The following is a 45,233-nucleotide window of genomic DNA, read 5'->3' on the forward strand; positions in this document are numbered from 1 at the left end:
CGAGGGTTTTCGCCCGCAGTGCAATGGCAGTTGGGTAGGCGAAGGCAATGCCTTCGCCTACCCAACAGTTAGACAAGATGTTCGAGCGCTTGGTATGCAAGGTGTAACAATCCACAACGCGCGTCGGCGGTCGAGGACGCACGACCGGCGTCAGCAGCCCCAACGGGGCTTGCACGTGCAGTGCGCACGATCGAACCGCGCCTCGGCGAGGACTTTAGCCCGCAGCGCCCCGTCAGTATGGTACGAATGACCGCGCCAGAGTATTAGTATAAGAAAGGCCATCATACGATTCCCGACGCAGCGCAACGAAGATCGGCACATGAAAGAATCGATCATCATATGAACACGAAGCATCGGCTATAATGATGGAGAAACGGGCAATGAGAGAGCAGAGGGATGGGGTTTTGAGCGCATCTTTGCGGTTCACCGCCGACGCGAGGCATCAGGATGCGAGTATGGGCAAGGTGCGGTCATGTTCCAATGCCCTTATCTCCTTATGAAGAAGGCGGCTCCCACGTGTAGATGTGTAGCGCGCCTCCACGTCGTATCAGTCGTTTCAGGCATCAGAATGCCGGCACAGGCGAGGCGCCGCGCCCCAACGTCCACATCTCCCGCACTGCGGGAGCAAGGGCAGGGGCAAACAAGCGTGTCGGGACGCTAGTGCGGGCGCGGTTCGGCAGGCTCACCGCAAGAGACCGCGTCGCGCCCTCGGAAGAACGCGACACCTGCATAGGGGCAAGCCCCCGTGCCTGCCTCCTGCGGGCGCCCCGACGCCGCTCACGCCTGAAAACGCCACACGTGCGAGGATCATGGCTCACCGTGGAATTTGCAGTAACAGAGCAAAATATTGAACCAACCCTATGTCGAATGACACTCTGCCACAACTGAGCGAGCGCGAGCGCGAAATCCTGCGCCTGGTCGCCACCGGTGCCACCAATCAGCAGATCGCAGTGCAGTTGAACATCAGCGCCAACACGGTCAAGGTGCATTTGCGCAACATCTTTGGCAAGATCGGCGTCGCGTCGCGGACGGAAGCGACCGTGTATGCGGTGCGAAGCGGGTTGCTAGACGTCGACTCGACCGGGAAAGAAGCAGATTCGTCTTTTGGCGTTTCACAGGTTCTTGCGCCGGATCAGAGCGACGAAGAGCAGGCCGTTGTCGCCGTCCCGGCGTTTCAATCGAGCGCTTCTCCGGCGCTGGCGCATTCAACTCCAGAGATCGTTGCCCGTCGCCCCCGGCATTTGCTTCCCGTGTTCGCAGGGGTGTTGGGGGTCGTCGTTACTATTGCCATTGCGGTGGTGTTCCTGGTACGCAGCGGTTGGATCGCGCCAGCATCCACCGTCCAACCGCCGGGCAGCGCGCCTTCGCCTGCCGAGCCGCGCTGGAAAACGCTCACGCCTCTGCCATCGCCACGGGCGGGGTTCGCACTGGTTGCTTACGCATATGAGGGACGGCAGTACCTGTATGCAATGGGAGGAGAAACGAGCGAGGGCGTAAGCAGTGACGTGATCCGTTTCGACCTGCAGACAAGCACCTGGGTACGGCTGAGCAGCAAACCGACAGCCGTCACCGACGTCCAAGCCATTGTCGTTGGTGACCGGCTCTACGTTCCGGGCGGGCGGCTGGCATCTGGCGCCATCAGCGACAGGATGGAAGCATATGAACCCCGGCGCGATCGCTGGATCACCCTTGCATCATTGCCGGGTCCGCGCAGCGGTTATGCGCTGGCTGTCGTTGAGGGCAAAATCTACCTGTTCGGCGGATGGGACGGTTCCTCATACCGTGCCGAAGTATGGCAGTACAACCCTGATAGCGACACATGGACAGAGCGCAGATCGCTGGCCGAGCCACGAGCATTCGCGGCTGCTGCAACGATCGAGGAGCGAATCTACATCATTGGCGGCGAAAACGAGAATGGACCGGTCACGTTCAACGAAACCTACACGGCGTCTGATGATACACAGCAGGGCGCTCCGTGGTCTACGCGCTCGCCGCTGCCGGAAGCGCGCAGTCACCTGGCGGCGGTTGCCGCAGGAGGACGGATTTTCGCGGTAGGCGGGGGAGGGGCCGAAGGAGCGGCATTGCTCTATAACGTTAATCTTGATGCCTGGGAACCGCTCCAGTTGCCTGTAGACGCCCATCTACAAGATGCACGTATGCAGGTTGTCGAGAATAAAGTGTACATTGCTGGAGGAAGGAACCAGAACGGTTTTATCGAGCATTTATACGAATATCAGGCGTTTTACACAGTATTTTTACCCCTTGTCCCCAATAACTGAACCTCCAGCATCCCTTCAGGGTTACGGTCGCACGGGAGCCGTGTCCCTGTTCTGACTATTTGCGTCATCCTGACCCGGAATATGGCGGCGGAGGAACGACGCCGTCGGATCGAGCCAGCCATCTGCGCAGTGTTCGCCGGATCCACATCCCCAGTTTGACATACGGATGGCCCTCGACTTCTGCCAGTCTTCTGCGGCACATAGCCAGCGCCTGTTGCAACTGCACCGGTTGCTGCGCCAGCGCCTCCACTGCAGATTCGTTTCCTGGACGCACGAAAACGAACCAGGAGAGACCGTGCGGATGGGGCCAGTAGACCGGCGCCATCGTCAGACCGTGCTCAGCGCCGAAACGGCTCATTGACGCGGGAGTAAACGTGACGCCTCCAGGGTAGACCCAATAATCGCCCTCATAATCCTGTTCACCAATGGCATAATTGGCGACGAACAGCGAAGATGGGGACATGACCCTGCCCGCTTCCTCAAGGCAACGGTGGATCTGCGCCTTGGACGTATGCGAGAAGATCGATTGCGCCAGAATGAAATCGAACTGGCGGCCAAACGTGCTGAGGGTGAACGACGAGTCATGGCTGAACGCTGGTTGTTTCAGCCGTATGAGATCTTGCCCAAGTTCTCGGGAAATACCCTCTTCAACAAGCCAGTGTTCAGGCTCGATACCATAGTAATGCCCGGGGAGCAAATAAGGAATGAACAGCTTACCGCCCCGCAGGGAGCCGCAGCCAATATCGAGCAACGTATGATGCTCACGCAATCCAAGCGCAACCAATAAACTGAACTGAAGGGCGGCGACCACATCGTAGGTTGCCGATGGGCCGACGAATGCCCGGTAATGACGGGCGCCAGCGGGTAAATTGCGACCGCGATCATCAGACTCGGGTCCGGTTGTCATCGTTCTTGCTGGAAGTTATTCAACGAGAATACTGGCGAAGACAACACCGATAAACGGAATATCCTGATATCCTGGTCCGCTGAGAAAATCCTCCCGCTTGAACTGCGTGCCCCGAGTATCGCCCAGCATAATGCCAATCCGATCGCCTGACGACGCCTTGCCAGCGATAGTCGTGCGAAAACGACCGTCGGCGCCTATTGTAGTCGCCGCGATCTCTTCGGCGCCACGGGTGATGTTGACGATGCGGATTGGAACGCCAGCCGGACCACTGCCGGCAACCACTCCCTCTGCCGCAGTCACCGGTCCATCGATTGTAAATGGCGGTCCCTGGGGCGGCTCTGGCGCCGGTGCAGGATAGGGATAAGGGTACGGATTTTGGGGCGCCTGAGGTTCAACTATTGGCGATGATACAGGTGCAGCAGCCTGAGGTCCGCACGATATCAGGAAGCCAAGGCAAAGGGTCAAAACCAGGAAACGTTCCATAACACATGCCATGCCACTCACGCCCCTCCGAAGGCGCCATCGACGCATCGTTCCCCGCAGGGTGCAGAGCGCGCGCACTTCGGACAGACTATCGACTTCGATGTAGGGTACACGAAAAACGGCAGAGGAGCAAATCGATTGCTCCTCTGCGCATCCGTCATTATGGGCGCTCTGCGGTTATGGCAGATTGAAGCCCTCGTAGTTCTTGGTATCGAGCAGATTGGCAGGGCTCGAGCCGGCAAAGTCCGACGTTTCCTGCACGACTGCAATGATCTTGTTGCCCAGACCGGCATCGAGCGTCACCGCACAGAGCGCATTGTCCGGAATGCCAGCCGGGTTGAAGAAGGTATGCGCCTGCCCTGGCCGCAGCAGCGGGCTGAGCAGCGACGGAGTAGTGGATGGCGTGTAGGTTGTGCCGCCGCAGATATACGTGGCGCTCACCTGGAAGGCGCCCGACGTGTTCACATTCTGCACGGTCGGACCGGACGTGCTTCCACCCAGATTCTTCTTGACCAGCGGCGCGGCAACTCTCTGCGAGGCGGACTGCTCACTGAAGCAGGTGTAGGTGGTCGACTTGATCGGATTGCCACCCGGGTTCGACTCGTTGACGACGGCAATGATCGATTTGGCGGCGCTCGAGGTCACGCGAGCCGAGGCGAGCGTTCCATCAGGCATGCCGCCCAGGTTGCCATCGAACTTCGAGAAGTTAACCGATCGCTTGGCCGGGATCGTCGCACTGGCGTTGTAAGTCGTGCCTGCGCCGCCCGGTCCGATCGAGACCGTAAACACGACATTCACGGTGACCGGGCTGCCCGTCACGTTAGCGATGGTCATACCAGTCGTACGATTCTGCGCGAGCGTATACGACGCCTTGATGGTGGGGCAGAAGAGAGACTGAGCGGCATCGTTGGTGGTGAACATGGCCGCCGACTGCACTTCCTTGGCTGGCGACTGACCAACACGATACTCAATCGCTGTACCCGCGAGCGTTCCACCGGTTGCCCTCACCTCAATCGAACCGAAGCATGGGGACGTGTTCACATCGCTGCCGCAGTTCGCGCCCGGCATTGGCGGGGTAAAATCGGCGGGACCGAGGATGAGCGAGCGGTTTGCATCGATCGTACCGGTCTTGGTGTGCGTTGCTCCACTGTTGCTGGTGATCGTCGCCGTGTAGTTGACGTTGCCGCCGACCGCCTGGATAGCGAAGAGCGTCGTCTTACCCGCCCAGTTGTTCTTGACCACCGGATACGAAATCGTTGAAGCAGTGGTCAACGCACCACGGTAGAATGCGTTCGCAAATCCGCCGCTTACGCCCAGGTTGGAGAAGCCAGGCGGCACGTTATTCCCCAGCTGGCCGATTGCCACGACCTGCCGGTCTGCCAGCACCACTGCCGAGCCGCTGAAGGGACCCGTCAGCGCCGGGATGACATCGAATACCGCACCCGCGCCGGGCGCCTGGCCGCTTCCTGGAATGAAGACCTTATTCTGGCCAACCGGAATGCTCACGGTCGCCGATGCGGATTGCGGGGTCTGTCCCTGTCCTGAAAAGACCAGCAGTGTCACGTTGGCATTACTGGAGTCCACATTCTGGATTGTCGTGGTTGTGAACCAGCCGCTGCCCGGCAGCTGGCTCTGCGCACTGACAATCGCAGTCATGCTGAGCAGCAGTGTGACAACAGTGATGATGCGGAAAAGCTGCTTTCCCATAAGCAATGCTCCTCTCCTGAAAGGCTGCGGTTAATAACCATCGACAGCATACCGCGCTTCAATAGAAATACAATACTCCTTTTGGGTTAATCGAGATGTCCATAGGAACTACTTCTATTCGAGATATCCCAGCTCACGCAACCGCGCCAGCACTTCACGCTCCTGCGCGCTATCGGTCCAGGTGGCGCGCGGCGCGAGGGGACCAGTCGCCTGCTCGACATGGACGAACGCCGGCGCTCCCAGACGATTATCCTGGATCATTTCTTCCAGCGGACGCCCATCGACATCGTCGGGGATGGGTAAACCCATCAGCCACATCAACGTCGGGGCGACGTCGACGATGTGCACTTCTGGTAATGAGCCGGAAGCGGCGACAGGCGGCCCGCTCATTGCGAGCATGCCCAATGGACGGTGAATGCCCGTATAGTGCGTCCCCGAGGCGCTGAAGATTTGATTTCCCGCCGCTTCACGCCACGACTGTGTCACATACGCCATACCACGCATAATGATATTGAGATCCGGTCCATACTCCGAGTACGGTCCGGTATACAGATCACGCCCGCGATAGACAGCGTCGACCACCGGCTGCCCCTCGTCGGCAAGCGAATACAACGCTTCGGTAATCTCGTCCAGCAACCGTTCATACTCAGCGCCGGGCTCGACGATGCCCTGCGGTTCACGCCCGCGAAGATTGACGTATATCTGTCCAATGTTCCCAAAACTGTAGGCGCGGGTGCGCGACCAGTCGACCACATCCGCCAGAGTGACGGATGACTCGGGTACCAGTGCGTGCTGGAGCCGCTGGGGTATGAGATTACGGATTCGCCATGCCAGTGGGAAATCGAGCATCGGCGCCAGATGATCGCTGGTCAGATGGAGGCGCCGCATCATCTGCTTGCGCCACTCATTCAGCGGATGCCCGCGGCGCCGGACCAGCCACCCTTGTTGTTCGAGCCAGACGTTGAGAAAGACTTCCTTGTGCGCCGGTCCGCCGCCATGATCCGAGGCGATGACAACCACCGTGTCAGAATCGATGAGTTTCAGCAACCGGCCGATCTCTTCATCCAGCAACCGGTGCACCTTGAGAATCGCCGATCCGTACAATTTTGCCTGTTCCGGATCGTGCTGCGGATGGCCGGGATCCATGTGATGCCAGAAGTACGTTTCCACCTCGTCAATTGCTCGATAGACCAGCATTGCCAGATCCCAGGGTTCGCGCTTCAGCAGCCGCAGCATGGCGTCAGTCTGTGCACGAGTGACATTCTGGAGATCAACAATCCATTCCTGTTCTTTTCCGGGAGCGAATGCGACATTCATATCGCTGCGGTATCCCCACTGGCGCAACTCAACCTCTAACTCGGGCGGATGCGCCAGGCGCCCATTGCGCGGTGCGCCAAGGCCGGAAATCATTACCCCGCGCACCGGCGCCGGAGGGTAGGTGATGGGAATATTGACCGCGATGACGTGGCGACCATACGCGCTGGCGTGATCGAATATGGTGCGGTATGTCGTTTGATCGCGACGGGTGCTGTACAACCGGTAACTGCCTGGCAAAAGACGCACGAAATCATAGACTCCGTGCTTTCCCGGACTCAAACCGGTGATCATCGACGTCCAGGCAGGCGGGGACATGACCGGTATCGTCGAACGTAGCGGCGCGTATGCGCCACTATGGAGGATACGGGCGATATTCGGCAGATACCCGGCGGATGTCCACGGTTCGATCAGATCAAGCCCGGCAGCATCGAGGCCGATGACGAGAATACGATACATACGCTTTCCATCCTGTTTTGTCGCCTAATGTCAGGGAGGCGTCAGCGGTGCGATGTGCTGCAGCAACAACTCGCGCAGGCGTCGCAGCTCAGCAGCGCTGACAGCGCGCAAGATCACGATCAATCCGGCATAGACCAGCCAGCTGACGCCCAGAGCAACGACCCACGGCACACCAACCCAGCGCAACCCGACATTGACAGCCATCATAGTCAGGGTTGCTGCCAGAGGTCCGATCAGCGCAGGCATCACATGCCAGCGGTAGATCAGACGCTGAACGCACAGAAATGAGAGCGCCAGCATCAGTGCAGACGAGGAAACCCGCGCAATTGCGGCGCCAATCGCGCCATGCGATGGTTGCAGCCAGAGATTGAGCGCGACGTTCAGGCTCAGGCTTCCTATCAGAAGCGGAACGAACACCGCCTGCCGTCCCGCAGCCAGCATAAGACGCCCGCCAGGAACGAGCAACGTTGTAAATACGAAGGACCAGATAAGTATCTGCAGGACGGGAATAGCAGATGAAAAATGATCACGATAGACGATTGGGATGATCTGATCGGCGTTAACCGTCAGGGAGACGCTCAAGAGCAGGGTTATCATCAGCAGCGCCCTTGCCGATTGTGTATAGACATCGAAAGCTCGCTCACGCTGGCTGGCATATCTGATCGTTATCTCGGGCAGAATGATTTGTCGAAATGCTGCAGGGACAATCATCAGCGCATTCAAGAACAGCGTCGATGCAGCATAGACGCCAACTTCCAGCGTTCCAACATGCCGGGACAACAAAATGGCATCGATGGTCCCTTCAAGTGTGGTCAGGATGGCTATCAGGAGCAGCGGCCATTCAGAGCGGGCATGTTCCATCAAGAAGGCTGGTTCCAGGCTAATCGACAGGCCAGTGAAGCGAGCAATAATCAGAGCGATGTGAAGCAGCAGAGAGATGCCGCTCGTTATCAGAATGATGATGGCTGCAATCAGTGCGCCGCCTCCCAGCCAGATCGCTGCGGATCCCAGAATGAGTTTGAAGACCCCGGTCAACGCGCCGAGCAAAGTCACATACGCCACGCGATCGCGCGCTATCAGAAATGCCTGGCACAAGGCGGTCAGGCTGTCGGGAATGAATGTGGCGCTAACGATCAAGACAATCTGATTGGTGACCGAGTCGTAGCCGAATGGTCCGGCAATCCACGCGATGAGTGCCATGTAGAGCAGCAATGAACTGATGCATCGCGCTAAGAGAAAGGTTCCGAGAATGATGCCGCCCCGGTTGGGCGCTTTTGAGACTTCACGGGTTAGTAACTGATCGATCCCGCCGAGTGAGAATTGGACCATGAAGAGGGCAAAGGTAAAGCCCAGGATGTACCGGCTCGCCTCCATTTCCCCCAGATGCCGGGTGAGCAACACGAAGAGGATACTGTTGGCAACACGTGCCAGCACCTCAGCGATCACGACAAGCACCGTGTTGCGTGCAGCCTGTAATGCCCAGTGTTTCACCTCAGCGAGTCCTGAGTCAATGGCGGGTAGAGACGCGCCTGATGATAGATGCCAGCGGGATACACCGCCCCGAGCGGTCGAGATGCTGTTGCCAGCAGCACGATGTACTCACGCCGCCGGTAGAGTGGCGGCAGCGCGATGCGCGTGAGAAGGCGCGCTGCAACCGCCAGCATACGCGGCAGGGTTGCGCCGGGCAATGGCGCCAGATTGAGAAACTCGAGCCGTTCGATCTCAAACCCGCATCCCGAAACGAGCGCTTCGATTTCTTGTGGAGCAACGCTGCGTTGACGCCGAGCGTACATTCCCCGGGCAGCAAATGGATCGGCATCCACGATGCCTCCCAATAACCACAACAGGCGACGCATGCTCAGGCCGTTGGGCATGGTGAGCAACAAGAGACCTCCGGAGCGCAACACCCGTCGCGCTTCGTAGAACATTCTAGTGGGATGATACCCGAGATATTGCACGACATCCATACAAAGGACCACATCGAAATAGCCGTCTGGATAGGGCAATGAGTCTCGTTCGACATTGAGCAGCGTTACCGGCACCTGGCGCGTCTGGTTTCTCACAGTGATACTGGCGCAGGTTTGTTGGGGCGCTGGCATGTCGCCGGGCCAGATATACGGCGGTGCGCTGATGCAATTGATCGCGCAGTCGAATGTCTCGAAAAGGCGCGACGTAAACACATACGGTTCGGCGCCGATTTCCAGAACTTTGAAATGGCCCTGAGCATCTCCCCAGCTCTGGAGGAGTGCAAGCGCACGATCGTGGATCGACCGATGCATCGCCGCATACCGTGATAACACATCATCGCTCGCCATCGGCAGGTTCCTTCTCAGACTGGCAGGTTCTGAGGAAACGCCATTGGATCATCATAGAGTTGTGGGGGATACCCCAATCGCGGCGCATCGACCGGCGTCGCCAGCGCAATGATCAACTCGCGTCGTTTCCGAGCGTATGCCAGCGGCAGGCGTAGAAATCCATGCAGCAGCGCTGCAAATGCCCGCCCTGCCAGCGTCATCGCAGGGCTCCACGGCCATACAATCTCGACATCCAGATAATTGATGCGGTAGTTGCATGCTTCCAGCAGAAGTTTCATTTCTTCATAAGTCAGCTCGCGCTGGTGGCGCCCCTGAATGCCGGCGCCCACATATGGAAAATCATCAGGGCGCCCCAGCGCAATCTGCACGATCCGCTGAGAACGCAGGTAATTTGGCACAGTGATCAGCAGTTTTCCGCCAGGGCGTAACACGCGATGCGATTCGGCCAGAGTGTGGGATGGGGAGTAGGTGAGATGTTCGATCACTTCCATGCATAACACGAGATCGAACGATCCATTCGTAAAGGGAAAGACATCCTTCTCGATATTGAAGGTCCACGTCTGAAATCGAAGCGATGGACGATCGTCACCGCACGCAATGACAACAGGATATGGTCGAATGGTCAACGGTTCGCCGGGCCATGTCAGCGCCGGAAGCGTTGATGTGACAATCTCGCATGGAATGTGCTGAGCAAGCAATGCCGTAAAAAAATACGGCGATGCGCCTAACTCAAGGATGCGCAACGGCCGTTCAATCACCGGAAATGCCTGACGGATCAGGTGAAGCGCTCGCAGCCAGGTACGCAAATGAATGAGCCGATAATACGACAATTCCTGGGGCGCCGAATTGCGGACATCGTGATCGACGTTATCTTCCAGGATGCGCACCTGATCGAGAAAGCGCAGCGCTTCGTCTGGCGCCGGGATTTTTGGCGTGGAGGTCATACCTTGTCGGCAACCGTTTCGTTCTGCAGTTGAAGGGTTGCGGCAGCCCCGTGGTACCATGCTAGCGATGCCAGCAACAATGCAGGAGCGGCGTCCAGATACCGCCATATGTAGGGCCAGCGTATCAGGCGTTCGACAAAGTCGCCAAGGGTCAACGCCGGTCCAAGGATGCGCAATGCTCCTGGAAAAGCCATGCTGGCGCGCATCCGCCGCCAGACGCCAAGCAGGTCCGGGTAGTGTGGATAGATCTCGGCGTACACTTTGCCATACATGTAGAGATGACGCCACAGATCGCCCGGCGAGGCGCGGATGTGACAATGCGCCACCACGGCGCGCGGTTCGAACCAGAGGGTGTGCCCTGCACGCCGCAGGCGGAAGCAGAGATCGGTATCTTCGCCGGACGCAAATCGGAACCGCTCATCAAAACCATCGAACTGCATCAACAGGGTGCGGCGAATGCTCAGATTGAGGCTTGGCAGATACGGGCGAGCGCCGGGCGGGCTCACCGAAAGGAATGGCGTGAATGCAGCGAGGTTATCGCAGTACTGCCAGTAATTGCCTCGTTCGACCAGAACGCTCCCCCCGACAATCTGGGCGCCTTGAGTATGGCGCTCCAGCAGGCGCTCGATCCAGTCCGGCGCCGCAATGCAATCGGCGTCGATGTAACAGATGATATCACCGCGAGCTCTGCGAGCGCCAGTGTTTCGCGCGCAGGCAGGACTAACCGGCCCGCCGGTTGAAATGAACTGTATCCGAGCATCTTCTTCGACCAACCCTGCTGCGTCCAGACCGACGACCAGAATCTCATCCGGTGGCGCGCTCTGCACGCGAAGCGCAGCCAATACCTGATCGATCATCGGAGAGTTCAGGCTGGGAATGACCACAGAGACGCTCAGGCCCACAGGTCGCGCACCTTTCCGATCATCTCAGGCGGCACATCCAGGTTGAGCAGATGGAGTAACGTCGGAGCGACGTCATAGATGCTGATGTCGTCGACCCGCCGCCCGCCGCCGCGCCGCGGATCGTACAGGATGAAAATGCCGTGCTGCGCATGGTTGGCATCATCAGGACCGGTGTCGTTCTCGAACGTATACAGAGCCTTTCCACCGACGCTGCCGACTGAACGCCAGTTCAGATCGCCGAAATAGACCAGCAGATCAGGGGCGGCTCCGCGAACCTCACGGTAGATCGCTTCGGGACGAAATACGCGCGTTCCCATGATCCGCCCGGTGTGATCGGGCAGAGCCTCCAGTTTTGCCGTGATTTCGTCGCGCAACAGGTCGACCTCGTCTGCAGCGACGATGCCCTCCGGCTCGCGGCCGGCGACATTCAGGAACAGACGGCCATAGTATCCGCCCGCTCCCCAGGCGCGTGTGCGCGTCCAGTCGATACGACACTCGTCGAGCGATGCAAGCGCCTCGGGATATTGCTCCAGCGCCAGATAACCTTCCTGAATCAGCCATTCATTCAGGCAAAAACCTCCCATCATCGCTTTGGCGCCATGATCGGAGACGACCAAAACCATTGTCCGGTCATCGATCAGGTTCAGCAGATCGGCTATGTGTTCATCGATGAAGCGGTAATAGTCATATATCGCTTGGGCAAACGGGCTTCCAGGACTATGTTTTGGGTGGTGAGGATCCATATATTTCCAGAAGGCGTGGTGAATCCGATCAACCCCCATATCGACCGTCATGAAGAAATCATATCGCTTACGCTCGAGTAATCGCTTGCATACGGTGAAGTGTTGCTCCGCCATCCGATAAATATCCCGCAGGATGGCAGACTTGTTCTCAGAACGAAAATTGGGAACATCCATTAAGAACTCGCCCTCCACCCAGCGGGCGATGTCCTGCTTGAGCGATAACGGATACGTAAATTGCGCCTGATCATTAGGTGTAAGGAAACAACTGACCAGATCCCCATTGACCGATGAAACCGGGTAGGTTTGGGGCACACCGACCAGACCGACACGTTTTCCGGCTCTGCCGAGCAGATCCCACAGCCGCGGGACGGTGATCGCACGAGCGTTGGCGGTGATCATGCGCGTATAACCCTGGTCGGCGCGATTACGAAACCCGTAGATGCCCAACTGCCCCGGATCGCGGCTGCTCATCATGCATGCCCACGCGGGCACGGTAATCGCCGGAATGCAACTCTCCAGGCGAGCAGAGACGCCGCGCTGCATCAGGCCGGCAATCGCTGGCAGTTCATTGCGCCACGCATCGAATATCAATTCCGGAGCGGCACAATCGAGTCCGATGATCAGGATGCGTTGAGGTGAAGACATGGTTGCTCACGTGCGTTATTCCCTGAAATGCCAGGACGCAAGTATAGCAACTCAAAAAAAATACGTCAACCATACCCGGCGCCCTCTTGACACCTCCCACACTAGTAGTTTATAATCTAACTACTAGTGTGAAAGTAAACGACTATGGACATTCTCGCACAATTGACGGCGCTCGGGTTTACCGAGTACGAGGCAAAGGTCTATCTGGCGCTGTTGCAGGAGCACCCGGCCACCGGCTATCAGATCGGGAAACTGGCCGGCGTGCCACGCTCGATGGTCTACGAGGCGCTTGGGCGGCTTGAGGCGCGCGGTGCAGTGCTCAAAAGCTTCGATGAGAAGGCCACCCTTTATCGCCCCGTGTCGCCCGACATCCTGCTCGACCGGTATGAGCAGCAGGTGCAGCAGCACGTCGCGGATCTGCGCAGCAGCCTGGCGCCGCTCTACCGCCGCCACGATGAAGGGCGGCTATGGACGTTCAGCGGTCGCCGTGAGGCGCTACACTATGCCCGCGAAATGATTGAACGCGCCCAGACTGAGCTGCTGCTTGTGCTCACCGACGATGACGTTGCTGCGCTGCGCGATGCGTTGACCGCTTCACATGCGCGCGGCGTTCGGCTCGGCGTCATTCTGACCGGTCAGGCGCCGTTCGATCTCGGTCAGGTGGTGCGCCATCCGCACCTCGAAACAACGCTGCATCAAATGGAGGAGACGTTGATTATCGTGGCGGACGACCGTGAGTGCCTGATTGCCAGCGGTCACGCGACGACATCGGCGACCGTCACGACGAACCCGAACCTGGTGTCGCTCGCCCATCAGTTTGTCTGGATGGAATTGTTCGCTCAACGCATTTTTGCGCGCCTGGGAGCGGATCTGCTGGCGCGCCTGGATCCCGAAGATCGCCGTATTCTTCAGCATCAGGAGCATGCATAAATGTCAACCCAGGAATTGATCTCACAACTTCGCACCCGCCCTGGGGTGCTTGCCGTTCATTACGATGAACAGGAACGTGTGCTGACGTTGCGCTACGACGGCGGGCGCGTGAATGTCGCCGATATTGAGGCGCTTGCTCGTAGCGCCGGCGCGACGCTGCGCATGCTCCCCGCTGAAACCCGCCCGCTGACGCCGGAAGAGGCGGAACTTGCGGCGTTGCCCTGGATGATCCGTCTGACGGCGCTGACGCTGGCGACGGTCATTGCTGGATGGGTCGTCGAAGATTTCATGGCGCTGCCGCATTGGGTCGCCTGGCTGCTCTACGCCATCGCGTATGCGAGCGGCGGGTTCTACAGTGTGCAGGAGGCGTGGGAGACGCTCAAAAAGCGGCAGTTCGACGTCAACTTTCTGATGATTGTGGCGGCTGCCGGTGCGGCGATTGTCGGGCAGCCGCGCGAGGGCGCCATCCTGATGTTCCTGTTTTCGCTCTCTGGTACGCTCGAAACGTATGCTATGGGGCGCACCCACGCTTCGATCCGCGCGCTGCTCGACATGACGCCGAAGGAAGCGGAGGTGTACCGCGACGGGACGCTCGTGCGTGCGCCGGTCGAAACGTTGCGGGTCGGTGAGGTGGTGCTGGTGCGCCCCGGTGCGCAGGTTCCCGCCGATGGCGTGGTGGTGCGCGGCGAGTCGGCGCTGAACGAAGCCTCGATCACCGGCGAGTCGATGCCGGTCGAGAAACGCCCCGGTGCGAAGGTGTTCGCCGGCACGATCAACGGGCAGGGAGCGCTCGAGGTGCACGTCACCGCCTCGGCGGAACACTCGACGCTGGCGCGGATTGTGCAGGTGGTGCGCGAAGCGCGTGAACAGAAGGCGAAGAGTCAGGATTTTACCGACCGGGTGATCGGGCAGTACTACGCCTATGCGGTCGTCGGTCTGACGCTGCTGGCAGTGATCATTCCGCTGCTCTTCCTGGGGTGGGACCTGAGCACGACCCTCTATCGCGCGATGACGCTGATGGTAGTGGCGTCGCCGTGCGCGCTGGTCATTTCGATTCCGGCGGCGCTCCTCTCGGCGCTGGCGGCGTCGGCGCGCGGCGGTGTGCTCTTCAAGGGCGGGCGTCACCTGGAAGCCGCCGCGCAGGTGCGGGTCGTGGCGTTCGACAAAACCGGCACGCTGACGACAGGACGCCCCGGTGTGGTGGCGGTGATCCCGGTCGATGGCGCAGCCGCAGAACTGGAGCAGGCGGTCGCCGAGGCGGAGGCGCCAGCCCATCCGCCGCAGCCGATTCCTGATGACCTGCTCGGACCACTCTCGCCCGACCAGCGACGCCTGCTGGCGCTGGCAGCCGCCATCGAGCGACCGTCGGAGCACCCGCTGGCGCGCGCCATTGTGCGCGGCGCGGATGAGCGCGCGCTGCCGACGCCGGTTGCAACCGGTTTCGAGGCGCTGACCGGCGCCGGCGCGGCTGCGAACATCAACGGCTGCCGGTTGACGATTGGGCGTCCGTCGCTGTTCGACCTGACGCCGGACATTGCGCCGCAGATTGCGGCGCAGCAGGAACAGGGGCGCACCGTGGTCGCGCTCGGATGCGGGCGCGTTGTGTGGGGCATTCTCGCCATTGCCGATACCGTGCGTCCTGAAGCGGCGGCAGCGGTTGCGCGCCTGAAGCAAACCGGGATCGAACGGGTGGTGCTGCTGACCGGCGACAATCAGCGGGTGGCGCAGACGCTCGGACAGACGCTCGGTGTCGATGAAGTGCGCGCTGAATTGTTGCCGGAAGAGAAAGTGACCGTGCTGCGCGAACTCGAAGAGCGGTATGGACCGGTTGCGATGGTCGGCGACGGCATCAACGATGCGCCGGCGCTGGCAAGCGCGACCCTTGGCGTGGCGATGGGGGCGGCGGGCACGGACGTGGCGCTGGAGAGCGCCGATGTGCTGCTCATGAGCGACGATCTGAGCCGCCTGCCGGGGGCGCTGCGCCTGGCGCGGCGCGCGCGCAGCATTGTGCGACAGAACCTGGCATTCGCCTTCGCCGTCATGGCAGTCCTGATGGTGTTCGCCATGTTCGGCGCCATTCCGTTGCCCCTTGGCGTCGTCGGGCACGAAGGCAGCACCCTGATCGTGGTGGCGAATGGCCTGCGGTTGCTGGCGGAACGGATGTCGTAACCATGTGAAAGGTTGCAGGTTGAAGGTGCAAAAGTAGCACCGTTGCACCGTAGCGGTGCTGCGTTGCACGTTGCACGTTGAACGTTGAACGCGGCAGGTGCGCGGCGCGCGACGTGAGGCGCGAGGCGCGACCGCGTCAGGCAGTTCGCTCTGAGTCCTCTGCGGCTCTGTGGTGCAAAGGAGCGACGTTGCATCGCTGCGTTGCACGCAGTATCATGACGGTAACACACGGCTGACCGGGGGCGTGCTATGGTTGACGTTGCGCATCTGCCGACAATCACGCTCCGATCACTGGATGCGGGGTGGAACTACGAACGCTGGGAGCGCGAACTCCCGGACGATGGCAACCGCTACGAGGTGATCGAGGGTGTGCTGTACATGACCACTGCGCTGAGTTATTTTCACCAGTGGATTGTGCGACGCCTGGACAAATATATTGGCGTGCCGCTGGAAGAGCAGGGACTGGCATATGCCGCAACCGCACCGATTGGTGTGCTGATGCCGGGATGCGACCCGGTACAACCTGACTTCGTGCTGGTAGGCTGCGATCGTGCCGACATTATCAGTGAACGACGCATCCGCAGCGTTCCTGACCTGATTGCCGAGGTATTATCGCCATCGAACCCGGAGCAAGACACCGTTGTTGTTAAACGGCGCGCCTACGCGCGCGCTGGCGTCCCCGAATACTGGATCGTGCGCCCGGAAACGCGTGATGCGCTGGTCTGCCGCGCACCTGACGCCACGCTGGAGGATTACGCCTTCACGAGGTTGATCGGCCCAGACGCCACGCTTCAGTCGGATCGCTTCCCAGTTGCTGTGCCGGTTGCCGATCTCTTCGCCAGAGCGCCGGACACGGTGGTGTAATGGACCGTCTTATGGCAAGACCTGGGAGAGCAGTATAGCGACTCACTCTATCTCTCCAGCCACGCTCGTCCACTCCTTCCAACCAGCGCGCTGGCGATCACCATCAGCAGCCTTAAGTTCTGCGAAGGCCTGACGTGCGATATGCACATCTTCCAGCGTCTCTAGCCATTCGATCAGCGCTTCCCAATCTTCTGCGTCCAGAACAGCCAGACGTTTGCCTTTTGCCGTGACAAATTGTACTGATTGAAGAAATCAAGACCGCTCGTCGCGTCACCTCTGCGTTCGCCTTTTGTGAGGCTTTTCATTCTTGTCGCCTTTTGCAGACTAGCACGCCAGTTGTCGTCATGCAAGCATCGTCCAGGGCAGCGCCACGATCTTCTCACCCAGGCGGCGGATGGCGCGTCCGCTATGGAGCAGAACGCCTGCGGCCGCGTTCGGGTGATCATCCAGGAATGCGCGTAATCCCGCTACGTCGCCGTACCCCGGATTGCTGGCGCTCTTCACCTCAATCGCAATAACCTTGCGCCCGTGTTCGACAACAAAATCGACCTCTGTGCCGTTGCGTGTGCGCCAGAAGAAGAGACGCCCTGCTGGCGTCATGAGGCGAGTCAGTACACGCAGATGGTGGTAGATGAGCGTCTCGAAGTATGCGCCGTATTCTCTGGCGGCGCGCACGTCGTCAACCGTGTAGTATCCCGCCAGAAAAACTGCCAGACCGGGATCGTTCAGAAATATCTTGGGCGATTTGAGCAAGCGTGTTGTGTGACTGACAGCGTAAGCCGGCAGGCGCTCAAACAGGTGTGTCGCCTCAAGCAGCCCCAGGTAACGATACACGGTTGGTTGCGACATATGCGCATCGCGCGCCAGCGCCGACTGATTCAGCAGTTGACCCGAACGGAGCGCCAGCAGTTCCATGAGTCTACGAAAATCGACCAGAGCGTCAATCTGGGCGATCTGACGCAAATCACGCTCCAGGTACGTCGCAACATACCCCTCCCACCAGCGTACCCACGATTGCGGCGAGGTAAGGTGCAGCAACGGCGGCATCAGACCGCGTAAGATGATGTCGGCGGGATCTGCCGGTTCTTCAGGAAGCGCGCCTTCGTCTAGAAGATCGCCGTTCAACAACCGCGCCAGAATATCGGGTCGCGGCGCGCGCCGGATCTCGCCGAGCGTCATGGGATCGAGAATGAAATAGACCGCGCGACCGGCGAGGCTTTCGCTAATCTGTTTCATCAGTAACAGGTTGGCGGAACCGGAAAGAACAAAGCGATAGTTCCCCGGATTGCGATCCACGGCAATCTTGACTGCCTGAAGCAGTTTTGGCGCTTTCTGCACTTCGTCCAGCACGACGCGATCGGTTCCAGCCCACAATGCTTCGGGCGCGCGCGTCGCCTGATCCAGCGCGTCGAAGTCGTCCATTGTGTGTGAACGCCAGTGGCGGAAGGGTTCGGCGTGCGCCAGCAACGTGCTCTTCCCGACCTGCCGCGCGCCGGTGAGCACAACGATCTGGTGATCCCGACAGGCATCCTGAAGCGAGGCGGTCAACCAGCGTTCGTAGTACATTTCGGGATTTGAATACATGTCATTCACGCCTTGAATAATACCGCTGTTCTTCACGTTTGACAAATCCGCCTTCCGTCGCTATGCTGATATTGACGGCTTTTGACCGTCCTTATACCTTCATAACATCTCGCGTTCTGTATGCCGGTTGATGCGCTTTACGACGATGCCAGACGCCTCGTTGCGGCGGCGGACGGTTCTGGTCTCCGTTTGCGGTTGCTTGGCGGCATGGCGGTCTTTCACCTCTGCCCGACGGCGCGGCATCCTGAGTTCAGCCGTTCGTACAAAGACATCGACATGGTCGGGCTTGCCAGGGAACGCGCGGCGTTGCACCGCCTGTTCATCGATCATGGCTATGAGCCGGATCGCGAGTTCAATCTGCTGCACGGCGCGCAGCGCCTGATCTTTCGACACACCTCGGACGAACGTCACGTGGATGTGTTCCTCGACCGGTTTCAGATGTGTCACATGTTTGACCTGCGCGACCGTCTGCATCTGCACTCCGTGACCCTGCCGCCAACCGATCTGCTGCTGACCAAACTGCAAGTCGTGGAGGCGACGGAAAACGATCTGCGCGATCTGTTTGCGCTGCTCTCCGACCTGCCGCTCGGCGCCGAACCCAACGCGATCGACGTTGCGTACATTGCGCAACTAGCGGCGCGCGATTGGGGCGTCTATCGGACGCTGACACTCTGTCTGGAACGGCTCGAACAGTGGTCTGCCGGTCGTCCAACATACGGCGTATACCGGGTATCATCGCAGATCGCGGCGTTGCGCGCGGTGATCGAGCAATGCCCGAAGACGATGGCGTGGAAAATGCGGGCGCGGATCGGCGACCGGGTGCGCTGGTACGATATTCCCGATGAAGGCGGATGAGGATGTGGCTCTTCAACCGCAAACAACGAACGAATGATGACGCGACGGTGCGGCTGTTCTACAGCAGCGACATTCACGGCTCGGAGCGCTGCTGGCTCAAATTCCTGAACGCAGCGCAGTTCTACGGCGCGCAGGCGCTGGTGATGGGCGGCGATCTGACCGGCAAGATGCTCATGCCGTTGGTGGAGACGCCGCACGGGTATCGGGCGTCGTTTCTGGGGCAGGAAACGCTTGCCCGCGACGATGCAGAACTGGCGACGCTCGAAAAGAATATCCGCTTCAACGGTTTCTATCCATACCGCTGCTCGCCGGACGAATACCACCGCCTGGAAGCGGAACCCGGCTACCTGGATCAGGTGTTCCGCCGCGTGATGATCGACGCGGTGCGACGCTGGATCGCGCTTGCCGAAGAACGACTGGCAGGCAGCGGCGTCGCCTGTTTCGTGATGGCCGGCAACGATGATGAACCGGCGCTCGATGACGCGCTGCGCAGCGGCAACGTGGTGCGTAACCCCGATGGATGCGTACTGGAATGGGGCCGCTACCAGATTCTGGGCGAGTCGTGGGTGCCGCCGACGCCCTGGCACAGTCCGCGCGAGATGAGCGAAGAAGACCTGGAACGCCGGATCCGCGCCGTCGCCGACCGCCTTGACCGCAGCCGTCCGGCAATCTTTGTGCTGCACAGTCCGCCCTATCGCAGCACGCTCGATGATGCGCCGCAGGTGCGCAACGATCTGACGGTTGTGACCGAGGGCGGGCAGGTGGTGATGACGCCGGTGGGGAGCACAGCCGTGCGACGGGTGATCGAGGAATTTCAGCCGCTGCTCGCGCTGCATGGGCACATCCACGAGTCGCGGGGTGCAGTGCGGATCGGGCGCACGTTGTGCATCAACCCGGGCAGCGCCTATGGCGAAGGGGTGCTGCACGGCGCGTTGATCACGCTCGAAGGCGATCGCATCCGGGCGCATCAGCTGGTGAGCGGGTAGACGCGGTGGTGGAGCAAAAGTTTTTGAATGAATATGCCGCTATCCGCCTGCCTGCCCGGCGGCGGAAGCCACGGGCGACGGGTGCGACGCCTGCCCGCGCGGGCCGGGAAATGTGCGGCGCACAGGCTGTCTCACGACGCTTGCTCTGACGGGAGTCAGACGTGCACTCAGCCACGCAGGTTGAACCTGTCGAAATCAACGCCGAACGCCCCGCACGTGCGCTCCAAAAGTCCGGGTTCATGATGATCGTGCTACAGAAGACGGAGATGCAATGATTTACGATCTGACACGGATATTGGTGAGCGGCATGCCGGTCTATCCTGGCGATCCCGAAGTGCAGATCGTCGCCGGCGGCGCGCCTCCCTGGCGGGTCAGCGCGCTGCGCCTGGGAAGTCACAGCGGCACGCATCTCGATGCGCCGCTCCACTATTTTGCCGATGGGCGCGGGATCGACGCATTTCCGCCCGAACGCTTTGTCGCCTCGGGGGTCGTCGTCGATGCCTGCGGGTATGCCGAAGACGCCCCGATTGGCGCCGACATTCTCGCCGGCGCCGATCTCCATCCGGGCATGATCGTCGTCATCCGCACCGGCTGGGAAGCGTTCTGGCAGGACGCGCGCTATTTCCGGCATCCGTATCTGAGCGCCGACCTGGCGCACGCGCTCGTCGAATGCCGCGTGTCGCTGGTAGCCGTCGATGCGCTGAATGTCGACTCGACGGTTGGCGGCGGGGAAATGGCGCACGCCACCCTCCTTGGCGCTGACATCCTCATCGCCGAAAACCTCTGCAACCTCGATGCCCTGCGCAGCGGACAGGCATACATGTTCGCCGTGCTGCCGCTGGCGCTCGGCGCCGTCGATGGCGCGCCGGCGCGCGCGCTGGCATGGGATATCAATCACCGTTTCGGGTTCGACCTTCTGTGATTGAAAGGAGGCGCAACGTGGCAGGACGTTCGCAATCAATCGCCGCTCCTCGCACCTTTGCCCGCAAAGCGACCGGTCTGGTGCGTCAGGCGAGCATGCTCGACGTGCTGGTATACAACGTCAATTTTATCAGCGTCGGGTTGATGGTCGCGCTCATGCTCCTGATCATCCCTTCGTATGCGGGCGGCAACATGTACCTGTCGCTGCTGTTCTGCGCGCTGCTGGCGCTGCCGACCGCCTGCGTCTATGCGTTTCTCTCGGCTGCGATGCCACGCAGCGGCGGCGACTATGTGTACGTCAGCCGCGTGCTCGGTCCGGCGCTGGGCATGATGGGCAGCTGGAACATGACAATCTGGTGGATCCTGTATGGCGGCGTGCCCTCGGCGTTTCTGGCGACCTATGGCGTGGCGCCGTTCTGTCGCGTGCTCGCGGCGATGACCGGCACTACTGCGCTGATCGACATCGCCGATTGGGCGGTGACCCCTACCGGGCAGTTCGTTGTCGGCGCCATTCTGATCCTGCTGCTGACGACGTTGTTCACCATCGGGTTGAAGTCGTTCTTTCGCGTGCAGAATGCGCTCTTCCTGCTGGCGACGGTGAGCGCGCTCGTGGCGCTGGTCGTCGGCTTGACTGCCGATGCCGCAACGTTCCCCGACGTGTTCAACCGCTATGTCGGCGCGTTGAACGGACAGCCCGACACCTACCAGCAGATCGTCGGCGCCAGCGGCTATGCTGCGGCGCCGTTCGACTGGATGAACACCCTGCTGCCGATGACCTGGATCTACCTGACGATGGGGTTCAGTTTCTCGTCGGCGTACATTGGCGGCGAGGTGAAACAGGCGGCGCGGTTGCAGACATGGGCTATTCCTGGAACCGTCATCTACGCTGCTGTGTGGGGGTTTCTGCTGGTGTGGGCGACGATGCGCGCAGTTGGCGCCGATTTCCTCGGCGCGGTGAGCACGCTCAGTGATCTGGGAGCAGAAACCGTCGGCTTGAGCGCCATGCCGCGTTTCCACGAGTTGCTCGCCTACGCGAGCCAGCATCCGCTGGTCGCGTTCCTGATCTGCTTCGGCTTCATCTTCTGGTCCTACGCCTGGCTGCCAGGGCAGATTCTGAATGCGTCGCGCAACCTGCTGGCATACGCGGTGGATGGATTGATGCCGGCGCGCCTGGCGACGGTGAGCGAGCGCTTCCACACACCGGTCGTCAGCCTGTGGATTATGGGCATTCTGTCGATTGCATCGCTGGCGATCTATGTGTTCACGCCCTACTTCGCAACCCTCTCCGGCATCTTCGGGTTCATTCTGACCTTCATGCTGGTGTCGCTGGCAGCGGTTCTGCTGCCGTACCGTCGTCCCGATGTCTTTGAAGGATCGCCGGTGAAGTGGCGGGTGGCGGGCATGCCGGTGATCAGCATTGTCGGCGTGCTGTCGCTTGTGGCGTGCGCCGTGATGGAGTGGGCGTACCTGAACGACCCTTTCTCCGGCATCAGTCTCGATCCCGCCACTCTGAGCGAGGGGGTGCTGGGGTTCGGCATGTTCCTGATCAACATCGGCATCTTCCTGTCGGGGCTGATTGTCTACTTCATTGCACAGGCGATCCGGCGACGCGCCGGGATCGACGTGTCGCTCAACTCCAAGGAAATACCGGTTGAGTAACGAGGGTGTATGAATAACATGTCGGATAACCGCTGCATAGAACTCGAGCGCCGGGTCGCAGAACTCGAAGCGGACCTGGAGGCGGCGCAGCAGCGCATCACCGAATTAGAGCGCCTCGTCGAACGCGGGTATGGCATGGTCGATGCCATACCCGCAATAGTGTACTTCAAGGACCGGGAGCATCGCTACCTGTATGGCAATCGCGCATTCGCCGAACGCATCAGGGTGCGTGCCGAAGACATGGCGGGCAAGACCGATCATGATCTCTTCCCGCCAGAAGTTGCAGAGGCGTATCTGAGCGACGACGAGCGCGTCATGGCGACCGGCGAGCCGAGTATGGGGGTCGAACTGCCGGTAAGCCGTCCAGACGGCACGATTGGATGGGTGTCGAACTCGGCTGTGCCCTACCGCGACCGCAGCGGCGCCGTGGTTGGCATGGTCGGGGTTGCGATCGACATCACGGCACGGAAACAGATCGAAGAAGAACTGCGCCGTAGTCGAGACATTCAACATGCGCTGTTCAATACAATCCCGGCGATGATTTACCTGAAGGATCGCAGCCACCGGTATATTCTGGGCAACCGCGTCTTCGCCGATGCCGCCGGCATTTCGGTCGATGAGGTTGAAGGAAAGACCGACCATGATCTGTTTGTGCCGGAAGATGCGGAAGCGTACATCGCCGACGATGAGCAGGTGATGGCGACCGGCGAGCCACACCTGGGCATCGAAGAGAAAATCACCGAGGCGAATGGGCGCGTGACCTGGCTGATGGTCTACAAAGCCCCGTTCCGCGATGATCACGGGCGCGTGACCGGCCTGGTCGGCATTGCTTTCGACGTTACGGCGCGGAAGGAGATGGAAGAGGCGCTAAGGCGCAGCCAGGCGGAGCAGCGGGCGCTGATCGAGCAGCAGGCGCACCTGCTGGCAACTATCCGCAAACTCTCGACCCCGGTGCTGCCGGTGACGAAGGATGCCCTGGTTCTGCCGCTCATTGGCGACATCGACACCGCGCGTAGCGAGCAGATCACCGATGCGCTGCTGAAGAGCGTGCAGCGCTACCGCGCACAATGGGCAATCATCGACATTACCGGCGTGCCGCTGATCGACACGGCAGTCGCCAATCATCTGATCCAGGCGACAAAGGGGATTACGCTCCTCGGCGCGCGCGCTATTCTGGTTGGCGTCTCCCCCGAACTGGCGCAGACGATCGTTGGCCTGGGGGTCAATCTGAAGGGGTTGATCACCCGGAGCGACCTGCGCTCGGCGATTGCGTTCGTATTGAAGCGTTCGCAGAAACGTGCAATCGCTTCATAAATGAGCACGTTTGCCGGGCAGAAAGGGGTGTGTTAGACTCGTGGCGCTGGTTACGGAGGTGATCTGAATGGCATCGGTGAGCGACATTATCAGGCAAGCCAGAGCAGCGCTGGAGCGTCACTATGGCGCACGTCTCAAAGGGGTCATTCTGCACAGCTCTGTCGCGCGGAGCCAGTTTGATGCCGCAAGCGATATTGATCTCCTGGTCTTGCTCAACTAGCCGTTTGACTATTTTTCGGAACTTCGTCAGATTATCGAGATTCTATATCCCATCCAACTAGAATCAGATCATCTCATTTCGGCACGACCAGTTCCCTTCGATGAATTTGATCGGGGAAGCATTCAACTTTACCGTAATGTCAAGAAAGAAGGCGTTTTCATATGACGCCAGACCGTAAACTGGAGAGCGCCGCTTATCTTGAGCGAGCGGATCAATCCATACAGTCAGCCAGAGATCTCGCTATTATGGGACGACTTTGCTGCTTCTCGTGCGTATTATGCGGCGTTTTACGGGGCTACAGCTATTCTGCTAAGTGAAGGACTGGATTTCAGTAAGCACAGCGGAGTTATCGCTGCGATCCATCAAAGGTTCGTCAAAACAGGAAAAATGAGCAAAGAATTGGGCAAAGACTTGAACTGGCTCTTTGAAATACGAAATCTCGGAGACTATGGTGGTACAGTTCACGTATCTTCGATACAGGCAGAACAGGCTATTCAGGCAGCCGAGCGAATCTTAGTCGCCATACGCTCCTTGCTGCCCTGACTCTTTGAAAGGACATCATAATGACCACCATCCGAGTCACCATCTGGAACGAGTTTCGCCACGAGCAGGACAGCCGCCACCCGGCGAGCAGCATCTACGGTGCGCAGGGGATTCATGGCGCGATCGCTGAAGGACTCCGAGCACATGGCGGGTTCGAGGTGCGCACCGCCACCCTCGACGAGCCGGAGCACGGGTTGACCGATGAGGTGCTGGCAACGACCGATGTGTTGATCTGGTGGGGGCATATGGCGCACCACCTGGTGCAGGATGCCGTCGTCGACAAAGTACACGCCCGCGTGCTCGACGGCATGGGGTTGATCGTGTTGCACTCCGGTCACTTCTCGAAGATCTTCCGCAAACTGATGGGCGCAACCTGCGATCTGAAGTGGCGCGAGGCGGATGACATCGAGCGCGTGTGGGTTGTCGAGCCGGGGCACCCGATTGCCGCCGGGCTGGATGAGTGCTTCGAACTGCCGGAGGAGATGTACGGTGAACGGTTCGACATTCCGGCGCCGGAGCAACTGGTGTTTATCAGCTGGTTTACCGGCGGCGAGGTGTTTCGCAGCGGGTGCTGTTATACCCGCGGGCGCGGCAAAATCTTCTACTTCCGCCCCGGTCACGAATCCTACCCGACCTACCGCGACCCGAATGTGCGCCGGGTGATCGCCAATGCCGCGCGCTGGGCAGCGCCGTCGGGCGGACCGAAACCGGTGTTTGGCAATGCGAAGCCGAGAAGTTAGGGGGTCACGGCGGCGGCAGGGGATAGAAACGGTTCGACCTGATCGAGGAACCGGTCGGCGACGCGCTCCCAGTCGTATGCTTCGACGTGCGCCTGGCCAAATGCGCCATAGGCGGCGCGCTGATCCGGGTTGCGCAATAATTCGATCAGCGCCGCCGCCAGCGCGCTCACATCGCCCGGCGGCACGAGCAGCCCGGCGCGGCGATGCGGCACGACTTCGGGGATCGCTGCGGCGGTCGTCGCCACAATCGGCAAACCGCTCGCCATCGCTTCGAGGAAGACGATGCCGAACCCTTCCTGAACGCTGGGCAGGCAAAAGATGTCGGCGCGGTGATACATGCGCGCCACAGCATCATCATCAGGAATGGCGCCAACCAGGTTCACGGCGTCGCCAAGACGCAGTTCGGCGGCAAGCGCGCGCAGGCCGGCATGCTCCGGTCCATCGCCGACCACCACGGCGCGCGCCTTGGGAATGGCTGCGCGCACCAGCGGCATAGCGCGCAGCAGATCGGCAATATGCTTGCGCGGATACTGGCGCGCCACGCACAGGATGGTTGCTCCATCGCTGCGTCGCGGCGCCTCCCGTGCAATGCGGCGCCAGCGTTTCAGGTCGATCCCTTCGGGAACCAGACGCACGCGTTGTTCTGCCACGCCGTAGTGGCGCCGTATTGCCCGGCGACAGTAATCCGACGTCGTGATCACGCCATCGGCATGCCGCGCATTGACGCCTTCGAGCCGCGACAGCGACCAGAGCAGCCGCCGGACGGCGCCGCGCTCCTGGCGCGACTCCTCCGCCAACACGCCTTTGATGCTTGCTAGGTATGGAGTGCGCCGTTCTCGTTTCGACCAGAGGAACCCGTCGATGTCGAAACCGACCACCAGGTCGTAGCGCAGACGGTTCAGGATCGCCGGCAGGTGCAGATTGAACAGCAGGCGGCGCGCCGTCAGGTTCCGGGGCCAGGGTTGCAGCGGCGCCAGCCGCGTCACGCGAATGCCGTGTTTCTGAAGCGTATGGTGTAACCCGTTAATGGCGACAGCGGTGCCGCTTCCTTCGGCGCTCGATTGAACCCACGAATCGATAAAGGCAATGTTCACGGCGTGTGCTCTCCTGTCGTGATCCGGCGCTGTCGGGCGGAAGAACGCAGCGACATCTCGACATTGAGCGCAGAGCCTGGAACGTTGCTCTCGACCTGTGTATCCGCACCGGAACATTGTACGGTATTCCGGACGGATGTGGATGTGTGTGAGCGGCAGGAGGCGAGAGGGTTGCAGGCGCGACGGTCGTTGCGCGTTGCACGTTGAACGTTGAACGTGAGAAGGAGGAAAGGCGGCAGGCGGGAAGGTGCGAACGTTTCAGGCGCGAAGGTCGTTACACGTTGCACGTTGAACGTTGAACGTGAGAAGGAGGAAAGGCGGCAGGCGGGAAGGTGCGAAGGTGCGAAAGTGAGTCCCCACTCCCTACTCCCTGCTCCCCGCTCCCTACTCCCTACCCTGTTCCTGGTTCTCAGTTCTCAGTTCTCAGTTCTCAGTTCTCGGTTCCCGGTTCATTCCCCCGCCACCGGACGCGCAATCACGACCCGGAAGCCAATGTTGTAGCGCCAGTAATCCGGTGGGAGATGACTGCCGCGGTAGGTGGCTCGCGCGTGGGCGTTCGTCGAGTTGAACGACGATCCGCGCAGCATGTAGTGGCGGCGTGGCGCCGATAATGACTCACTCAAGGAATCGGCAGAACAGCGTGGCAACGTCGTTCTCCGCCCCGTCACAAGTCCGCGACTCGGTGATGCTTCGACACTGCTCGCCGTCCATTCCCAGACATTCCCGATCATGTCGTGAACGCCATACAGGCTTACGCCGCCGGGAAAACATCCCACCGGCGTCGTTGCCCAACGTGACTTCCCATCAGGTCTGGTGCGGGTCTCGGCGACATTCGCCGCCCCCGCAACCCACTGGTCGCCCCAGGGAAAGCGACGCTTGACGCGCGCGCGAGGTCCCCACGTGGCGGCTTTTTCCCACTCGGTTTCGAGTGGCAGGCGCACCACCATGCCCGGGGGAAGACGCCCTTCGGCTGCCAGGACGCGGGTCAGCCACGTCGTATAGGCCACGGCATCGTGCCAGGTGACGCCGACAACCGGCTGCGACGGATTGTTGAAGCGCGGGTCGTACCAGTAATGCGGTTTGGGATGGTTCGGACGCGCTGCCAGGAAACGGGCGTACTCCGCGTTCGTAACCGGGTAGATGCCGATCTGATAGGCGGGCAGGTCGATGCGCTGCGCCGGTCCTTCTTCGCTGTATGGCGCGTCATTCGTGCCATACACAAAGACGCCGGCGTCAATCTGCGCCAATGGCGGCAGCAGCGGGGGCGGGTCTAAGCCTCGCCCTTGCTCGAAGCGCGGATCGCCCAACCGTCCCAGCATCAGCCCCGCCTGCACACGATCTTCCGCCGCAACCGCAGGATCGGCCATGACCGTCAGCAGATGCTGTTGCACCTCGGGGAGCATCGCAGGAAACCGCTGCGCGTCCAGCGCTTCCAGGCAGGAGGCGAGAAGCAACGCCGTCCGCTCTGGACGGTCGACCGCAGCGTCTGTCCTCTGTTGCAGCACCGGACGGGAAATCGGCGTTTGTCGTGAAAATCGTTTCTTTGCCGACTGCGCATCTCCGGTTTGTCCGGCAGCAGTGCGCCGAGCCTGTCGAGGTGACGACAATAGTTCACGCAGGTCCCCCGGCAGGGTCAGGTCTGAGACCTGACCCTGCTCATCATCTGTCGGCGCAGCGTTGATGCGCTGCCACACCGCAAGCGTGAGGGTCTCGCGCCAGGCAGGATCACCGGCATAGCGCGCCATGATCGCATCGAAATCGGCGGCGTGCGCCAGGGCATGCGCCGCCAGGAAGGAGCGCAATCCCATCTGTGGCATATGGTATGCCGGTTGAGACGCCTCGCCAGCACGCACGTCGAGGAGGCCGGTCTCGAAGGCGCGCTCGATAATGGCGGCAATCAGATGATTGTCGGCATCAGGGACGCCTTCCCGGATCAGCCGTTCGACATCGGCGCGCATCAGTGCGCTTGATTGCCCATCATCTTCCATGGCGCGATGCAACGCCAGCGCCAGCGGCGCCAGCACCGTTGGCGGGGGAGCATCATCACCCCACAACGCCGCGATGACCTGTCGGTAGACCCAGGCGCGCGCAGCCGGGAGCGTGCGCCCGCCGGCGTCAACCGTCACCGCGATCGCTGCTGCCAGCGGCTCGAACGTTAATGCCCGCAGTCCGTCATCAATGAGCAGGCGCCCCTGGAGGTCGGCGATCTGTTCGTCAATCGGTCCGCTCCGCAGCGGCGTCTCGTGCGCAACCTTCCGCCGATGCATGGCAGTCAGCAGGCGGGCGACCAGGGTATCGACCTGAGCGCGTTCAAGCGGCGCAAGATGCCATGTCTGAAAGCCGTGTGCCTGCAAGAGCGACGCTGGCGAGGCGTCTGCATTGAGATGCGGGCGACAGGTACAGATGTAGCGGTTGGCGGGAAATGCTGCAACGATCCGCGTCACCAGCGGGGTAGCATGAGGCGTCACACCATCGATGATCACGAGCGCCCCGCCATTGCGCAGCGCCTGATGCACCGATCCGGCAAAGGCGACGAGACCGCCGGCGGACAATTGCGCCTCGATCAGCGCCCACGGATCGGAGGCGTCGAGGAATACAGACGCCTCGAGCAGCACCGGCAGCGGCGCTGGCGGCGTCCAATCGACGAGCATTGCCGCTGCGCCTTCCGGTTCCCCGGTCACGGCAGCGGCGCACGCCAGCGCCAGGCGGCGCACGAGCATGCTCTTCCCGCTGCCGGCGCACCCTTCGAGCACAAGGCGCGCACCTGGCACACGCACAAGATCAGCAAGCGGCAATGGCGCGGAACCGCTCCTGTTCCGCGCAGGCACGACGCCTCGCTCGACGTAGATTTCCGTCAGCGGCGGATACCCACTACCAGAAGCTGCCAGACCGGCGATCAGGGCCGAACGAAGCAACTGGCTCGCAATGGTGCGATGGTAGGTCAACGTTGTACTGCGATCCCAATGAACCGGACTGACCACCACCTGGCGCGGTTTGGGACAGATGCGCCCAGGTGATAGGTCATTATACACCTTTTCTACAATCCATTGTACTCTTGTAGCGGGGGAGGGTCTGGAACTGCGGGCTGCACTCCGCCCTACTACCTGTTGTAAAGATTTTGCTTGCTCGTGCTCGCAAGCCTTGACACATCTCCAGAGGTGTGCTATCCTTGCAGCGCCATATTTAGGAAGTACTCCACCCTCTTCTATACGATATATGGACGATTACCAGCATAAACGCCACTACCCATTCCCTGTCACTGGCGTGAGCGCATTCTGACCGGCTTGACCATAACCGAATTGCTTTACATAGTGAAGGGCGATGCAGCGAATCCGGCAACTGATCGGCGCACCGCCGGGCGCCTGATAGTCTTGTTTCAGGAGGACATGGGCACATGACGCAATCACACACGGCGCTGAACGGAACACACGGCAACGGAGCGATTGATGCGCTCCATCCGGGTATCGTTGTTCCAACCACGATCATTAAGCGCGATGGGCGGGTGGTTCCGTTCGACGTGACGCGGATCGAAAACGCGATGGCGCGCTGTTTCGCCAGTTTTGGGCGCACCCCCGACACGCCAATCCCCGAATTGGCGCAGCGCGTCGTCAATATCGTCGCCGCCAAGTCGCAGGGCAAACCGCCAACCGTCGAGGGGGTGCAGGATATTGTTGAGATGGTGTTGCAGGCAGCCGGCGAGTTCGAGGCTGCCAAGCGCTACATCCTGTACCGCGCCGAACGCGCCCGCGAACGGGAGCGCCGCCCGATCCCCGACCATGTGCGACGCGCGTTCGATGAGGCGCGCATCTACTTCCCGACGCCGTTGCAGCAGTTCCAGTTCTTCGATAAGTATTCGCGCTTCAATTATGAGTTGGGGCGACGCGAAACCTGGATCGAAACCGTGGATCGCGCGGTCGATTACCTGCACGAACTCGCGGGCGACCGCCTGCCGCGCGAGACGTATGAGCGCATCCGGCGCAGCATTCTCGAAATGCGCGCCATGCCCTCGATGCGCCTGCTGGCGATGGCCGGTCCTGCGGCGCGGCGCAATGCGGTGGCAATCTACAATTGCAGTTACCAGCCGGTCGAAAGTATTGACTCGTTCGTCGAGGCGCTGATTATTTCGATGGCTGGCTGTGGCGTCGGCTTTTCAGTCGAAAGCCGGTATGTTGAAAACTTCCCGCGCATTAAGCGGCAGACCGGCAAGCCGCCGACCACCTTCGTCGTCGAAGACTCGGCGGAAGGATGGGCGGACGCGCTGCGCTACGGTCTCGAAACCTGGTTCGAGGGCGGCGATGTGCACTTCGACCTGTCGCACCTGCGCCCGGCGGGTGCGCCGTTGCGCACCAAAGGCGGGCGGGCGTCTGGACCTGAACCATTCCGCGCTATGCTCGACTTTACGCGCAATCGCATTTTTGCGCGGCAGGGGAGTTTCCTGCGCCCAATCGATGCGCACGACATTATGTGCGCCGTCGGCAACGCAGCGGTGAGCGGCGGTGTGCGGCGCACCGCCATGATTTCGTTGTTCGACTACGACGATGATGAGATGCGGCTGGCGAAGTCGGGCGATTTCGAGCGCGAGAACAGCCAGCGCTGGAACGCCAATAACTCGGCGGTCTGGCCCCGTGGCGGCCTGACGCAACGCGAGTTCATTCGCCATTTTATGGAAATGGTCGAGTCGCAGCGCGGCGAACCCGGCATCTTCAACCGCGAATCGTCGAATCTGATGAAGCCGGCGCGGCGAAAAGAGGCGGAGTTCGGCACGAACCCATGCGGCGAGATCGTCCTGCGCCCATGGCAGTTCTGCAACCTGACCGCCGCCGTCGCGCGCGTTGATGACACATTCGACACGCTGCGCGACAAGGTCGAAGTGGCGACGATCATCGGCACCATCCAATCGTTGGCGACGCACTTCCCCGGTCTGCGCCCGATGTGGCAGCGGAACTGCGAGGAAGAACGGCTGCTCGGCGTTGATATTACCGGGCAGATGGACAGTCCCATTGCGCAGGATGCGCAAGTTAAGCGGCGCCTGAAGGAGATCGCCATCGAGGTCAACCGGCAGACGGCCATGAGCCTGGGGATCAATCCGTCGGCGGCGATCACCTGCGTCAAACCGAGCGGCAATTCGTCACAGTTGCTCGACTGCTCTTCCGGCCTCCATGCGCGTTGGGCGCCGTACTACATCCGCAATGTGCGCGTATCGGTGCATTCGCCGCTGTTCAAGGTGCTGCGCGACGCTGGCGCGCCGATGGACCCGGAGAATGGCCAGACGCGCGAAAACGCGACCACCTGGGTCATTCACTTCCCGGTCAAATCGCCGGAAGGCGCGATCACCCGCGATCAACGCTCCGCCATCGAGCAGTGCGAGTACTGGTTGCAGAACAAACTGTACTGGACGGAGCACAATCCTTCGTGCACCGTGACATACAAGCCGGACGAAGTGATCGACCTGATGAAGTGGGTCTGGGAGCACCGCGACGTGATCGGCGGGTTGACGTTCCTGCCGTCGTTCGATGCGCAGTATGCGCAGATGCCGTATGTCGAAATCACCAAAGAGGAGTACGAGCGCTTGGCGGCGGAGTTCCCGGAGATCGACTTCAGCAAGATCTGGCGCTACGAGGAGGAAGACCTGACGAACGCCGCGCAGGAACTGGCGTGCATGGCGGGGGTGTGTGAGATCGAGGTTCCGCCTGCGGAGGAGTAGGGAGTGGGCGACAGACGCCCGCCGGGTGCGCCATCGTAGGGGCGCTCCCCTGTGGACGCCCCTACGATGGTCAAGACCTCCAGGGTTGGGAGAGGACCCCGGCGCGCCTGCGATCCCTGCCGCCGGTCACGTTGACCGACGGGGACAGATGCAAGGCGGGTGCAGGCATGATGTGTCAGGAAACGACGCTCCGGCTGCCAGCGATTGAAATCGCCCCTGATGGACCTGCGGCGGAACGCCCGCCCGGCGCGACTTCAGTCGCCAGCCCAGGCGCAGCGCAGCAGAGATGCGCTTGCTTGCCGTCTGACACTTCATGCCTGGACCCATGCAATGCGAAGACCTCACGGGCCGGGCGCGTCTTCCGCCAAGACCCGTGAGATCAGGCGAGGTGCGCGGTTGGATGTGACCGTCACCGGCGGGCGGTTGGCGAAGGCGCAGCAGAGCGCAACGGTAGGGGCGCCCACAAGGGGCGCCCCAACATAGTGCGTTTGGCTATGCGCTGGCGTGGGGGCAGAGATGCGTTCAAACCCGGCATGTATGGGCAAGCGGGCCGTTTGCCCATACCCACTGTCCCACATTCAACGTTCAACGGTTCCACCTTCCCACCTGCAACCTGCAACCTTCCACCAACGATGCCTCATCCCCGCGCCAGCAGGTAATCGTGCGCGGCGAGTGCGGCGCGCGCCCCCTCGCCAATGGCGATCAGCGTATGCTCGCCGTACACCGTCGTCACATCGCCGGCGGCGAACAACCCCGGCATCGAGGTGGCATTCCGCTTATCCACAATAATGAAGCCCTCGGCATCAGTATCGACCAGGTCCTTCACCATCGCCGCATTCGGCGTCAACCCCACATCGGCGAATGCGGCATCCACCGGCAGGCGACGCACCTTGCCATCCTGCTCGACAACTACCGTATCGACCGATGAAGTGCCGGTGACTTCGGCCACCGCATATCCTTCGAGGACTTCGACATTTGGGCGCTTCCGCAGCACGGCAAAGATCGGGTCATCGTGCGGGAACTGCGCCGCAACCAGATACACCTGCGCTGCCGTGCGGGCCAGTTCGGCGGCGCCGCGCAGCGCGCGCTGTGTGCATCCAATGACCACTGCCGTCTTCCCGGCGAGTGCGCGCGCAAACGTGACCGGCGTATACCCAATGCCATGGTTGATGAACTCTCGACCCGGCGCTTCGATCTGCCTCGGCACGGCGCCCGATGCAATAATCACCGCTGCGGCCTGCAACGTGCCGGAACGCTCCGTCTCGACCTTGAACACATCGCCTTCCTTTGTCACCCGGCGCACCCGGTCGAACAACGCGCGTCCGCGCTGTGTCGTCACCTGTCGCTCGAACTCCTGCACCGTCTCCGCACCCAGGCGTGTCACCTCTTCCGGCGCCGTTTCAGGCGCGTCGAGGTGCACGAGAATGTGCCCTACCAGGAAATCGGTGTCAGCGTGCATGGTGAACTTCTGGTTGATCTTCCCGCCCAGGTTCTCGTAAACGACCATCACATCGAGTTGCTTGTCGAGGGCGTAGGCCGCTGCCGCCAGGCCGGCGGCGCCACCGCCGACAATAATCAGGTCGTGCATGCTCCCCCTCCTTGGGTTTCGTCCATTACTGCGACCGGCTCACAAACCGGAGAAGACCGCCGAAATGCCGTACTTATCCTTTGAGACGAGTTCGCGTCAGTGTCAACACCCCCTCTACCTCGCCATCGAGGCCAATCAGCAGATCTTCCGCCTGAGCGCGCGCCTCTCGCGCAAAGATCTGGTCTTCGATCACCGTCAGATTGCTTTCGACATTGATCAACGCCGCCGGAACCGCTGCGCGGATCAGGAGCGCAGCAGCAGCAACGTCAGTCACTGCCGTTCGATTCCCATAGCGGGCAAGCGGAGCGCAGAGCGGCAGGAGTGCAGCAGCGGCACGCGCCGTGCGGAGCGGGATCTCGGTCGCCTGCCGCATAACTTTCTGGATCGCCGCTCGCCGGCTTGCCGCGTCCGCTTCGGTGGTACGCGGCAGTTTGTAGACCGCCGACAACTGGTTGAACACATCGATATCCGCCTGCGCCAGATGTTGCAGTTCGGCGCGGTACGTTTCGGCGCGTTCGCGGATGGCTTTCGCTTCCGCCTCGAACTCGGCATACTGCTTCTTGCCGATCGTCAGGTCACACACCATCGTGATCAGCCCCGCCGCCATGGCGCCGGTCAACGCAGCGACACTCCCGCCACCCGGCGTTGGCGCGCTGCTGGCAAGGCGATCAAGAAACTGGATGATGGTCGTCTCAAGAAGTGAGTCGCTCATGCGTGCCTCCCTGCTCATTCGCTGTTCGCGGAGCACGTTGCGCTTCCGCTGCCGAGTGGAGCATGCCGGCAACGGCGTGGCGCGCCACGCTTTGCTGTTCGCCGCTGCGCAGATGCTTCACCACGACTTCACCGCGCGCCAGTTCATCAGGTCCGAGCACCAGTGCATACGGAATGCCGCGCCGGTCGGCGTACTGGAGTTGCCGTCCCAGTTTCTCGGAAGGATCGAGCATTGTCTCGATCAGCAACCCTGCCTGGCGCAACTCCCGCGCCAGCCGCAGGCTCTCCGCCGCCATCTCCGGGTTGAAGAGCGTGACCAGCGCCGTCGCAATCGTGCGCGACGCCGGTCCCATGCCTAATTCCTCCATGACATCGTGCAAACGTTCGATCCCAAACGCCAGCCCGACGGTCGGGATCGAGCGCCCGGCAAACGTGCCGATCAACTCATCGTAGCGCCCGCCGCCAAGCAGCGACCCCATCGGCGGGTTATGCACAATCGACTCGAAGACGGCGCCGGTGTAGTACGACAGCCCGCGCGCCAGGCGCGGCGCAATGACCATTCGCTCGTCGGGCACGCCCATAGCGCGTGCGTAGCCGGTGATCGCGCGCAGATTGATGATCGCCTGCTGCGCCCGATCGTCGCCCTGCAACCGCCGCGCCAGTTCGTCGAGCACCTCATCGGCGTCGCCACGCAGGTCGATCAGCGCCAGAATACGTTCGGCGGCGTCGGGCGCCACGCCGCTCTGGAGCAATTCGTTGCGCACCCCCTCAATGCCAATCTTGTCGAGTTTGTCGATCGCGCGATAGACATTCGCCGCCGCATCATCATCGAGACCAGAAACGCGCGCAATGCCGCCGAGAACCTGGCGATGGCTGATCAGCGTAGTAAAACCGGTAAAACCGAGCGCGGTCAGCGCATCCGTCAGCACAGCCAGGATTTCCGCGTCCGCCATCGGCGACGCCGAGCCGACAATGTCGATGTCCGCCTGCCACAACTCACGGTAGCGACCACGACCAGGGCGTTCGCCGCGGTAACTCTGACCGATAGCGTATCGCCGCCACGGAAACAGGAGTTGCCCCTGATACTGCGCCACCACCCGCGCCAGCGGCACCGTCTGATCGAAGCGCAGCGCCACCTTGCGACCGCCGTGATCCTCGAAGCGATAGATCAACTTCTCATCATCGCCGATTTTGCCGTCGAGCGTTTCGGCGTATTCGATGATCGGCGTTTGCAACGGCTCGAAACCGTACCGCTCGAAAACGGATGTCAGCATACTGACGATGTACTGCCGCAGGATCATGGCTGACGGCAGGTGATCGCGCATGCCTCGAATGTTTTGAACCCGGCTGGACATGGAACCTCTTCGGTGGTATGGTGCTTGGTTATGCGCGTATGGAAAACGAGAGACAAAAACCCCTTCCTCATCTTTTGACAGGATCATGATACCACAACCGGATACAGTCATTCACGGGAATGGCGCGGTTGCCCGGCGCAGGTGCGAAGGTTGAAGGTTGAAGGTTGAAGGTGGAACCGTTGAACGTTGAACGTGGGAAGGTGAAGCCAGGCAAAAGGCAAGAGGCAAGAGGCAAGAGGCAAGAGGCAAGAGGCAAGAGGCAAGAAGTGGAGAGTCTCACTCCTCACTCCTCACCCCTACCCCCTACCATGCCAGCGCACGGGCAACGGCGCGTTCTGTGGCAACAATGGCGGGGAGCACCAGACGCCGGGTGTGCCCATACTCGGTTGTCAGGCGCCGCCCAAGTGCCCGAAGGTGCGGCTGACGGCTGCACCGCATCCAACGCAGCGCATACCGCACCGCCAGGTGGCTCAGGCGCACCAGGCGATCACGCCGCCCGAGCAGCGCCACACCGGGGATGATCAGTGACCAGCCGGGCAGCACCGGCAGCAACAGACCAAGAATGCCGAGCGTTAATAAAAACACGCCCGTGATACGACGCGCGATCTTCAGCGGCCCGGTCATCGCAACCCAAACTCGTTTCATGTCACTCCTTCCATCGCTCATCATCAGGCTTTCATCGGTTTGGCGTTATCGCAGGGGACACATCGTTCCGCCCTTTTCACTTATTTCAACGATACCGCATCAGAAAGCGCGGCGCCAGGGAAAAAATCCCCGTATCATTCCCGATACTCCCAAACAATCAGCGTCGAGTCGTTGCCAAGATCGCCAGCCTCGATGTAGTTGGGCAGAATGCCGCGCAGTTCAAAACCGGCGCGCAGTTGCGGCGTCAGCGTCGGGTCGATCAGAGTGCCGGCCGCAACCGCCTGCGCATACTCCAGCGGACTCATCCGGTCGCGGTAGCGCACATACCCCGGCATCATGCCGCCGCCAACCATGCCGCGCAACCCCAGGCGACGCACCAGGTCTTTGCGCGTATTGTAGAGCATGCGCGAAATGCCGCGCCCCCGGTAGTCGGGATGCACGCTCATATCAGCGCCGTAGAGCCATTCCCCTGCCGGGTCGTGGTTGGTAAAGAAGTTTCCGGCGACGATCCAGTGGTAGGTATGCGGCGCCAGGGCGATTGCGCCGCTGATGCGAAAGGTGCTGCTCTGCCCGACGACCCGATCGCCATCGAGCGCAACATGCTGCCCTTCGGGAAAGAGGCGCAACTGCGACTCGAAATGCTCACGCTGCATCAGTTCGTGGTCAGCGAGCGTCGGGAAGCAGATGCGCTGGTGTTGCACCAGTTGGTCAATATGCTCAGGGCGCGTATTGACAATCACAATCTCGCTCATACATCCTCGCGCAACCGTTGCAATTCGGCGCGAAGCCGTTCGAGTTCCACTTCGGCAGCGCGCCGCGCTTCCGCCTCACGGCGCGCCTGTTCTTCGGCGAGGCGCGCCTGTTCCTGCGCCTGTTGCGCTCTGGCAAGCGCCTCCTGCAAAGCATCGCTCAGGTGCTCGGTGCGCACGACCTCCTTCCCGGTCGTCAGGTCGATCAGGCGCAGCATCGTGTCGTCACGGTACAGTTTCAGTCCCAACTCATGGCTGATGATGCCGCCATCAGCCTCAAATGGCAGCGTCGCATACTCGCCATCGACCAGGGTAAACCCCTGAAGCGGCGGCTTCAGGTACTCACCCAGCGGATCGAACAGGAAATACTCACGCACACCGAGCATGGCGTAGAGGGCGCGTTTGTTGCCCTTGTCTTCCAGCCGCGTCGAGCGCGAGGTCATCTCCATGACGACGCATGGCGCAGCGCCCTCCTCCCACAGTTTGTAGGTGCGCCGCAACCCTTTGCGCACCCCCTTGACCACGAACACATCCGGCGACACGACCGCCGAGGGGTTGCCTTCCTCGTAGTAGAACATCAGGTTGCCGCTCACGTAGATGTCCGGCACATCCCGAAAATGGCGATCCAGCGTTTCGACGATGTGCAGGATTTCACGGCGATGCGCATCGGTCTCGCCCACGGGTTTGCCATCACTTTCCGGGTATTCAATCACGGCTGGCGCCGTTATCACCTCAGCCATTCGGACCTCCTTTCCGCTGTGCAACCACGTGCAACGCCTCATCGAGCACGTCGAGCCCTTCGTGCAACTGATCGTCGGTGATGACCAGCGGCATGAGCAGGCGGATGCAGTTGGCGTACAGCCCGGCGCGCATGGTCAGCAACCCGTGTTCGGCGCAGTACTGCACCACCTCCAGCACTTCATCGGCTGCCGGTTCGCGGGTGGCGCGATCTCTGACCAGTTCAATCGCCAGCATTGCACCCAACCCGCGCACATCGCCAACCAGCGGGATGTCGCGCAGCCAGACCGCGCCGCGCTCGCGCACGATTGCGCCGATCTGATGCGCCCGGCGCAGCAGTTCGCCGTCGTCGAACATTTTCAACACTTCGAGCGCCGCGACGCACGCCAGCGGATTGCCGCCGTAGGTGCCGCCGATACCGCCAATGTGCGCTTTGTCCATGATCTCGGCGCGCCCGGTGGTTGCTGCGAGCGGCATACCGGCGGCAATCGACTTGGCGCTCACCAGAATATCCGGCTCGACCCCCATCTGTTCCATGGCGAACAACGTGCCGGTGCGCCCGAAACCGCACTGCACCTCATCGGCGATCAGCACGCTGCCGTTGCGCGCGCAGAAATCGCGCAGGCGCCGCATGAACTCGCGCGGCGCTGGAATAAACCCGCCTTCGCCCTGCACCGGCTCGATAATGACCGCTGCGATCGCCTCAGGACCGACGTGCGCCACCAACATGCGCTCGAACGCCTCCCAGCAGCGTGCAACCGCCTCGTCCTCGCTCACTCCCATCCGGTAGGCGGCGGGGAACGGCGCCCGGTACACTTCAGGCGCGAACGGTCCGAACGTCTTTTTGAAGGTGTACTTGCTGGTGAGGGTGAGTGTCAGCAAGGTGCGCCCGTGGTACGCCCCCTCGAACGCGATGATCGCCTGGCGACCGGTTGCGGCGCGGGCGATCTTGATGGCGTTCTCGACCCCTTCGGCGCCGCTGTTCGACAGGATGGTTTTGCAGGGACCGCTGATCGGCACAACGGTATTGAGGTGTTCGCAGAGCGCGATGTATGGTTCATACGTTCCGACGAGCGCCGAGAAGTGGATCAGTTTTGCCGCCTGCTCTTGAATGGCAGCCACCACCGAAGGCGGGCAGTGACCGGCGTTCAGCACACCGATGCCGCCGACGAAATCAATGAAGGTATTGCCGTCCACATCGGTTACTAGGGCGCCCGCTGCGCTTTCAATTGCGATCTGATGCGCTTTGTAGAGACCATCCGGCACAGCCGCTGCGCGTCGTGCCAGCAGTTCGCGCGAACGCGGTCCCGGAACGGTTGTGCGAAGGTTGATGCTGCGCGTCGGCGTGGCAGTCATGGCGATTCCTTTCTCTGGCGGCAGGGAGAAGAACAAACCAGCAGCCGACGACTGCTGGCAGTGCCGCATTCCAGTCACTGGGGCTGCGGGAACGGTTTTGACTATAGCACAGGTTCAAGGCGCTGGCAAGGTCACTCTGGTTCGTAGCCGCTCGCGTCTTCGATGATCACTTCGTACCCATCATCACGCCGGCGGAAGCGGATGTGCCGCGCACCTTCGATGCCGCGACGCTGGAGTTCGGCGGCGACATAGTCGCGGATCGCAGGCCACAATCCGCCTTCGCCGCTGTAGTAGCGCCGCAGCAGGGTCGTCAACTCTTCATCTGCCATCCAGCGCACCATGCGCGCTCCTTCCGATCTGACTGCATCCGAACCTGCTCTCCATGATGATACTCGATTGCACCGGAACATGCCAGGTGTGGCAGCCAGGTCTCCGGCGCCTGTGCCCGCAACACGTACCGGGGGAGTTAATGGGAAATTAAGGTTGACTTAATGCACTATTCGTGATCACTTAACGCCAATGCAGTATTAATAGAAATGCTGTGTTGAAATCATCATACCTGCACCTGGTGTTGCATCTACACGTTCCCCCAACGGCGATCAGGAGCGGCGCTGCACTGATGTTAAGTTGCGCCACCATGGCAGTTGATACGCCGATGCTATGAGTGCATTCTCTGTGTCGCGTCCCCGCGCCAGTGCGCGCGAGTGGCGCGAGAGACTGTTATTTCTTCTGTTAATAGGCCCGAACGTACTGCTCCTGGCGGCATTTACGTTCTGGCCCATGATCTACAACGCCTACCTGAGTACGATCAGTTGGAACTTTCTCAGCCCGATCCGGCGTTTCGTCGGTCTGCGCAACTACGAGACCGTCCTGAGCAGCGAGATTTTTCGCATCGTTCTGATCAACACCGCAGTATTCACCGTCGTATCGGTCGCTGCAACGATGATCCTGGGACTGGGGCTGGCATTGTTGTTGAACCAGCCGCTGCGCTGGCGCGACGGCGCGCGAGCCGTGCTCTTCACGCCAACCGTCCTTTCGGGCGCAGCGATTGCGATTGTCTGGATCTACATCTTCGACCCGCGTTTTGGGCTGCTGGCGCAGATCCTGGGATGGTTCGGCATCCTTTCGCCCAACTGGCTGGCAGACCCGAACTGGGCAATGACGGCGCTGCTGATCGTCTATATCTGGAAGAATACTGGCTACGCCGTTGTTATCTATCTGGCAGGATTGCAGACGATCGACCGGACGCTCTACGAAGCGGCCCGGATCGACGGCGCCGGCCCATGGGGGCAATTCTGGCATGTGACGCTTCCCGGTCTGTCGCCGATCATTTTTTTCCTGCTAGTGACCAGTATTCTGGCATGCTTCCAGGCGTTCGACATCATCCGGGTAATGACCGACGGCGGTCCGGTGAACGCCACTAATATGCTGGTGTACCACCTGTACGAACGCGGCTTCATCCAGTCGCAGGCCGGCCCCGCAGGCGTCGTGGCGATGGTGATGTTTGTGATCATGCTGATCCTGACCCTTTTGCAGTTGCGGTTTCTGGAGCGACGGGTGCATTACAGTTGAAGGTGGAAAGGTTGCAGGTGCAAAGGTGGGAAGGTTGAACGGTGTCCGGTACACGTTCGAACCCTTAACCCCTCACCCTTGAGTCTATGGAACAACAAGCAGGCCTCCAACAACGTGCAGCGATGAAGCGACACAGGCGACGCCAGCGCGCGCGCGCCTTGCAGCAGCGCTGGCTCTGGCGCGTGGCAGGGTATGCGACGATTATCGTCTCGGTGCTGGTGATCGGGCTGCCGATCTACTGGATGCTCGTTGCATCGATCAAAACCAGCCGTGAGATCTACACTGTGCCGCCGACCTGGATCCCGCTCAACCCGACGCTGGAAAACTATCCCGCCGCCTGGAACGCGGCGCCGTTCGCCCGCTACTACATCAACAGCATCATCGTGACGCTGGCGACGACACTTTCAAAGATGACTCTAGCAGTTCTAACTGCATATGCGCTGGTATTCCTTCGTTTTCCCGGCAAGAACATCGTCTTCCTGATGGTGCTGGCGGCGCTCATGGTGCCAGCGCAGATCACGATTGTGCCGAACTTTCTGACGATGGGCGATCTCAGGCTGGTCAATACATACTGGGGGCTTATCCTGCCTGGCGCGGCGACGGCATTCGGCACCTTTCTCATGCGCCAGTACTTTATGACATTGCCGCGTGAAGTGTTTGAAGCCGCCGAGATCGACGGCGCCGGTCATATGCGGCGCCTGTGGGAAATTGCTGTGCCGCTGGCGATGCCTGCGCTGGCGACGACCGGACTCTTTGCGGTTGTCAATGAGTGGAACGAGTTTCTCTGGCCCCTGATCATTACCAGCACGGAAGATATGCGCACCCTGCCGATCGGCGTGGCGCGCCTGCTCGACCAGGAAGGCCTGGCGCGCTGGGGCGTGGTCATGGCAGGAACCATGTTTGTGGTCCTGCCAGTGGTCGTGCTCTTCGTCTGGGCGCAACGCTACATCGTCGAAGGCATCGCCGCCGGGGCGGTGAAGGGGTAGGGTTGCAGGTTGAAGGTGGAAAGGTGCGTAGGGGCAAACGGCCCGCTTGCCCGCACCTGACGAGTGCGAAGATGGTTCTCTCTGTGCCCTCTGTGCCTCTGTGGTTCAGAAAATTGGATAAGCGGCAAGCGGAGTGGAAGGTGGGAAAGTTGTAGATTACAAGGATCTTGACAAAGGGTTGAGGGTTGAGATGACCGGTGCAGCCGCATGTGGTTGCACCGGTCGTATCAGGCGTCAACCTCAGGGACAGATGCTAACGAGAGGAGAGAGAAAATCATGGCGAAGGTTAACCGACGACAATTCCTGCGTGGCGTTGCGGCGGGCGCCGGTGCACTGACGCTGGCAGCCTGCGGCGGCGCAGCCACGACATCGCCGACCGCCGTGCCGCCAACCGCTGGGCAGGCGACTGCCGTGCCGCCGACCGCTGCGCCGACCGTTGAACAGGCGACTGCTGCGCCGCCAGCCACCATGCCTTCGGGGTCAATGGGTTCGACAGTGGAGATCACTTACTGGGGGTCGTTCAGCGGCGTTCTGGGCGAAGCCGAAAAGGCGACCGTTGATGCGTTCAACAACGCGCAGAAGGATGTCAAGGTCAACTACCAGTTCCAGGGCAGCTACGAAGAAACGGCGCAGAAGCTGACCGCTGCGGTGCAGGCGCGGCAGACCCCTGACGTCAGCCTGCTCTCGGATGTCTGGTGGTTCTCGTTCTATATCAACGGCCAGTTGCAGCCGCTCGACGACCTGATGGCAGCCGAAGGCGTCAAGCGTGAGGCATACGTTGATGTGCTGCTCAACGAGGGTGTTCGCAAGAACACGGTGTACTGGATTCCGTTCGCGCGTTCAACCCCGCTGTTTTACTACAACAAAGACGCCTGGGCGGAAGCCGGTCTCGAAGATCGTGCGCCGAAGACGTGGGATGAGTTCATGGAGTGGGCGCCGAAACTCAACAAGGATGGCCGTTCGGCATTCGCCCATCCTGGCGCCGCCAGCTACATCGCCTGGCTCTTCCAGGGTGTGATCTGGCAGTACGGCGGTCGCTACAGCGACCCCGACTTCACCATCCGCATCCACGAGGATGGCGGCATCAAGGCGGGCAACTTCTACCGCGACACGACCCAGACGTACAAGTGGGCGACCACGCCGAAGGATGTGACCCAGGACTTCGTCACGGGTCTGTCGGCCAGTGCGATGTTGAGCACCGCTGCGCTGGCAGGCGTCGAGAAGAACGCACAGTTCCCGGTCGGCACCGGCTTCCTGCCGGAAGGCCCGGCTGGCTTCGGGTGCTGCACTGGCGGCGCGGGCATGGCGGTCCTGGCTGGTCTGCCCGCCGAGAAGCAGCAGGCGGCGATGAAGTGGATCGCGTTCGCTACTGGCGAAGAGTGGACAATTCAATGGGCGCAGCGCACAGGGTATATGCCAGTGCGCAAAGCGGCAGTCGAGTCGGAGTCGATGCAGAAATACTTTACCGAACGACCAAACTTCCGCACGGCTGTCGAGCAACTGCCGAAGACCCGCCCGCAGGACTCGGCGCGCGTCTATGTGCGTGGCGGCGACCAGATTATCGGCAAAGGGCTGGAGCGCATTACGATCGCCGGCGAAGACCCGGCGAAGGTCTGGATGGACGTCAAGGCGGAACTCGAAGAGACGGCCAAGCCGACGGTCGAGCTGTTGAAGACGGTTGAGGGGTAGGGGTTCGGGGTTCCGGGAACCAGGAACTCAGCGCCTGGTTCCCCCCCAACGGTGCGCTTTTTCCTTCTCAACCGCACGGCTTCAGGAGGAGTTCCAGGAACCAGGAACTCGGAACCCGGCTCCCCGCCTCTGCTTCCTTACGCTTTCAGGTATCACGTTTTTCGGCGTGTTCCTGAGTTCTATCGCCTGTTGCGAGTATCAAAGCGCCTCGCCCCTACGCCCCCTTCTCCGCGCTTCGGCAGACTCGGCGCACCGCTTGTAGGCGACGAGGGTGGGGGGATGAGGGAACCCATGGCGTTGTGATGCGCAAAGCCCCCACGCCTGTCACAAAAGCCTCCCCCTGAAAGACCTCTGTCCCTGGCTCCGCTTGTCGCTCACCTTGCCCCAACATCCCTCACATGCGGAACACTCTCCCTTTGGATCCGCGCCTCATATCCTCGCGCCGCTCATCCCGCTTGCGATGGCTTTTCCATCGTTCTACAATACTACAAGGAAAGGTTCGGTTGATGACGCCCTTGTGAGAAACAACAATGCTCCACATAGATATCGCGGTTGTCAAAGTACCACGCTCTGGCGCCTCTGAGAGCGGCGACACGCTCGAGGTCATCGAGCGACCCGGCGGAGGTCTGTCGGTGGTGCTGGTGGACGGGCAGGGGAGCGGGCGCGGCGCCAAGACGCTGAGTAACCTGATCGCCACGCGCGCAATGACGCAACTCAAGGACGGCGCGCGCGACGGAGTGGTGGCGCGCGCCGTCCACGATTATCTGTACACCTATCGTATGGGGCAGGCGTCTGCCACGCTCAACATCCTCTCGATCGACTTTGCGAGCGGCAGCCTGCGCGTCTCGCGCAACAACCCGGCGCCGTTCTTCGTCCTGAGCGAGGGGGAGGTGCAGTTGCACAATGAGCCATCGACCCCGATAGGCTTACATCCCCTCGCCAGGCCCGTGATCACCGAAATCGCGCTACGCCCCGGCTTGCAAGTCGTCATGTTCACCGACGGGTTACTCAAGGCAGGTGAGCGCTACGGGGTCGATATGGAGCTTGGCAACTACCTGGCGGGGTGGCGCGTGGAGACGGATCAGCCGGCCACAACGCTGGCTGAAGCGCTCTTTAATCGCGCCATGGAACTCGACCGCAACGAACCGGCCGACGACATCAGCATTGTCGTTGCCGCCGTAGTCGCCCGCGAAAGCGCGCACCGCGCGCGCCGCATGACAGTGAGCGTGCCGTTCGAGCGAGTCGCTGAACGCCATGACGAGATACCCAATAGCATCGACGACTGACAAATGCCATGAAACCGCGGCGCCGTTGCAGTGCAACGGCGCCGCGCTGGATCACCGTTCTTTATGACTCTTCGCGCCCTTCGTGGATCGAAACCTACAAGCACGTCTGACGCCACAAATACCAGACAGGTTCTTCGTGACTCTTCGCGCCCTTCGTGGATCGAAACCTACAAGCACGTCTGACGCCACAAATACCAGACAGGTTCTTCGTGACTCTTCGCGCCCTTCGTGGATCGAAACCTACAAGCACGTCTGACGCCACAAATACCAGACAGGT

At 60.9% G+C, this 45,233-nt stretch carries 37 protein-coding genes; 17 read left to right on the forward strand and 20 right to left on the reverse strand.

All coding sequences use genetic code 11. The features are described 5' to 3' along the window. Nucleotides 1-860: 860 nt before the first annotated feature. Entirely contained in the window at nucleotides 861-2,279 is a 1,419-nt protein-coding gene (locus tag AC3EA7_RS02420) for a Kelch repeat-containing protein (protein WP_488612432.1), read from the forward strand. 64 nt (nucleotides 2,280-2,343) lie between these two features. Here the strand turns inward: AC3EA7_RS02420 and AC3EA7_RS02425 are convergent, their stop codons facing one another. The 9 genes from AC3EA7_RS02425 to AC3EA7_RS02465 form a co-directional block, all read right to left on the reverse strand. Further along, nucleotides 2,344-3,186 (reverse strand): class I SAM-dependent methyltransferase, encoded by an 843-nt coding sequence (locus AC3EA7_RS02425; protein WP_488612433.1) that lies wholly within the window; start codon nucleotides 3,184-3,186, stop codon nucleotides 2,344-2,346. Nucleotides 3,187-3,201: 15 nt separating this feature from the next. Beyond that, complete coding sequence (locus AC3EA7_RS02430) at nucleotides 3,202-3,669, reverse strand: hypothetical protein (protein WP_488612434.1); 468 nt, start codon at nucleotides 3,667-3,669, stop codon at nucleotides 3,202-3,204. Between the two features lie 177 nt (nucleotides 3,670-3,846). After that, complete coding sequence (locus AC3EA7_RS02435; RefSeq protein WP_488612435.1) at nucleotides 3,847-5,376, reverse strand: hypothetical protein; 1,530 nt, start codon at nucleotides 5,374-5,376, stop codon at nucleotides 3,847-3,849. Nucleotides 5,377-5,490: 114 nt separating this feature from the next. Next, the gene (locus AC3EA7_RS02440; RefSeq protein ID WP_488612436.1) at nucleotides 5,491-7,149 is read right to left on the reverse strand and encodes an alkaline phosphatase family protein; all 1,659 of its coding nucleotides are present in this window, start codon (nucleotides 7,147-7,149) and stop codon (nucleotides 5,491-5,493) included. Nucleotides 7,150-7,179: 30 nt separating this feature from the next. After that, complete coding sequence (locus AC3EA7_RS02445) at nucleotides 7,180-8,640, reverse strand: oligosaccharide flippase family protein (RefSeq protein WP_488612437.1); 1,461 nt, start codon at nucleotides 8,638-8,640, stop codon at nucleotides 7,180-7,182. Continuing rightward, nucleotides 8,637-9,464: a class I SAM-dependent methyltransferase gene (locus tag AC3EA7_RS02450; RefSeq protein ID WP_488612438.1), complete on the reverse strand. Its 828-nt coding sequence runs from the start codon at nucleotides 9,462-9,464 to the stop codon at nucleotides 8,637-8,639. Before AC3EA7_RS02450 ends, AC3EA7_RS02445 begins: the two co-directional genes overlap by 4 nt. Before the next feature lie 14 nt (nucleotides 9,465-9,478). Beyond that, entirely contained in the window at nucleotides 9,479-10,408 is a 930-nt protein-coding gene (locus tag AC3EA7_RS02455) for a class I SAM-dependent methyltransferase (protein WP_488612439.1), read from the reverse strand. Next, nucleotides 10,405-11,292, reverse strand: a complete 888-nt coding sequence (locus tag AC3EA7_RS02460; protein ID WP_488612440.1) for a glycosyltransferase family 2 protein — start codon at nucleotides 11,290-11,292, stop codon at nucleotides 10,405-10,407. The genes AC3EA7_RS02455 and AC3EA7_RS02460 overlap by 4 nt, the downstream gene beginning before the upstream one ends. Before the next feature lie 8 nt (nucleotides 11,293-11,300). Beyond that, nucleotides 11,301-12,698, reverse strand: a complete 1,398-nt coding sequence (locus AC3EA7_RS02465) for an alkaline phosphatase family protein (RefSeq protein WP_488612441.1) — start codon at nucleotides 12,696-12,698, stop codon at nucleotides 11,301-11,303. Nucleotides 12,699-12,842: 144 nt separating this feature from the next. Here AC3EA7_RS02465 and AC3EA7_RS02470 point away from each other — a divergent pair, with 144 nt between their 5' ends. The 3 genes from AC3EA7_RS02470 to AC3EA7_RS02480 all read left to right on the forward strand — a co-directional run bounded on the left by AC3EA7_RS02470 (nucleotide 12,843) and on the right by AC3EA7_RS02480 (nucleotide 16,661). Further along, on the forward strand, nucleotides 12,843-13,628 hold the full coding sequence (locus tag AC3EA7_RS02470; RefSeq protein WP_488612442.1) for a TrmB family transcriptional regulator: 786 nt from the start codon (nucleotides 12,843-12,845) through the stop codon (nucleotides 13,626-13,628). After that, nucleotides 13,629-15,797, forward strand: a complete 2,169-nt coding sequence (locus AC3EA7_RS02475; RefSeq protein ID WP_488612443.1) for an HAD-IC family P-type ATPase — start codon at nucleotides 13,629-13,631, stop codon at nucleotides 15,795-15,797. 249 nt (nucleotides 15,798-16,046) lie between these two features. After that, the gene (locus AC3EA7_RS02480) at nucleotides 16,047-16,661 is read left to right on the forward strand and encodes a Uma2 family endonuclease (RefSeq protein WP_488612444.1); all 615 of its coding nucleotides are present in this window, start codon (nucleotides 16,047-16,049) and stop codon (nucleotides 16,659-16,661) included. A 342-nt stretch (nucleotides 16,662-17,003) separates the two neighbouring features. On the opposite strand, the gene AC3EA7_RS02485 is transcribed toward AC3EA7_RS02480, so the two are convergent. Beyond that, nucleotides 17,004-18,245 (reverse strand): ATP-binding protein, encoded by a 1,242-nt coding sequence (locus AC3EA7_RS02485; RefSeq protein ID WP_488612445.1) that lies wholly within the window; start codon nucleotides 18,243-18,245, stop codon nucleotides 17,004-17,006. Nucleotides 18,246-18,365: 120 nt separating this feature from the next. Here AC3EA7_RS02485 and AC3EA7_RS02490 point away from each other — a divergent pair, with 120 nt between their 5' ends. The 8 genes from AC3EA7_RS02490 (at nucleotide 18,366) to AC3EA7_RS02525 (ending at nucleotide 25,483) form a co-directional block, all read left to right on the forward strand. Continuing rightward, nucleotides 18,366-19,100 carry a hypothetical protein gene (locus tag AC3EA7_RS02490; RefSeq protein WP_488612446.1) on the forward strand — a complete coding sequence of 245 codons (735 nt, stop codon included), beginning with the start codon at nucleotides 18,366-18,368 and terminating at the stop codon, nucleotides 19,098-19,100. A 2-nt stretch (nucleotides 19,101-19,102) separates the two neighbouring features. Next, a complete protein-coding gene (locus AC3EA7_RS02495; protein WP_488612447.1) occupies nucleotides 19,103-20,086 on the forward strand; it encodes a metallophosphoesterase family protein in 984 nt (327 codons plus the stop codon). Nucleotides 20,087-20,357: 271 nt separating this feature from the next. Then, nucleotides 20,358-21,008, forward strand: a complete 651-nt coding sequence (locus AC3EA7_RS02500) for a cyclase family protein (RefSeq protein WP_488612448.1) — start codon at nucleotides 20,358-20,360, stop codon at nucleotides 21,006-21,008. Nucleotides 21,009-21,025: 17 nt separating this feature from the next. Then, nucleotides 21,026-22,666, forward strand: a complete 1,641-nt coding sequence (locus tag AC3EA7_RS02505) for an APC family permease (RefSeq protein ID WP_488612449.1) — start codon at nucleotides 21,026-21,028, stop codon at nucleotides 22,664-22,666. Nucleotides 22,667-22,675: 9 nt separating this feature from the next. Further along, nucleotides 22,676-23,980: a PAS domain-containing protein gene (locus AC3EA7_RS02510; RefSeq protein ID WP_488612450.1), complete on the forward strand. Its 1,305-nt coding sequence runs from the start codon at nucleotides 22,676-22,678 to the stop codon at nucleotides 23,978-23,980. Between the two features lie 67 nt (nucleotides 23,981-24,047). Then, nucleotides 24,048-24,200 (forward strand): hypothetical protein, encoded by a 153-nt coding sequence (locus AC3EA7_RS02515; RefSeq protein WP_488612451.1) that lies wholly within the window; start codon nucleotides 24,048-24,050, stop codon nucleotides 24,198-24,200. 198 nt (nucleotides 24,201-24,398) lie between these two features. After that, entirely contained in the window at nucleotides 24,399-24,743 is a 345-nt protein-coding gene (locus tag AC3EA7_RS02520; protein ID WP_488612452.1) for a HEPN domain-containing protein, read from the forward strand. Between the two features lie 20 nt (nucleotides 24,744-24,763). After that, nucleotides 24,764-25,483, forward strand: coding sequence for a ThuA domain-containing protein (locus AC3EA7_RS02525; RefSeq protein ID WP_488612453.1), 720 nt, complete (start codon nucleotides 24,764-24,766; stop codon nucleotides 25,481-25,483). Here AC3EA7_RS02525 and AC3EA7_RS02530 read toward each other — a convergent pair. Together AC3EA7_RS02530 and AC3EA7_RS02535 are read right to left on the reverse strand one after the other, a co-directional pair. Beyond that, nucleotides 25,480-26,577 (reverse strand): glycosyltransferase family 4 protein, encoded by a 1,098-nt coding sequence (locus AC3EA7_RS02530; RefSeq protein WP_488612454.1) that lies wholly within the window; start codon nucleotides 26,575-26,577, stop codon nucleotides 25,480-25,482. The genes AC3EA7_RS02525 and AC3EA7_RS02530 overlap by 4 nt on opposite strands. A gap of 449 nt (nucleotides 26,578-27,026) precedes the next feature. Continuing rightward, nucleotides 27,027-29,609 carry an SUMF1/EgtB/PvdO family nonheme iron enzyme gene (locus AC3EA7_RS02535; protein ID WP_488612455.1) on the reverse strand — a complete coding sequence of 861 codons (2,583 nt, stop codon included), beginning with the start codon at nucleotides 29,607-29,609 and terminating at the stop codon, nucleotides 27,027-27,029. Between the two features lie 362 nt (nucleotides 29,610-29,971). Here AC3EA7_RS02535 and AC3EA7_RS02540 point away from each other — a divergent pair, with 362 nt between their 5' ends. Continuing rightward, nucleotides 29,972-32,281: an ATP cone domain-containing protein gene (locus AC3EA7_RS02540; RefSeq protein WP_488612456.1), complete on the forward strand. Its 2,310-nt coding sequence runs from the start codon at nucleotides 29,972-29,974 to the stop codon at nucleotides 32,279-32,281. A gap of 637 nt (nucleotides 32,282-32,918) precedes the next feature. Here AC3EA7_RS02540 and AC3EA7_RS02545 read toward each other — a convergent pair. The 8 genes from AC3EA7_RS02545 to AC3EA7_RS02580 all read right to left on the reverse strand — a co-directional run bounded on the left by AC3EA7_RS02545 (nucleotide 32,919) and on the right by AC3EA7_RS02580 (nucleotide 39,764). Continuing rightward, nucleotides 32,919-33,869, reverse strand: a complete 951-nt coding sequence (locus AC3EA7_RS02545; protein WP_488612457.1) for an NAD(P)/FAD-dependent oxidoreductase — start codon at nucleotides 33,867-33,869, stop codon at nucleotides 32,919-32,921. A 73-nt stretch (nucleotides 33,870-33,942) separates the two neighbouring features. Further along, on the reverse strand, nucleotides 33,943-34,581 hold the full coding sequence (locus AC3EA7_RS02550) for a cyclodeaminase/cyclohydrolase family protein (RefSeq protein ID WP_488612458.1): 639 nt from the start codon (nucleotides 34,579-34,581) through the stop codon (nucleotides 33,943-33,945). Continuing rightward, entirely contained in the window at nucleotides 34,562-35,935 is a 1,374-nt protein-coding gene (gene hisS, locus AC3EA7_RS02555) for a histidine--tRNA ligase (RefSeq protein ID WP_488612459.1), read from the reverse strand. Before hisS ends, AC3EA7_RS02550 begins: the two co-directional genes overlap by 20 nt. A 303-nt stretch (nucleotides 35,936-36,238) precedes the next feature. Next, on the reverse strand, nucleotides 36,239-36,580 hold the full coding sequence (locus AC3EA7_RS02560) for a hypothetical protein (RefSeq protein ID WP_488612460.1): 342 nt from the start codon (nucleotides 36,578-36,580) through the stop codon (nucleotides 36,239-36,241). Nucleotides 36,581-36,714: 134 nt separating this feature from the next. Next, nucleotides 36,715-37,332, reverse strand: coding sequence for a GNAT family N-acetyltransferase (locus tag AC3EA7_RS02565; protein WP_488612461.1), 618 nt, complete (start codon nucleotides 37,330-37,332; stop codon nucleotides 36,715-36,717). Further along, nucleotides 37,329-38,069: a Uma2 family endonuclease gene (locus tag AC3EA7_RS02570; RefSeq protein WP_488612462.1), complete on the reverse strand. Its 741-nt coding sequence runs from the start codon at nucleotides 38,067-38,069 to the stop codon at nucleotides 37,329-37,331. The genes AC3EA7_RS02565 and AC3EA7_RS02570 overlap by 4 nt, the downstream gene beginning before the upstream one ends. Continuing rightward, a complete protein-coding gene (gabT, locus tag AC3EA7_RS02575) occupies nucleotides 38,062-39,423 on the reverse strand; it encodes a 4-aminobutyrate--2-oxoglutarate transaminase (RefSeq protein WP_488612463.1) in 1,362 nt (453 codons plus the stop codon). The genes AC3EA7_RS02570 and gabT overlap by 8 nt, the downstream gene beginning before the upstream one ends. 131 nt (nucleotides 39,424-39,554) lie before the next feature. After that, complete coding sequence (locus tag AC3EA7_RS02580) at nucleotides 39,555-39,764, reverse strand: hypothetical protein (protein ID WP_488612464.1); 210 nt, start codon at nucleotides 39,762-39,764, stop codon at nucleotides 39,555-39,557. 319 nt (nucleotides 39,765-40,083) lie between these two features. On the opposite strand from AC3EA7_RS02580, the gene AC3EA7_RS02585 reads away from it, so the two are divergent. The 4 genes from AC3EA7_RS02585 to AC3EA7_RS02600 all read left to right on the forward strand — a co-directional run bounded on the left by AC3EA7_RS02585 (nucleotide 40,084) and on the right by AC3EA7_RS02600 (nucleotide 44,956). After that, a complete protein-coding gene (locus AC3EA7_RS02585; protein ID WP_488612465.1) occupies nucleotides 40,084-40,995 on the forward strand; it encodes a carbohydrate ABC transporter permease in 912 nt (303 codons plus the stop codon). 122 nt (nucleotides 40,996-41,117) lie between these two features. Further along, nucleotides 41,118-41,981: a carbohydrate ABC transporter permease gene (locus tag AC3EA7_RS02590; protein WP_488612466.1), complete on the forward strand. Its 864-nt coding sequence runs from the start codon at nucleotides 41,118-41,120 to the stop codon at nucleotides 41,979-41,981. A 276-nt stretch (nucleotides 41,982-42,257) separates the two neighbouring features. Beyond that, on the forward strand, nucleotides 42,258-43,670 hold the full coding sequence (locus AC3EA7_RS02595; RefSeq protein WP_488612467.1) for an ABC transporter substrate-binding protein: 1,413 nt from the start codon (nucleotides 42,258-42,260) through the stop codon (nucleotides 43,668-43,670). 530 nt (nucleotides 43,671-44,200) lie between these two features. Beyond that, entirely contained in the window at nucleotides 44,201-44,956 is a 756-nt protein-coding gene (locus tag AC3EA7_RS02600; RefSeq protein WP_488612468.1) for a PP2C family protein-serine/threonine phosphatase, read from the forward strand. Nucleotides 44,957-45,233 lie beyond the last annotated feature (277 nt).

It is taken from the genome of Roseiflexus sp. (assembly GCF_057785375.1).

Coding starts and splice junctions, on each gene's coding strand:
- AC3EA7_RS02540 (WP_488612456.1), top strand. CDS start 29,972: ATGACGCAATCACACACGGCGCTGAACGGAACACACGGCAACGGAGCG.
- AC3EA7_RS02525 (WP_488612453.1), top strand. CDS start 24,764: ATGACCACCATCCGAGTCACCATCTGGAACGAGTTTCGCCACGAGCAG.
- AC3EA7_RS02425 (WP_488612433.1), bottom strand. CDS start 3,186: ATGACAACCGGACCCGAGTCTGATGATCGCGGTCGCAATTTACCCGCT.
- AC3EA7_RS02420 (WP_488612432.1), top strand. CDS start 861: ATGTCGAATGACACTCTGCCACAACTGAGCGAGCGCGAGCGCGAAATC.
- AC3EA7_RS02550 (WP_488612458.1), bottom strand. CDS start 34,581: ATGAGCGACTCACTTCTTGAGACGACCATCATCCAGTTTCTTGATCGC.
- AC3EA7_RS02545 (WP_488612457.1), bottom strand. CDS start 33,869: ATGCACGACCTGATTATTGTCGGCGGTGGCGCCGCCGGCCTGGCGGCA.
- AC3EA7_RS02475 (WP_488612443.1), top strand. CDS start 13,629: ATGTCAACCCAGGAATTGATCTCACAACTTCGCACCCGCCCTGGGGTG.
- AC3EA7_RS02440 (WP_488612436.1), bottom strand. CDS start 7,149: ATGTATCGTATTCTCGTCATCGGCCTCGATGCTGCCGGGCTTGATCTG.
- AC3EA7_RS02430 (WP_488612434.1), bottom strand. CDS start 3,669: ATGGAACGTTTCCTGGTTTTGACCCTTTGCCTTGGCTTCCTGATATCG.
- AC3EA7_RS02495 (WP_488612447.1), top strand. CDS start 19,103: ATGTGGCTCTTCAACCGCAAACAACGAACGAATGATGACGCGACGGTG.
- AC3EA7_RS02435 (WP_488612435.1), bottom strand. CDS start 5,376: ATGGGAAAGCAGCTTTTCCGCATCATCACTGTTGTCACACTGCTGCTC.
- AC3EA7_RS02500 (WP_488612448.1), top strand. CDS start 20,358: ATGATTTACGATCTGACACGGATATTGGTGAGCGGCATGCCGGTCTAT.
- AC3EA7_RS02485 (WP_488612445.1), bottom strand. CDS start 18,245: ATGTATTCAAATCCCGAAATGTACTACGAACGCTGGTTGACCGCCTCG.
- AC3EA7_RS02590 (WP_488612466.1), top strand. CDS start 41,118: ATGAAGCGACACAGGCGACGCCAGCGCGCGCGCGCCTTGCAGCAGCGC.
- hisS (WP_488612459.1), bottom strand. CDS start 35,935: ATGTCCAGCCGGGTTCAAAACATTCGAGGCATGCGCGATCACCTGCCG.
- AC3EA7_RS02455 (WP_488612439.1), bottom strand. CDS start 10,408: ATGACCTCCACGCCAAAAATCCCGGCGCCAGACGAAGCGCTGCGCTTT.
- AC3EA7_RS02515 (WP_488612451.1), top strand. CDS start 24,048: ATGGCATCGGTGAGCGACATTATCAGGCAAGCCAGAGCAGCGCTGGAG.
- gabT (WP_488612463.1), bottom strand. CDS start 39,423: ATGACTGCCACGCCGACGCGCAGCATCAACCTTCGCACAACCGTTCCG.
- AC3EA7_RS02480 (WP_488612444.1), top strand. CDS start 16,047: ATGGTTGACGTTGCGCATCTGCCGACAATCACGCTCCGATCACTGGAT.
- AC3EA7_RS02580 (WP_488612464.1), bottom strand. CDS start 39,764: ATGGTGCGCTGGATGGCAGATGAAGAGTTGACGACCCTGCTGCGGCGC.
- AC3EA7_RS02595 (WP_488612467.1), top strand. CDS start 42,258: ATGGCGAAGGTTAACCGACGACAATTCCTGCGTGGCGTTGCGGCGGGC.
- AC3EA7_RS02585 (WP_488612465.1), top strand. CDS start 40,084: ATGAGTGCATTCTCTGTGTCGCGTCCCCGCGCCAGTGCGCGCGAGTGG.
- AC3EA7_RS02565 (WP_488612461.1), bottom strand. CDS start 37,332: ATGAGCGAGATTGTGATTGTCAATACGCGCCCTGAGCATATTGACCAA.
- AC3EA7_RS02450 (WP_488612438.1), bottom strand. CDS start 9,464: ATGGCGAGCGATGATGTGTTATCACGGTATGCGGCGATGCATCGGTCG.
- AC3EA7_RS02570 (WP_488612462.1), bottom strand. CDS start 38,069: ATGGCTGAGGTGATAACGGCGCCAGCCGTGATTGAATACCCGGAAAGT.
- AC3EA7_RS02465 (WP_488612441.1), bottom strand. CDS start 12,698: ATGTCTTCACCTCAACGCATCCTGATCATCGGACTCGATTGTGCCGCT.
- AC3EA7_RS02560 (WP_488612460.1), bottom strand. CDS start 36,580: ATGAAACGAGTTTGGGTTGCGATGACCGGGCCGCTGAAGATCGCGCGT.
- AC3EA7_RS02600 (WP_488612468.1), top strand. CDS start 44,201: ATGCTCCACATAGATATCGCGGTTGTCAAAGTACCACGCTCTGGCGCC.
- AC3EA7_RS02490 (WP_488612446.1), top strand. CDS start 18,366: ATGCCGGTTGATGCGCTTTACGACGATGCCAGACGCCTCGTTGCGGCG.
- AC3EA7_RS02470 (WP_488612442.1), top strand. CDS start 12,843: ATGGACATTCTCGCACAATTGACGGCGCTCGGGTTTACCGAGTACGAG.
- AC3EA7_RS02510 (WP_488612450.1), top strand. CDS start 22,676: ATGAATAACATGTCGGATAACCGCTGCATAGAACTCGAGCGCCGGGTC.